The sequence below is a fragment of the Chloroflexota bacterium genome (assembly GCA_016219275.1).
Lineage (GTDB): Bacteria > Chloroflexota > Anaerolineae > UBA4142 > UBA4142 > JACRBM01.
In genome coordinates, this window is record JACRBM010000094.1 from 1 (window position 1) to 57,671 (window position 57,671).

53 protein-coding genes and 2 tRNA genes (1 of these 55 running past the window's edge) are annotated in these 57,671 nt (G+C 57.6%); 29 read left to right on the forward strand and 26 right to left on the reverse strand.

Annotated features, from left to right (window positions below):
• Window positions 1-431: 431 nt before the first annotated feature.
• The 6 genes from HY868_24795 to HY868_24820 all read right to left on the reverse strand — a co-directional run bounded on the left by HY868_24795 (window position 432) and on the right by HY868_24820 (window position 4,861).
• Window positions 432-1,364: a hypothetical protein gene (locus HY868_24795; GenBank protein ID MBI5305372.1), complete on the reverse strand. Its 933-nt coding sequence runs from the start codon at window positions 1,362-1,364 to the stop codon at window positions 432-434.
• A gap of 93 nt (window positions 1,365-1,457) precedes the next feature.
• Window positions 1,458-1,922, reverse strand: coding sequence for a PaaI family thioesterase (locus HY868_24800; protein MBI5305373.1), 465 nt, complete (start codon window positions 1,920-1,922; stop codon window positions 1,458-1,460).
• A 5-nt stretch (window positions 1,923-1,927) separates the two neighbouring features.
• Entirely contained in the window at window positions 1,928-2,671 is a 744-nt protein-coding gene (locus tag HY868_24805) for a PHP domain-containing protein (GenBank protein ID MBI5305374.1), read from the reverse strand.
• 80 nt (window positions 2,672-2,751) lie between these two features.
• Complete coding sequence (locus HY868_24810) at window positions 2,752-3,612, reverse strand: hypothetical protein (GenBank protein ID MBI5305375.1); 861 nt, start codon at window positions 3,610-3,612, stop codon at window positions 2,752-2,754.
• 3 nt (window positions 3,613-3,615) lie between these two features.
• Window positions 3,616-4,545, reverse strand: coding sequence for a lysophospholipid acyltransferase family protein (locus tag HY868_24815; GenBank protein ID MBI5305376.1), 930 nt, complete (start codon window positions 4,543-4,545; stop codon window positions 3,616-3,618).
• 22 nt (window positions 4,546-4,567) lie between these two features.
• The gene (locus tag HY868_24820) at window positions 4,568-4,861 is read right to left on the reverse strand and encodes a winged helix-turn-helix transcriptional regulator (protein MBI5305377.1); all 294 of its coding nucleotides are present in this window, start codon (window positions 4,859-4,861) and stop codon (window positions 4,568-4,570) included.
• A 214-nt stretch (window positions 4,862-5,075) separates the two neighbouring features.
• Between HY868_24820 and nfi the strand changes: the two genes are divergently transcribed.
• The 3 genes from nfi (at window position 5,076) to HY868_24835 (ending at window position 6,688) form a co-directional block, all read left to right on the forward strand.
• Window positions 5,076-5,774 carry a deoxyribonuclease V gene (gene nfi / locus HY868_24825; protein ID MBI5305378.1) on the forward strand — a complete coding sequence of 233 codons (699 nt, stop codon included), beginning with the start codon at window positions 5,076-5,078 and terminating at the stop codon, window positions 5,772-5,774.
• Window positions 5,774-6,532, forward strand: a complete 759-nt coding sequence (locus HY868_24830) for an NAD-dependent deacylase (protein ID MBI5305379.1) — start codon at window positions 5,774-5,776, stop codon at window positions 6,530-6,532. The genes nfi and HY868_24830 overlap by 1 nt, the downstream gene beginning before the upstream one ends.
• Window positions 6,533-6,611: 79 nt before the next feature.
• Window positions 6,612-6,688: transfer RNA gene (locus HY868_24835), tRNA-Arg, on the forward strand.
• A gap of 86 nt (window positions 6,689-6,774) precedes the next feature.
• Here HY868_24835 and HY868_24840 read toward each other — a convergent pair.
• The 7 genes from HY868_24840 to HY868_24870 all read right to left on the reverse strand — a co-directional run bounded on the left by HY868_24840 (window position 6,775) and on the right by HY868_24870 (window position 14,833).
• Window positions 6,775-7,587 (reverse strand): dienelactone hydrolase family protein, encoded by an 813-nt coding sequence (locus HY868_24840; GenBank protein ID MBI5305380.1) that lies wholly within the window; start codon window positions 7,585-7,587, stop codon window positions 6,775-6,777.
• A 148-nt stretch (window positions 7,588-7,735) separates the two neighbouring features.
• A complete protein-coding gene (locus HY868_24845) occupies window positions 7,736-8,743 on the reverse strand; it encodes an ABC transporter ATP-binding protein (protein ID MBI5305381.1) in 1,008 nt (335 codons plus the stop codon).
• Window positions 8,740-9,708, reverse strand: a complete 969-nt coding sequence (locus HY868_24850) for an ABC transporter ATP-binding protein (protein ID MBI5305382.1) — start codon at window positions 9,706-9,708, stop codon at window positions 8,740-8,742. The genes HY868_24845 and HY868_24850 overlap by 4 nt, the downstream gene beginning before the upstream one ends.
• A 79-nt stretch (window positions 9,709-9,787) precedes the next feature.
• Window positions 9,788-10,801, reverse strand: a complete 1,014-nt coding sequence (locus HY868_24855; protein ID MBI5305383.1) for an ABC transporter permease — start codon at window positions 10,799-10,801, stop codon at window positions 9,788-9,790.
• Between the two features lie 198 nt (window positions 10,802-10,999).
• On the reverse strand, window positions 11,000-12,148 hold the full coding sequence (locus tag HY868_24860; GenBank protein MBI5305384.1) for an ABC transporter permease: 1,149 nt from the start codon (window positions 12,146-12,148) through the stop codon (window positions 11,000-11,002).
• Between the two features lie 63 nt (window positions 12,149-12,211).
• On the reverse strand, window positions 12,212-14,248 hold the full coding sequence (locus HY868_24865; GenBank protein MBI5305385.1) for an ABC transporter substrate-binding protein: 2,037 nt from the start codon (window positions 14,246-14,248) through the stop codon (window positions 12,212-12,214).
• A 243-nt stretch (window positions 14,249-14,491) separates the two neighbouring features.
• Window positions 14,492-14,833, reverse strand: a complete 342-nt coding sequence (locus HY868_24870) for a hypothetical protein (protein MBI5305386.1) — start codon at window positions 14,831-14,833, stop codon at window positions 14,492-14,494.
• A 321-nt stretch (window positions 14,834-15,154) separates the two neighbouring features.
• On the opposite strand from HY868_24870, the gene HY868_24875 reads away from it, so the two are divergent.
• A complete protein-coding gene (locus HY868_24875) occupies window positions 15,155-15,514 on the forward strand; it encodes a VOC family protein (GenBank protein ID MBI5305387.1) in 360 nt (119 codons plus the stop codon).
• 67 nt (window positions 15,515-15,581) lie between these two features.
• Here the strand turns inward: HY868_24875 and HY868_24880 are convergent, their stop codons facing one another.
• The 4 genes from HY868_24880 to HY868_24895 all read right to left on the reverse strand — a co-directional run bounded on the left by HY868_24880 (window position 15,582) and on the right by HY868_24895 (window position 19,271).
• Entirely contained in the window at window positions 15,582-15,986 is a 405-nt protein-coding gene (locus tag HY868_24880; protein MBI5305388.1) for a VOC family protein, read from the reverse strand.
• A gap of 101 nt (window positions 15,987-16,087) precedes the next feature.
• The gene (locus tag HY868_24885) at window positions 16,088-17,635 is read right to left on the reverse strand and encodes a PD40 domain-containing protein (protein ID MBI5305389.1); all 1,548 of its coding nucleotides are present in this window, start codon (window positions 17,633-17,635) and stop codon (window positions 16,088-16,090) included.
• 17 nt (window positions 17,636-17,652) lie between these two features.
• On the reverse strand, window positions 17,653-18,549 hold the full coding sequence (locus HY868_24890; GenBank protein ID MBI5305390.1) for a HAMP domain-containing histidine kinase: 897 nt from the start codon (window positions 18,547-18,549) through the stop codon (window positions 17,653-17,655).
• Window positions 18,546-19,271: a response regulator transcription factor gene (locus tag HY868_24895; GenBank protein ID MBI5305391.1), complete on the reverse strand. Its 726-nt coding sequence runs from the start codon at window positions 19,269-19,271 to the stop codon at window positions 18,546-18,548. The genes HY868_24890 and HY868_24895 overlap by 4 nt, the downstream gene beginning before the upstream one ends.
• A gap of 269 nt (window positions 19,272-19,540) precedes the next feature.
• Between HY868_24895 and HY868_24900 the strand changes: the two genes are divergently transcribed.
• From HY868_24900 to HY868_24965, 14 genes are all read left to right on the forward strand, one after another.
• Entirely contained in the window at window positions 19,541-20,533 is a 993-nt protein-coding gene (locus tag HY868_24900; GenBank protein MBI5305392.1) for a flippase-like domain-containing protein, read from the forward strand.
• Between the two features lie 165 nt (window positions 20,534-20,698).
• Complete coding sequence (locus tag HY868_24905; protein ID MBI5305393.1) at window positions 20,699-21,670, forward strand: GDP-mannose 4,6-dehydratase; 972 nt, start codon at window positions 20,699-20,701, stop codon at window positions 21,668-21,670.
• 13 nt (window positions 21,671-21,683) lie between these two features.
• Window positions 21,684-22,013 carry a hypothetical protein gene (locus HY868_24910; protein ID MBI5305394.1) on the forward strand — a complete coding sequence of 110 codons (330 nt, stop codon included), beginning with the start codon at window positions 21,684-21,686 and terminating at the stop codon, window positions 22,011-22,013.
• Between the two features lie 78 nt (window positions 22,014-22,091).
• Window positions 22,092-23,234 carry a glycosyltransferase family 4 protein gene (locus tag HY868_24915; protein ID MBI5305395.1) on the forward strand — a complete coding sequence of 381 codons (1,143 nt, stop codon included), beginning with the start codon at window positions 22,092-22,094 and terminating at the stop codon, window positions 23,232-23,234.
• 1 nt (window position 23,235) lies between these two features.
• Window positions 23,236-25,308: a glycosyltransferase family 39 protein gene (locus tag HY868_24920; protein ID MBI5305396.1), complete on the forward strand. Its 2,073-nt coding sequence runs from the start codon at window positions 23,236-23,238 to the stop codon at window positions 25,306-25,308.
• 4 nt (window positions 25,309-25,312) lie between these two features.
• Window positions 25,313-26,047: a class I SAM-dependent methyltransferase gene (locus HY868_24925; GenBank protein MBI5305397.1), complete on the forward strand. Its 735-nt coding sequence runs from the start codon at window positions 25,313-25,315 to the stop codon at window positions 26,045-26,047.
• A 98-nt stretch (window positions 26,048-26,145) separates the two neighbouring features.
• Window positions 26,146-30,744, forward strand: coding sequence for a glycosyltransferase family 39 protein (locus tag HY868_24930; protein ID MBI5305398.1), 4,599 nt, complete (start codon window positions 26,146-26,148; stop codon window positions 30,742-30,744).
• The gene (locus tag HY868_24935; GenBank protein MBI5305399.1) at window positions 30,710-31,588 is read left to right on the forward strand and encodes a hypothetical protein; all 879 of its coding nucleotides are present in this window, start codon (window positions 30,710-30,712) and stop codon (window positions 31,586-31,588) included. The genes HY868_24930 and HY868_24935 overlap by 35 nt, the downstream gene beginning before the upstream one ends.
• A complete protein-coding gene (locus HY868_24940; GenBank protein ID MBI5305400.1) occupies window positions 31,573-33,228 on the forward strand; it encodes a right-handed parallel beta-helix repeat-containing protein in 1,656 nt (551 codons plus the stop codon). The genes HY868_24935 and HY868_24940 overlap by 16 nt, the downstream gene beginning before the upstream one ends.
• A gap of 10 nt (window positions 33,229-33,238) precedes the next feature.
• Entirely contained in the window at window positions 33,239-35,758 is a 2,520-nt protein-coding gene (locus HY868_24945) for a hypothetical protein (GenBank protein ID MBI5305401.1), read from the forward strand.
• On the forward strand, window positions 35,736-37,535 hold the full coding sequence (locus tag HY868_24950; protein ID MBI5305402.1) for a hypothetical protein: 1,800 nt from the start codon (window positions 35,736-35,738) through the stop codon (window positions 37,533-37,535). Before HY868_24945 ends, HY868_24950 begins: the two co-directional genes overlap by 23 nt.
• A gap of 20 nt (window positions 37,536-37,555) precedes the next feature.
• Complete coding sequence (locus tag HY868_24955) at window positions 37,556-37,792, forward strand: DUF433 domain-containing protein (GenBank protein ID MBI5305403.1); 237 nt, start codon at window positions 37,556-37,558, stop codon at window positions 37,790-37,792.
• A gap of 203 nt (window positions 37,793-37,995) precedes the next feature.
• Entirely contained in the window at window positions 37,996-41,382 is a 3,387-nt protein-coding gene (locus tag HY868_24960) for a TIGR03663 family protein (GenBank protein MBI5305404.1), read from the forward strand.
• 70 nt (window positions 41,383-41,452) lie between these two features.
• Window positions 41,453-42,460 carry a flippase-like domain-containing protein gene (locus HY868_24965; GenBank protein MBI5305405.1) on the forward strand — a complete coding sequence of 336 codons (1,008 nt, stop codon included), beginning with the start codon at window positions 41,453-41,455 and terminating at the stop codon, window positions 42,458-42,460.
• Between the two features lie 47 nt (window positions 42,461-42,507).
• On the opposite strand, the gene HY868_24970 is transcribed toward HY868_24965, so the two are convergent.
• The 4 genes from HY868_24970 to HY868_24985 are packed head-to-tail and all read right to left on the reverse strand — an operon-like array spanning window position 42,508 to window position 45,025.
• Window positions 42,508-43,827: a hypothetical protein gene (locus tag HY868_24970; protein ID MBI5305406.1), complete on the reverse strand. Its 1,320-nt coding sequence runs from the start codon at window positions 43,825-43,827 to the stop codon at window positions 42,508-42,510.
• A 28-nt stretch (window positions 43,828-43,855) separates the two neighbouring features.
• Window positions 43,856-44,413 (reverse strand): 3'-5' exonuclease, encoded by a 558-nt coding sequence (locus HY868_24975; protein MBI5305407.1) that lies wholly within the window; start codon window positions 44,411-44,413, stop codon window positions 43,856-43,858.
• Between the two features lie 3 nt (window positions 44,414-44,416).
• Window positions 44,417-44,779 carry a DUF5615 family PIN-like protein gene (locus HY868_24980; GenBank protein MBI5305408.1) on the reverse strand — a complete coding sequence of 121 codons (363 nt, stop codon included), beginning with the start codon at window positions 44,777-44,779 and terminating at the stop codon, window positions 44,417-44,419.
• Window positions 44,780-44,791: 12 nt separating this feature from the next.
• Window positions 44,792-45,025, reverse strand: coding sequence for a DUF433 domain-containing protein (locus HY868_24985; GenBank protein MBI5305409.1), 234 nt, complete (start codon window positions 45,023-45,025; stop codon window positions 44,792-44,794).
• 104 nt (window positions 45,026-45,129) lie between these two features.
• Here HY868_24985 and HY868_24990 point away from each other — a divergent pair, with 104 nt between their 5' ends.
• Together HY868_24990 and HY868_24995 are read left to right on the forward strand one after the other, a co-directional pair.
• Window positions 45,130-46,266, forward strand: coding sequence for a hypothetical protein (locus tag HY868_24990; GenBank protein MBI5305410.1), 1,137 nt, complete (start codon window positions 45,130-45,132; stop codon window positions 46,264-46,266).
• Window positions 46,263-46,988: a class I SAM-dependent methyltransferase gene (locus HY868_24995; GenBank protein ID MBI5305411.1), complete on the forward strand. Its 726-nt coding sequence runs from the start codon at window positions 46,263-46,265 to the stop codon at window positions 46,986-46,988. Before HY868_24990 ends, HY868_24995 begins: the two co-directional genes overlap by 4 nt.
• Window positions 46,989-47,014: 26 nt before the next feature.
• Here HY868_24995 and HY868_25000 read toward each other — a convergent pair whose 3' ends face one another.
• The 5 genes from HY868_25000 to HY868_25020 form a co-directional block, all read right to left on the reverse strand.
• On the reverse strand, window positions 47,015-47,242 hold the full coding sequence (locus HY868_25000; protein ID MBI5305412.1) for a DUF2007 domain-containing protein: 228 nt from the start codon (window positions 47,240-47,242) through the stop codon (window positions 47,015-47,017).
• Entirely contained in the window at window positions 47,220-48,071 is an 852-nt protein-coding gene (locus tag HY868_25005) for a tRNA (adenine-N1)-methyltransferase (GenBank protein MBI5305413.1), read from the reverse strand. Before HY868_25005 ends, HY868_25000 begins: the two co-directional genes overlap by 23 nt.
• Window positions 48,072-48,076: 5 nt before the next feature.
• On the reverse strand, window positions 48,077-49,018 hold the full coding sequence (locus HY868_25010) for a hypothetical protein (GenBank protein ID MBI5305414.1): 942 nt from the start codon (window positions 49,016-49,018) through the stop codon (window positions 48,077-48,079).
• A 49-nt stretch (window positions 49,019-49,067) separates the two neighbouring features.
• Window positions 49,068-49,322, reverse strand: a complete 255-nt coding sequence (locus tag HY868_25015) for a GIY-YIG nuclease family protein (protein ID MBI5305415.1) — start codon at window positions 49,320-49,322, stop codon at window positions 49,068-49,070.
• 56 nt (window positions 49,323-49,378) lie between these two features.
• Window positions 49,379-49,471, reverse strand: a tRNA-Sec gene (locus HY868_25020).
• Window positions 49,472-49,627: 156 nt separating this feature from the next.
• Between HY868_25020 and HY868_25025 the strand changes: the two genes are divergently transcribed.
• The 9 genes from HY868_25025 to HY868_25065 form a co-directional block, all read left to right on the forward strand.
• A complete protein-coding gene (locus tag HY868_25025) occupies window positions 49,628-50,623 on the forward strand; it encodes a LacI family DNA-binding transcriptional regulator (GenBank protein ID MBI5305416.1) in 996 nt (331 codons plus the stop codon).
• Between the two features lie 136 nt (window positions 50,624-50,759).
• Window positions 50,760-51,227: a YhcH/YjgK/YiaL family protein gene (locus HY868_25030; GenBank protein ID MBI5305417.1), complete on the forward strand. Its 468-nt coding sequence runs from the start codon at window positions 50,760-50,762 to the stop codon at window positions 51,225-51,227.
• Window positions 51,228-51,230: 3 nt separating this feature from the next.
• A complete protein-coding gene (locus HY868_25035) occupies window positions 51,231-52,313 on the forward strand; it encodes a hypothetical protein (GenBank protein ID MBI5305418.1) in 1,083 nt (360 codons plus the stop codon).
• A 98-nt stretch (window positions 52,314-52,411) separates the two neighbouring features.
• Window positions 52,412-53,818, forward strand: a complete 1,407-nt coding sequence (locus HY868_25040) for a sugar ABC transporter substrate-binding protein (protein ID MBI5305419.1) — start codon at window positions 52,412-52,414, stop codon at window positions 53,816-53,818.
• Window positions 53,819-53,967: 149 nt separating this feature from the next.
• The gene (locus tag HY868_25045) at window positions 53,968-54,801 is read left to right on the forward strand and encodes a sugar ABC transporter permease (GenBank protein ID MBI5305420.1); all 834 of its coding nucleotides are present in this window, start codon (window positions 53,968-53,970) and stop codon (window positions 54,799-54,801) included.
• Window positions 54,789-55,649 carry a carbohydrate ABC transporter permease gene (locus tag HY868_25050; GenBank protein ID MBI5305421.1) on the forward strand — a complete coding sequence of 287 codons (861 nt, stop codon included), beginning with the start codon at window positions 54,789-54,791 and terminating at the stop codon, window positions 55,647-55,649. The genes HY868_25045 and HY868_25050 overlap by 13 nt, the downstream gene beginning before the upstream one ends.
• Window positions 55,650-55,706: 57 nt before the next feature.
• A complete protein-coding gene (locus tag HY868_25055; GenBank protein MBI5305422.1) occupies window positions 55,707-56,432 on the forward strand; it encodes an RraA family protein in 726 nt (241 codons plus the stop codon).
• Between the two features lie 126 nt (window positions 56,433-56,558).
• Window positions 56,559-57,461, forward strand: coding sequence for a hypothetical protein (locus HY868_25060; protein MBI5305423.1), 903 nt, complete (start codon window positions 56,559-56,561; stop codon window positions 57,459-57,461).
• 129 nt (window positions 57,462-57,590) lie between these two features.
• Window positions 57,591-57,671 carry the beginning of a fucose isomerase gene (locus HY868_25065; GenBank protein MBI5305424.1) on the forward strand. 1,506 nt of this gene lie beyond the right edge of the window, so 81 of the gene's 1,587 nt are visible here — the first part of the coding sequence; the start codon lies at window positions 57,591-57,593; its stop codon lies beyond the right edge, outside the window.

Sequence of the window (57,671 nt, forward strand, 5' to 3'; positions counted from 1 at the left end):
GTTTCTTCGCCTTGCTGGTATGCCGCACGGATTTGTTCGTCAGTAGGTAATGGGGACGGTGTCATTGTCTACAGTATGCCTGATGAATGTATGCTTTGCAATACAAGAGTCGTCCAAGTTTGGTTATGCCTGAGCAGTTACTGTCAATGAATACTATCATTTTTGCCTCGTCGTAATTCGCACCAAGTTCATGTTCAACTCTCTTTTCGCTTAAAATTCTGGCACAATCGTAAATTCCAGTGTCACAAAATGCCCTGAAAATAGGCGTTTTCCCCATACTGTCCCGGAGGACACCGCTGGACATGCAGAATCTCTTGGTCCGGTAGTGTTCGCGAGATGTCGAAGTACCATTTCTGGGCGAAGAACGGGTCGAAAACGGCTCAAATCTCGGAATGTGCCGGAAATTTAAGCGAAAAGGCAGTTCAATGCTACTATTCTAATCTCCCGTACGCTCTCAACATCGTCAGCATCTCTAGTGTCAAGTGCCCGCGCCATTCGAGTTTCGCTTGTTCCCACGCCTCGGGATACGCGCCGGACCACATCCAGGTTGGCTCCCAGGTTCCTTCAGCGGTTTGATTCTCAATCGCAAAATCTAAATTCGTTTGCAAATCGTCCCAGATCAAATCACTGCCAAACGTTTGCGGCGTCGGCGCAATCTTGAGCGGGTTGAGCGAGTACGCACTCCATTTTGCTGGGTCGCGCACGACGACTGTCGGAATCGCCGCGCGGATGCGCGCGACGAGACGCGCGTGATACTCACGCGGCAACTTTTCTTCTTCTGCGAGAATGATCGCGTACTCCAAGTCGCTTCCACCGCCGCCACCCAGCACCGAAACTTTTTCGATGTACGTGACCGCCGCGCGTGTCAGCGCGTCGAGCCAATCGCGCGGCACGGCAGCCACAAAATGCCACAGTGACGCGAGTATCAGCACGCGCGGGATGATGCGGAACTCGTCGAATGTGCGTGCGAGACTGCCGTTCTCGTCGTGCCACCATGGCGCATGCGGAAAATTGTTCGCGTCAGGCGGAACGACGCGCCAAACCTGGGTCTGCGGATTGAACGTGGCGCGCAAGTACGCCAACGCTTGGCGCACCATCGGATGACTCGCATCGCAGCCCAGCTCGACGAGCGAATGCAACGCGATGCCGGTTGCGAGCGCGGACGAACTCGGCGCGCGCGAGTCCGGTTCGAGCGCGTGACCGAATCCGCCATCCGCGTTTTGAAAGCGCGCCAACTCGGCGATGACGTTTTCGACTGTGCCGTTTTCAAAACGGTACTCGAACATGGTTCGCTCAAGTGGGCGTGCGCGCGTTTTGAGGAATTGTCGCGCGCGTTCAAATTCTTCGCGAGATAATTGTTTCATCTAGCATTTCTCATTTCACCACTGAGAACACGGAGAGCATAGAGAAAAAATAAAATGCTCTGTGTCCTCTGTGTGCTCTGTGGTGAAAAATTCTCATCTGAATGTTTCCGGCATCTGCACCGCGACGACCTGCCCACGCGCGCACACCTCGCCGTTCGCGGAGAGCGTCGCGTCAATCACGATCTTGCGTCCCTTGATTTCCTTCACCGTTCCGCGCACGACGAGCGGCACGCCCAGCGGCGTTGGGCGCAAATAATCTACGTGCAACGACGCGGTGACGAAACGAAACGGCGGCTCGGTGTCCATCGCGCGATTCTCGGCGCGATACATTGCGGCGGCGGCGGTGCCCGTGCCGTGACAATCAATCAACGACGCGATGAGTCCGCCGTACACGTAACCTGGGATCGCGGTGTGGTACGACTTGGGCATAAACTCGCACACACTCTCGTCACCATCCCAATAACTCTTGATCTGATGCCCGTGTTCGTTCAGACGACCGCAACCGTAACAATGTGCAAGAGTGTCCGGGTAGAAATCCTGGAATGCCTTTTCCCCCATTTCCCTTATTTCCCTTGTTTCCCATTTAACGCGCGCCGAACATGCTTCGCCGGCAACTTGACCAAGCTCTGCAACATTTGCGCGGGACCGATACGCGCGAGTTGTTTGATTTCTTCAGTCGTCCAGTAATGTCCGTCCACGCTCGTCTCGTTGTTGTGAATCGCGCGCAACAAATCTTGCGCGGTCGTGCCGGGATAATTCGTGACCGCGGTGCCAATCGTTTCCTTGATGTGTGAGTCGCTGCCGCCGGTCTCCGGCAACTTGAGCACGCGCGCGTTGATCTCGCGTACCTGTTGCGCGACGACGCGTCCGGCAAGCGACGGGTTCATCGTTTCGAATCCATCAAAGTACACTTCGTCGTGCGGGTTGCGATGAATTCGCATCAAGCCGTTGCGCCCAATCGAGCGAATGAGCCACGACATCGGATGCGGCGCAATGACGATGCCGCCTTGCTCGTGCACCTGCGCGATGGTTTTGTCGAGCGCCATCAACGATTTCACTGGTTGGTCGAGACCCAGGACGAGCAAGTGACCTTCGATGGTCGTGACTTCCATCCCGGTCAATACCTGGAAACGATAATTGCGCCGCGCGGCAAGATTGCGCGCTTCGTCCGCCCCATCGAACATATCGTGATCGGTGATGGCAATCACGTCGAGAGCGGTTTTATTCTCGACGAAATCGAATACTTGTTGGACGGATGCCATCCCATCGCTGTGCGTTGTGTGAATGTGAATGTCGGCTTTACCCATAATAGTTCGTTCGTGCGATGGTGCGATAGTGCGATAGTGCGGCAAAAACTATCGCACTATTCAACTATTGCACTATTGCACTACCAGATTTTTTGAAACATCAACCACTGATCGGGATAGTGACGAATGTAGCGTTCCATCACCGCAGCGAGTCGTTGCGTGCCGGCTTGAATGTCGCCGCGCGCATCGCCGGTGCGTTCAAAAACGAGCGGCGGTTCGAGGATGACGAGCGAACGATTGTCGGCTTGGCGAATCGAAAAACCGATGATGACCGGTACGCCAAACTTGAGTGCCAATTGCACCGCGCCGTCCGGCATTTGCGTCGGCTTGCCGAAGAATTGCACGATGGGACCGGTCTTTGTAATATCGCGATCATACGCCAGCCCGGCGATGCCGCCTTCCTTGAGCACCTTGATCAGCGCGCGCGGTGCGACATCGAGCGGTGCCATTTCGATGCCCTGGCTTTTTCGCAAGCCGAGCACGTACTGAAACAGTTTTTCGGGACCGAAGCGTTCGTTGGGTACGACGACCTTGACATTGAGATACACCGCGGTGAGCTGGATCACCATGTCCCACGCGCCGAAATGCCCCGACCCGGCGATGACGCCCTTGCCTTGCTTGATCGCATTTTCGAGGTAGGCGAGTCCGTCCACGCGAAAGAGTTGACGCTGAATTGTCTCGCGGGTCAAGCCGTGGTTGCGGAATAAATCAAAATAATTTTTAATTAAATTCTGAAACCCGCGCCGCGCGACGCTGTGTACCTGATCGTCGGTCGCGCCATCGCCGAGAATCGTTCGCACGTTGAACAAGTACGTCGGCTGTTTGTGCGCGCCGAATAAAAACCAAACATTGCCGACGAACGCGCACAATGCGTACCCGATGCGCGCGGGAATGTGTGGGGCAAGCAAACCAGCGAATCGGAAGAGATAGTATTTGAGCATAGGTCACGATTTGTTCGCGCTGAGCGACGCATTTTTGATTTGTTCGAGACGCTTGGCGTCCATGTTCCACATCGGACGGAACACGTACCACTGTTCGGGATGTTCGCGGATGAACACTTCCATCTGCCGCGCGATTTGTTGCATCGTCATTTGCATGACTTGACGGCGTTCTCCAATCGCCTTGACCACGATTGGCTCGTTCGTGTGAATGTACATGTGCGCGTCGTCCGCGACGAACACGTGACCGACGATAATCGCCGCGCCGGTGAGGAGCGCCATCTGGGCGGGACCGGCGGGAAAATCGGTGGATGCGCCGAAGAACGTCACCGGCACGGTGGTGATATCAAAATGATGCGTGACGCCGAAATCGAGGAGGAATGCGGTCATCTCGTTGCGTTTGAGTGCCTGGAGGATTTTGCGCGGCGCGCTGTCGTAGGGAAATAGGTGAACCCCGCGCGCAGCGCGAATCTTGGTGAGGTAATCCATTAGTTGCGCCGGACGCAACGATTCGGCGACGAGCGTAAAAGGTTTGAATCGCATCGCCATGACCGCGCTGGGTAAATCGGTGTTGCCAAAGTGCGCGCTGACGACGATCGCGCCTTTGCCGGGCGCGAGCGCGGTTTCGAAATGTGCCGGTGAGACAATCGTCACGCGCGCGTCCAACTGGGCGGCAGTCATGCTGGGATAGATCATCACATCACGCAGTTGCCGCGCGAAATTTTTGAACGCGCCGCGCGCGACGCGTTGCACGGCGGGATCCTCCGCGGGCTTGCCGAGGACACGCGCAAAGTTTTCTTCGGCGACGCGGCGGCGCAGTGGCATCGCATAGTACGCCGCTTCGCCCATCGCGCCAGCCAGCCAAAAGGATACGCGGTGCGGGGTCAGCGCAATCAAAAACATCCCGAGTCGCCATAACCAGTATAACACAATCACAGGCGCACACTCCTCGAGTCCATCATCGGGGGATGAGTAAATCGAACTGACGCGCGTACGTGTCGAGCCGCGCGCGGTCGAGCGAGCAATGGACTTCGCGCCCATTGCGTTGCGTCTTGACCAGCCCGGTTTGTTTGAGCCGATGCAAATGCCACGAGACGAGCGGCTGACTCAGACGCAAGCCGCGCGCTAACTCGGAGACGGTGGCATCGCGCCGCGCCAGTTGCGCGAGGATGCGCAGGCGCGCCCCGTCCGCCAGGATGCGGTAATAGTCGCGTAATTCTTTTAGTCCGCGCAAGTCCGTTTCGATTCGCATGATTTTGAAATTGGAGATTGGAAGTTGGAGGTTGGAGGTTGGACATTGGAGACTAGAAAGTAGAAGGTGGACCTGTGCCTAACTTCCAACTTCCAATTACTAATTTCCAACCTCCAATCTCCAATTCCCGACACATAAACAACGATTTATATATTACCCAAAAGCAATGTTTTGTCAATCAGTCGAGAACCCGGTATAATCGAATTGAGCGACTATGCAATTACCCGCGATGCCGCGCTGGGATGTGGTCCCGGCGGAAGCGATGCGAATTCAGCACGACCTTGCCGCGCGCGTGATCGAACGCGACGCGGTGGACGAGGCGCGCTTGCTCGCGGGTGTGGATGTCGGATTCGAGGGCGAAGGGAATCGCATCGCGCGCGCGGCGGTCGTCGTTCTGCGCGCGACTGATCTCGCGCCGGTGGATTACGCGATCGCGCGCGTGCCGGTTGCGTTTCCGTACATCCCAGGGTTGCTCGCGTTCCGTGAATTGCCGGTCATCTGGCGCGCGCTCGCCGAGTTGCAGACGACGCCGGATGTGATCGTCGTGGATGGACAGGGACGCGCGCATCCACGTCGCTTGGGCATCGCGTCGCACCTGGGTGTGCTACTCGATGTGCCGACGATTGGTTGCGCGAAATCTATTCTGTGCGGCAAGGCGGACGCGCCGCAAGAGGCGCGCGGCGCGTGGTCGCCGCTCGTGGATCGTGGTGAGACCATCGGCGCGGCGTTGCGTACGCGCGTGGGCGCATCGCCGGTGTACGTGAGCGTGGGGCATCGCGTGACGTTGCCACGCGCGATTGAGTTGGTTCTGCAGTGTTGCAAATCCTATCGTCTGCCCGAAACGACGCGCTGGGCGCATCGCGTCGCGGGCGGCGAGCCCATTGTCGTGCAAACACAAGAGAGATTGCTCTGATGCCAAATGATCAGAAAATTCTTCAAGCCGCGCGGCTACTTATTCACGCCAAGCGCGTCGTCGCGTTGACCGGCGCGGGAATCTCGACGCCGTCGGGTGTGCCGGATTTTCGCAGTCCCGGTTCCGGTTTGTGGAAACGCGCCGACCCGATGGAAGTCGCATCGTTCTGGGGTTTTAACGCGCACCCCGATAGTTTTTACGAATGGTTCAAACCGCTGGTCGAATTGATCGTCCGCGCGCAGCCGAATTCCGCGCACCATGCGCTCGCCGAACTCGAAGCGATGGGAAAACTCCGCGCGGTCATCACACAGAACATTGATGATCTGCATCAACGCGCGGGCAGTAAACGCGTGTTGCAAGTGCACGGTCATTTGCGCCAAGCGACGTGCATTCGTTGCATGTATCAAACCGATGCGCGACCGCTTATCGAAGAATTTCTCGCGCGGGGACGCGCGCCGCAGTGTGAACAGTGCGGCGGACCGATGAAGCCGGACGTGGTGTTGTTCGGCGAAATGTTGCCGGTGCGCGTGATGTTCGAAGCGGAGCAGGAATCGCGGCAGTGCGATGTGATGATCGTGGCAGGGTCGTCGCTAGAGGTCGCGCCCGCCGGCGATTTGCCGCTCTTCGCGAAAAAGCAGGGCGCGCAGCTCATCGTCGTCAACCGAACGCCGACGATTGCGGACGCGCACGCCCAGGTCGTTCTGCGCGAAGATGTCGCCGTTGCGTTACCTAAGATTGTCGCGGCGGTGAAGAAATGATCGGGCTGGGATGAGGTTGGCAAATCGCGGAACGAGAATTGACAATCGGGATGCTGTGGGATATTATACTGGCGAGTTTGCCCCCGTAGCTCAATAGGACAGAGCACCTGCCTTCTAAGCAGTCGGTTGCGAGTTCGAGTCTCGCCAGGGGCACCACGTTTTAGGGCGTTCAGTTGAACGCTCTTTTTTTATCTGCGGGTCACGCGAATCTTGCTATTTATTCGCGTGACTCGCGGATTGTTTTATCGCAATCCCAGTTTCTGGGTCAGCCACGCGAGGCGTTCTTGCGTGGCTTGTTCGTTCAAGCCGTGTCCCGCGTCGTACCAGCGCAACTCTTTGGGTTCGCGCGCCGCGTCAAAAAATTCCTGGGCGCGCTCCTTCGGTACGTGTGGATCGTTTGTCGCGAATTGGAACAGCACCGGCGCGGGTGCGAGGCGCGCAATGTGCGTGATCGGATCGTAGGGTATCATGCTCGCGATGAATCGCTCGCGTGCGTCGCCTTCGAGTTTGGGATAGTACAAGTACCAATCCGGAAAACGTGGCGTGCCCGCCATCAACACGTAATGCGACGGACGTGGATCAACACTCCCCATCAACGCGCCGTACATCGCGCCGAAATCGTGACCGACGTACGCGAATCGCCGCGCGTCCACGTTCGCTTGTGCAGGCAGTAAATCCATCGCGGCGCGTAACTCGACGACTTGACGCGTCGAGTTTTCGATGTCGTCCGCTTGCGTGCGTTTCAAAAACCAATCACGATCCGACCACATCGTTTCGACGAGGAGCGACGCCGCGCCGCGTTGCGCGAGCGCGACCGCGTCATTCACAAACTGGGTGCGGTTCGAGTCGAGCGATTCGGGTTCGTACCAGTGCACGAACAAAATCGCGGCGTGCGGCGCATCATCCACCGGCGCGATGAAATGCGCGACGCGGCGATAGCCGAATGGCGTCGCGAAACTGAACAAACGACGCGTGATGTTTCCTTCGGTGCGCGTGCCGATCTCACGAATGTCGCGCGACGCGTGGCGATCGTACTCGAACGAGGGTGCGGGCATGGTGTGCCTCCGAAAAAGTAGGGCAAGTTGGAAACTTGTGTTATGGGTGGTTGCAAAAAAAATCGGGCGCGGTTTTGGATTGCGTCCGATTATAAATCGAGTTGGTGTGCGCGGCAAACGGGCGAGCGAGCCGCTCGCCGCTACATGTTCAGACGCGATGACACGCGACGAAATGTTCGCTGCCCTTGTCCGTCAATGGCGGATGATCGTTCGCGCGGCACATTTCGTTCGCGCGCGGACAACGATCATAAAAACGACAACGCGGCGCGGGATCAATCGGCGCGGCGATGCCGCCCTGGATGTCGGCGGGTTGGCGTTTCAAGCGCGGGTCGGGGACGGGCACGGACGCGAGCAATGCCTGGGTGTACGGATGCTGGGGATGACTCAACAGTTCCTCGGTCTCGGCAAGCTCGACGATCTTGCCGAGGTACATCACCGCAATGCGATGACACATATAGCGCGCGACCGCGAGATCGTGCGTGATGTACAAATACGTTACGTCCATTCGCCGCGCGAGGTCGAGCATCAAGTGCATGATGCCGGTACGAATCGAAACGTCGAGCATCGAGGTCGGCTCGTCTGCGACGACGAAGGTCGGTTGCACGACGAGCGCGCGCGCGATCGCGACGCGTTGGCGTTGTCCGCCGGAAAGTTCGTGCGGAAATCGAAACAGAAACGACGACGGCGGTGCGAGTCCGACGAGCGCGAGCAATTCCGCGACCAACTCTTCGCGTTCGGTCAATATGCCGATGTTCTGCACGACGAGCGGCTCGGCGACGGTGTCGTAGATCGTGAGGCGCGGATTCATGGATTCGTACGGGTCTTGGAAAATCATTTGCACTTGGCGGCGAAACGATTTCATCCCCGCGCCTTTCAGCGGTGCAACATCCATGCGACCGCCGTTCGAGCCGAGATAAATGTGCCCGTTTGTTGGCTCGATGAGTTTCACCAACAATTTGCCGGTCGTCGTTTTGCCGCACCCCGACTCGCCGACGAGACCTAGACTTTCGCCGCGCCCGATGTGAAAACTCACATCGTCAACCGCGTGAATAAAATTCCGCGCGCGCGCGAACAATCCCTTGCTCACCGGATAATATTTTTGCAATCGTTCGACTGTAACGAGTGGCAGAGTAGTGGTTGTCATTTCATCCTTCATCCTTCAATAGGATGCCAGCACGCGGCGTTGTGACGCGAGCCATAGTCCTGGAAGGCGGGTGTTTCGTAGCGGCACTGATTGGTCGCGCGCGGACAGCGCGGGTGAAAGCGACAACCGGATGGCGGATGCAGTAGATCGGGCGGCTCACCCGGAAGTGTGGTCAACATGCGCTTGGGTCCGGTGATGCTGGGGAACGCGGACATCAACGCGTGCGTGTACGGGTGCAGTGGTCGTTCGAAAATGTCGGTCGTGTCCGCCATCTCGACGAGGCGTCCCGCGTACATCACGCCCATTCGATTGCTCACCTCGGCAATGACCGCGATGTCGTGCGAAATGTAAATCATGCCCATCCCCAGATTTTTCTGAATCGTGCACATTTCGCGCAACAATTTGTCTTGCACGATCACATCGAGCGCGGTCGTCGGTTCGTCGGCGATGATGACATCGGGATTGCATGACAGCGCCATCGCGATGACCGCGCGTTGGCGCATTCCGCCGGAGTACTCGTGCGGGTAACGATCCATTAATTTTGGGTCGAGTCCGACGACGCGAAACAATTCTGCAACGCGTTCGCGTGCCTGCGTGTGTGTCATCGCCTCGACGTGCGTGTCGAGTGCCTCGACGATTTGATCGCCGACGCGATACACTGGGTCGAGCGCGTTCATCGCGGCTTGGAATACCATCGCGATGCGTCGCCAACGAATCGGTTGCATTTCGGTTTCGGAGAGTGGGACGAGATTCGTGCCGCCGAGCGAAATGCTTCCGTTCAAAATATGCGCGTTCTCCGGCAACAGTTTCAACAGCGTCGTCGCAATCGAGGTCTTGCCGCATCCCGATTCGCCGACGAGTCCGAGCGCGTCGCCTTCGCTCAATTCGAACGACACATCGTCCACCGCCGAGACGTTGCCCTTGCGCGTCGAATAGTGCATCGTGAGATTTTGGACGGAGAGGATTGGTCGAGTCATTGTAACTCCAGGGTTCAAAGTTCAGTATTCCGTATTCAGTTTGCTGGACAACTGAATACTGAATTCTGGATGCTGAGTACTATCTCTTCCTCAAGCGCGGATTCACCACCTCATCCAACGCGCGACCGACAAGATAAAATGCGGAGCACAAGAACGTGATGGATGCGCCGGCGGGGACGAGGAGCCACCAGTATTCGATGCCACTCAAAAGATAGCCCGCGCTTTGCGCGGTGAAAATCATGATGCCCCACGACATTCGAATGTTGAGCAGACCAAAGAACGATAGCGTCGCTTCGGAAAAAATCGCGGCGGTGACGCTGAACATCATGTACAGAAATGAAAGGGGCAACAGGTTCGGCAGAATGTGTGTCATGATGATGTGGCGATGGCTACCGCCGGCGACGCGCGCGGCTTCGACGAAGGGACGGACGCGAATTGCCATCGCTTGCGATTTGATGATGATGGTCGTGCCGCCAAAGCCGGAGAGAATGCCGATCACCAACGCGAGTTGCAGCATATCGGGGTTGAACAACGCGCTCATCACGATCAACAACGAAATTGTTGGCGTCATGATGATGAGGTCGGCAACGCGCATGAAAATCGCGTCAATGATGCCGCCGTAGTACGCCGACACCGCGCCGATTGTCGTCGCAATCGTCACCGTGATTAGCGCGGCGAGCAGACCCAGGACGAATTCGTTGCGCGTGCTGTACATCAGTTGACTCAACACATCACGTCCCAGCGGATCGGTACCGAGCAAGTGGCGCGCGTTTGGCGGCGCGGGTTGTTGCGTCTGTTCGTACGCATAGCCGGTGATCGGATCGTACGTGCGAACGTCCCACACGGTCGCCATCAAAATCGGATGCGCGATTGCCATCACGCTGAACAGCAAGATGATCGCAAAACCCAGCAAGCCGATGCGATTCTCGGCAAAGATGCGCGCGTTGGCGGTGAGACTCTTGCCCACAAGTTCCGCGCGCACGCGCCACAACGGTTTCTGGCGCGCCTTGGCGAGATCGCCTTTGAGCGCGGCGACCTGCTCGCCGAGGATGCGGTTGACTTTGGTTTGAGGCAGTGCCTCGATTTCTGGCATAAGTGTCTCCGATGGAATCTTGGTGCGGGCGGGGCGTTCGCCGCCGCGTGGTTCTTACCCTCGCGGTCTTGAAGCGAATGCCTCGCCCCGACGTCGGCGATCCTTGCCCTCTCCCCCGTGCCGACCACGGGAGAGAGGTTGGGGATTACAGGAGGGAAAAGGGCTTGCGCTGTGCGGGCGAGCCGCGCGCGCTACAAATCACGCGTATCGAATGCGCGGGTCGAGGTACGCGTACAAAATATCCGCGACCAAATGCGCGGTCAGCGCGAGCGTGCCGCCAAAGATCAGCCCGCCAATCGCAAGCGGAATATCCTTTTGCGTCACCGCGCCGATCAAGGTCAGCCCCATGCCGGGCCACGAGAAAATCGTTTCGGTGATGACGCCGCCGTCAATCGCGAGCGCGAGACTGAACACGAAACTCGTCACGACCGGCAACATCGCGTTGCGCGCGGCGTGTTTGTCACGCACGACGCGGTCGGGCAGACCTTTGGCGCGCGCCGCCATGATGAAATCTTCGCGCAAGGTTTCGAGCATACTGTTGCGCGTCAGCAACATCGAGCCGGCAAACGACACGGTCGCGAGCGTAATGATCGGCAAAATCAAGTGATGCGCGATGTCGAGCGCAAAGCGCGCTTGTGGCAATGTTGCCCAAACACCGAGCGCGATCGCGCACACGCCGAGTACGCCGACCCAACGCGCCCACGCGCGTCGCGCGACCGGCAGCCGGCGCGAGGTGAGGACGATTCCCAGGACTGCCGCGACGACGACGAACACGGTCGTCAGCATTTGCCCGAACACGACCTCGGAATTAAGCGGCGAGGTACGCCACAAAACAGGGTCGAGAAATTTGCCGATAGGGAACCAGCCCAGGATAAAGGCAAAGAACCAAATCATCATCAAGCCGAACCAGGGCAGAAAAATCGTGTACAGCGTGACGCCGCCAATCGTCGCGACGTACTCGGTTAGTTTGCCGCGTCGCCAGGCGAGAATCTTGCCCAGCGTAAAACCGATCGTGAACGCGAGCGTCGTCGAAGCGAGAAACAGAATCAACGTGCGCGGCGCGCGTTCGGCGATGATTTCGCTCACGAGGCGCGGATAGTTTGAAAACGAAATGCCGAGATTGCCGGTAAAAAAATTCCGCAGGTAGATGAAATATTGTTCGTGGATTGGTTTGTCCAAGCCCATCGAAGACGCGATGGCTTGACGTTGCTCCGCCGTCATATTCGGGTCAATGAACTGACCGACGAAACTGCCTGGTTGCGCGTTCAGCAGAAAAAAGATGAGCGTGAGAAAAGTAAAAAACGTAAACGCGATTTGCGCGAGTCGAATGCCGATGTATTTGAGCATGAACCACTCCTACTCCCTCCCTCACCCTCCCCCGTCAAAGACGGGGGAGGGAAGGGGTGGGGGTTACTTGATCGAAATCGTTGCGTGCGGCATACCGTTCAGGAACTGGATGCCGTTCATCAACTCGGTGTACGGGAATTGCAGATTCGTGCGATAGGTCTCGATGATGCCCGTATCAAAGAGCACAATGTACGGCAGTTCGGTTGCCAGGACCTCTTGCAATTTGAACGCGACCTTTTGGCATTCCTTCGCGTCCTGGCATTCAAACAACTGGTCGGCGAGTTTGTCATACTCGGGATTGTTGTAGCCGCCCGCGTTGTTGTCGCCCGGTCCGGCAAAGCGCGAGTGATGGAACGTGTTCAACCCGGTCGGGAAGATATCGAGCGTCCAACCCAGGATGTACATGTCGAGTTTCTTGTCATAGTCTGGGTCTTGGTAAACGCGCGTAATGATGTCGTTGAAACCGATCAACTCGGCTTTGAGCGGGACGCCCAGTTCGTTCGCGTATCGCTCGATCCAGATGCCGAATGTGGAGCGAAGCGGATCGTACCCCGCGCTCGGCGCGATCATCGTGAGGTTTGGCACCGGCTTGCCATCGGGCATGATGAGGCGACCGCCCGGCGCAACGCGCACGCCGTCCTTGTCCCAGGTCGGTTTCTTGCCGCCTTCCCATTTGTAGCCGGCTTTTTCGAGCACTTCGATTGCTTTGGTGAGACGTTGTTCGGTTGTCATCCCTTTGCCGATCTTGGGCACATCGGGATTGAACCAGAACGCGTTCGCTTCGGCGACTTCGGTATAGACGGGGAACGCGACGCCTTGCAGAATCGTTTTTGTGATAAACTCTTTGTCAATCATGTACGCCATGGCTTGGCGAAACGCAATGTCGTTCATCGGCGGCTTGCGAACGTTGAATGCCATATAGCGGAATCCGTTTGTCGGGTTCGTGACGACATCGAGACCTTTTTGTCCTTGCACTTGATCCATCAACCCGCGCGACAAGCCGAGCGAGTTGAGCATGTAATCAATCTCGCCCTTTTTCAGCGCGAGGACTGCGGCATCCTGCGTACCGTAAATCGTAAAGACCGCGCTCGTCATCGTCGGACCTTGCTTGTAATCCACGACCTTGTCGCCGGTCGGGTCGCCTTGTTTGTACGAGTAGCTGCCCTTGGATTCGGTGTACGCGCCGTTCTTGTAAACGGTCTTTTGCACATCCTTGAACCACGAGTCCGCGTATGCTTTGTTCTCCGCAAACGCGCCTTTTTCCCATTTGACGAAGGTGAACGAACCCAGGAGCGGTTCGGCTTGCGGCGAGTGATTCAACAGAATTGTGCGCGCATCATTCAACGCTTTGGTGTACGCGTCCTTGTTGTTCTTGTCCGCGTTGGCGAGTGGCTTTTTCGCGTCCGCGACGACTGGCGCCCAGTACGCTTCAGACATGACTGCGCCTTGCGCCGCGCCCCATTCCCACTTGGCTAACCCAGGGGCTTTTTTCCAAATGTACTTGATCGTGTAATTGTCAACCGCTTGTACTTTTTCGAGATACTCGCGGTCGTAGGTGGACGCCATCGGACCGGTCAATTGTAGTTCAATCGCGGTGTTCGCGGTGAACGCAAAATCTTTCGCGGTCAATTCCTTGCCATCGCTCCACTTGACGCCTTGCTTGATCTTGGTCGTGATCGTCCACATGTCGCCCTCTTTGACGCGTGGCGCGTTCAAATCCACGGCGAGTTCGGGCACTAGGTCGAAACGTTTGTCGTTCTTGTTGTAGAGGAACGAGCGTTGCGGCGCCATGATGTAGCGTTGCCACACCGAGTTGTTCGGACCTTGGTACGACCAATAATTCGTCGTCTTGATATCCGAGAACACGCCGATGCGGTACGGCACGGCTTGTGCTTGCGCCGGCGCGGGCGCGGCGGCTTTGGTTGCCGGGGGCGGCGTCGCGGTCACAACTTTTTCGACGACTCGTTCGACGACCTGGGGTGTGCCGCCGATCACGACCGTCTCTTTGACGATTTGAGGCGCGGGCGGCGCGCTGGTCGCGCACGCGACGACGAGCGCGCAGAGCGCGATCAAACCGGCAAACAAAATAAATTTTCGCATGGGGATTCTCCTCCTTGGAATGCCTGCATTTTTTCACTGCGTCAGTCGAATCGCGTTGTGCAGAACCATCACCTCCTTGTGCATGATTTTCCCTACCGACGTAATTTACAATTCGCGTGTTGCAATTGTATGTCCTGGGTGTGGTAAGCTTGCAATGCGGTGTTACGGATTTGAAACACGCGGAAAAATAAAAACTCCGGTAGCCGTGAGACTATCGGAGCGGATTCGCTTGGGCTGGGTCGGTTATCGCGCGCGCGACTGTGCGCCGATCCACATCAGCAGACCGGCGAGCAACAAGGTGAGATTGGATACGCCGATCAACCGATAAAAACTGGGAACGCCCAGCATGTATACACCGATGGGAAGGAAGGAGAGGACGGCAACAAGCGCGACCAGGAGAGGGCGCGCCGAGATTACCCCGCCAAGACCGACGATGCACAGGAGGATCATCGCGCCAGAGACGAGCCAGGTTTGATCGGTAATGCCGGTTTCGCCAAACGGGTTTACGAAAATCAGACTGGTCCACAGCGCGATGGCTAGGACAACGGCAAGTGCGCCGATCACTTTTCCGGTTTTCAACATCATTGATTGCGCTCCGCGTTGACGGATCGAACAAGTTCTAATGAAAAATTATCGCGCACACGCGCCAAAAAGGTGTTATAGTTAGAATAGAACAATAGTTCGATTAGATGAAATCAAGAGAGGAGGCGCGGTGCTTGTGATGTGTTCTGGATAGTTTGGCAATGTCAGATTAGCCATAGAGAACATAGAGGGCATAGAGAACTCTTCGTTTTCTTCTCTATGTTCTCTATGACCTCTATGGCAAAGAAGAATGTGACATTGCCAAAATAGTCAATCGGACGCGCGTCAATCAAAAAAACTGTCTCAAATCGAAGGAGGATTCAAATGCCCGCAAGCCCGATCGTGCACGTTGAAAGTCCGGCAAAAGATTATGTCGCCGCGGACAAATTTTACGCCGATGTCTTCGGTTGGAAAATTGAGGTGCAATCGCAATTTAACTATCACATGTTCGCGATAGAGGGGGGACCCGGCGGCGGCTTTGTTGAAGCGGACGGGAAGGACAACCGAGTGGGTGAGGTCTTGATCTACCTTGGCGTCCCAGACATTGTTGCCGCGCTCAAGAAAGTGGAATCCGCTGGCGGTAAAACGGTGACTGGCAAAACGGAAATCCCAGGTAACGGTTGGTTTGCCTTTTTCACCGATCCAACCGGCAACCGCATTGGGTTGTACGAGAGGATACCCTAACTTTGCATTGCTGGAAGTGTTGATGTCGCCAGAATCCAGGTTTCCCCAAAGGGGAGAAACCTGGATTCTATTTTCGTTGGGCGTGATGCGAGTGCGCCGTCGGGTCGGCTTGATGAATTCCTAGGATGTTCCCCTCGGTGTCTTTGGCATACGCGTTCCAGCCGACGCCGGGAATCGTTTGTTTGGGTAAGACGATGATGCCGCCGTTCGCGACAATCTTTTCGATGTACGCGTCGAGCGATGGCACATCAATCGTGCAAACGTAGGCAATGACCGCTTGCCCATCAATCGCGCCTTGACGTTGCAACAGCCCGCCGTTGATGCCAGGCACATTGTCTGGTCCGGTGACGACCAGCCAGTAATCTACCGGACCTTCCCACTTGTTGAACTGCCAGCCGAAGACGTTCGAATAAAACGCGATGGCACGCGCTGGATTGTCGGCGTGAATTTCGAAATGGATCACGCGGGGCATTCAAACCTCCTTCCAATTGTGCCAATATTCTAAACGAACAAACGTTCGCCGTCAAGAGATTTTTGAAAATTTTGTATTACAGTTTGGAAATAGTTTACGACTCAGCGCGCCGCGCCGCGCCACCAATCGAACAACGCGCCCCAGTCCACATGTCCGTAGAATCCAAACGGGTCGGGTGCGGGAGTCAACTCATCAATCATAAGTTGGGTCACGTTGTTGTTCACAGTGATGAGCCACAACGATGCGCGCCCTTGTCGGTCCAAGCGCGCGAACAAAATGTAATTGCCATCCGCAGACCAAAGCGGGCGTTCGTCACGATAACTCGCATTGTTTGTCACGCGCTGGGGTTCGCGTTCGCCGAACGCGTTCGCAATCCAGATGCGGCGCTGCATCAATTCTTGGAGCGTATCGTCGCCGATGCTGAGGTTGAGTCGTTGCGGCATCGCGACAAACGCGATCTGCGCGCCGCTCGGCGACCATTGCGGCGCAATCGCCGCGATGCCCGGGGGCGTGAGTGTTTTGGTCGTCTCGACGCGTTTGTTTGCCCAGGTGCCCGCGCCCAGCCCGCTCGCCACCGCGACGAGATTACGCGAACCGGCGTTCGATCGTGCCGGGGCGGGCGCGACAAAATCGGCATACGCGAGCGACGCGTCCGCCAAACGCGCGGGCGTCGCCGAATTTTGGTCGGCGCGCGTGGCGAACAGTGGCACGCCGTCGCTGACGAGCGTCGCGCGCGTCTCACCGTGCCAAAAGAAAATGGATTGATTATCCGGCATCCAACCGCCGAGAATCGCGTCGCCGCGCCGCGCGGGATCGCTCACGTATACCTGGGTGCGTTGCGTTGGATTGATGGTGACGAGCCAGATTCCCGCCGCCGCCGAATCGGATTGCAACCATTCGTACGCGATACGCGTCGCATCGGGACTCCACGCGATTTTGCCCACGCGCCCAAAAGTCGGTTCGTCGGAATGCAGCGCAACCAATGTCGTCAACGTCGCGCTATCCGGGTCGAACAGGCGCAAGCCGACGCCTTCACTCACAAACGCGAGTTGATCGCCCAGCGGCGACCACGCGAACGCGTCCACTGTCAAACCCTGGTTCAGCACGCGGGTGCGATTACCCAAAGTCTCCGCGACCCATAATTGTTTCTGCAAAGTTGTAGCCAAGTCGCGGCAGTTCTCTTGACGCATACTGGGAATTTCGCAGGGCGCAAAACGCGGCGTGAGCACCTGGCGCTCTTTGCGAAATGCAACCCAGTCGCCGGAGGACGACCAGCGCGGCTCGCTGTTGCGTCCGTCCGTGGTAACGCGTTCGAGTTTGGCGTCGCGCAGTGACTTGATCCAAATATCGCCGCCTTGCACGAAAGCGACTTTGCCGAGATTGGGAATCGCGGCGACCGGCGTGGTCAGCGCGGCGACGCGCGTCGCGAGGATTGCGTTTTCCGCGCGCAACGCGGTGAGCGTCGCGGTCGCGGCGTGATCGGGCGCGGGCGTTTGCTCGATGCCAACTTGAAGCGTACCACGGCACGCGAGCAACGTGATCAAAAAAAACGCGATCAGCGGAAGCAGAAATCGTTTTGCCATTACAGTGATTGTACGCGATGTACTTGTCGCGCGTATCGCGCGGTCGTCGCGATTCGGTTGCAGCATGTTACGTTTTCGTCACATTACCGCGCAACCGGCAGGCGCACGGTGACGACCGTGCCTTGCCCAAGGCGACTGCGAATGTTCAGCGTGCCGCTGTGGCGATGGACAATCGCGCGGACGATGGCGAGTCCCAGCCCGCTGCCGGCAACACCTTTCGCGGTCGCGCCGCGATACAATTCTTCTTCGAGGTGGGGCAGTTCATCTTCGCTGATGCCGGGTCCGGTGTCGGCGACCTCGATGGCGACGAATGCGCCGTCCTCAAACGCGCGCACTTCGATTTTGTCTTGCGGACGACTGAACTTGATCGCGTTTTCGACGAGGTTGTGGAACGCAATGAGCAACAAATCGCGATCACCCGCAATGTGCGAGAGGGGCCAAGGCGTTTGAAAGAGGTTGAGCGTGAGGACGCGGTTCGTGCGGGACGCGTCATCTTGTTCGAGCGCGATCAATTCGGAAAGCAAGTCCGCCAAATTCACCGGCTCTTGTTCGAGCGGGTGGGTCTCGATGTCCGCCAGTTTACGCAGATCCCCGCTCAAGCGCGCTAAACGATCAACTTGTCCGTGGATCGTTTGCAGCGCGGGATGGTCTTCGCGCCCGTTGAGGTTGGCGAGACCGGCGCGAATCGCGGTCAGCGGATTTTTGATTTCGTGATCGAGACGGCGCATAAATCGGCGATGCGCTTCGGCTTGCGATGCTTCGACCGCGTGTACCGCGCGTGTGGTGCGGCGAGTCAGTGCGCGACGCCCCAGGATGACCAGCGCGATGATTACACTTGCGCCGAGTCCGGCGGCAAGAACGAGCGTGCCCAGGTCGGCGCGCACGTACACGACCGGATTGGCGAACCAGCCGGATTGCCACGCGAGCGCGAACGCGAGCGCAGACAATGCCGGGGCGAGCGCCCACGCGGACTTGCTCATCCGCCAACCTCGACCACGCCGACAAAGCGGTAGCCCTGACCGATCGCAGTTTCGATGTACCGCGGCGTCTCTGCGTCATCGTCGAGCGCGCGGCGCAATTCCGCGATGCGTGTATCCACCGCGCGCGTCGCCGCCGGATAATCCCAGCCCCACACCGCGTCGAGCAAACGTTCGCGGCTAAGTACCTCGTCGGGATGGAGCATCAAGTATTCGAGCGTCGAGATGGCTTTCGCAGTGAGCATTACTTCTTGTCCCGCGATCAACGCGCGGCGCGTTTGCCGGTCGAGCGCCAGGACGCCGCAGCGCAAGATGCGCGCGCCGGCGAGCGAAGGCGCGCCCGTGCGCGCGCGGCGCAATACCGCGCGGATCCGCGCGACGAGTTCGTACGGCTCGAACGGTTTGTTGAGGTAATCGTCTGCGCCTTCGTCGAGCGCGAGCGCGCGTTCGGTCGGCGAGCCGACCTGAGTCAACAGAATCACCGGCGTGGGGTTGCCCTCTTGGCGCAAGCGGCGCAAGACTTGACGACCGTCGAGGCGCGGCATCAACACATCGAGCACGATCAAATCGGCGCGGAAATCAGCCAGCGCGCGCAATGCCTTTTCGCCGTCCTCCGCGACGCGCACGCAAAACCCGGCGCGTTCGAGAAACGGCGCAAGGTTCGCGGTGATGGCTTGCTCGTCGTCCGCGAGCAAAATTCGCCAGGTCGTTTTCTTGTCGCTCATCGCAATCTCTTTCGATTTGGTATGGCTAGTTTCCAACCTGCCCGACATTATACTCGATTTCTCGAAAATGCAATCGGACAAATCGAAAAACGAAAATCCAAAACCCTGTGCAAAGGTTGAACGGCAATCATATTTGATTTACCGTCAAAACATTCGCAGGTTGAGTGTTCCAAAATTTTGACGCACATCCCCGAAACGCCGGGTTGTTTGCCAATCCGCGTACTTGATGATAAAATAGCCGCGTTACGATTGACACCGATTGGAGACCCATGCTCAAGTCACCGCGCTTTTGGATTGGCATTCTCATCAGTTTAATTTGTCTCTACTTTGCGTTTCAGGGAATCAAGTTCGATCAATTACTCGACGCGCTCGTCGGGATCAATTACTTTTGGATCGTCGTCGCCTCACTGGTGTTTCTGGTCAGTTTCGCGATGCGCGTTTTGCGTTGGCAGATTTTATTTTCGCCGTTGCGTCTCCGCACGGTCAATGTCTTTCACGCGCTAAACGTGGGCTACTTGTTGAGCAATATTCTGCCGGCGCGCTTGGGCGATGTGGCGCGCGCGTACTTGATCGGCGAACTGGAAGACGTCAGCAAAGCGCGCGCGCTCTCAACCGTCGTCGTCGAACGACTGAGCGATGGGCTGACTGTTGTGTTGTTGCTATCGGTGACCGCGTTGTTCGTCCCGAACATTCCGGAACAAGCGCAACAGGGCGCGGTGGCGACAGCCATCGCCGGGATTGCGGGGATTACATTTCTTTTGGTCTTGTCGTTCAACAAAGAACGCGGGCTGAGTTTGTTGCATCGTCTTGTTGCTCCCATCAAACCGCTGCAGCATCCCAAGTTGTGGGAAATTCTCGAGTCCTTGATTGATGGTTTTGCAGTTCTGCGTTCGCCCAAAGCGGTGCTGGGTGTGGGTGTGTTCGCGGTGCTGGCGTGGGTGCTCGGCGGACTGACCTTTTGGATCACCTCGCTCGCGACGAACTCGAACATTCCGGTGACTGCCGCGTTCTTGGTGATGACGGCGACTTCGCTAATGGTCGTCATCCCATCGTCCCCTGGGTATGTAGGTGTGTTTCATGCCGGCGCGGTATTCCTCCTGACAACCGTGTTCAAGGTGGATCAGACCATCGCGCTGTCTTATGCGATAGTCATCCATGCTTTGATGTACATCTGGATCATTATTCTCGGTGCGTTTTCGATGTGGCGCGAAGGCATTTCGATGAGTTCACTGCAAAAGATGCAAGTGCCTGAAACCAAGTGACGTCCTTGCCATCCTTGCGAAGGTTGCGAAAGCGACGGTTATTAATTCAACGCACCGTTCGAACCTTCGCAAGGTTGAGCGGCAACGAAACCAAAGCGTAACGGAGATTCGACGTTGGGCAAGATTCTCATCACCGGCGGGTGCGGCTTTATCGGCAGCAATTTGATGGATCGTTTGTTGACGCGCGGTGAGCACGCGGTCGCGTTCGACAATCTCTCGCGGCGCGGCGCGCTCAAGAACGAAGCATGGTTGCGCGACAAGCACGGCGCAAAATTCGAATTGATTCGCGGCGACATCCGCGACGCCCGCGTGCTCGCCGATGCGGCGCGCGATGCCGACATTATTTTTCATCTCGCCGCGCAGGTTGCGGTGACGACCTCGGTTGCCGACCCGCGCGAAGATTTCGAGATCAACGCGTTCGGCACGTTCAACGCGCTCGAAGCCGCGCGTGCGTCGGGACGCAATCCGATTTTCATTTTCGCGTCCACGAACAAGGTGTACGGCGGCATGGACGATGTAACCGTCGTCGAACGCGCGACGCGGTACGCGTTTCGCGATTTGCCGAATGGCGTGACCGAGCATCAGCCGCTCGATTTCCACTCGCCCTACGGGTGCAGCAAAGGCGCGGCAGATCAATACGTGCGCGATTATCACCGCATTTACGGATTACGCACGGTCGTGTTTCGTCAGTCCGCGATTTACGGCACGCGACAATTCGGCGTCGAAGACCAGGGCTGGCTCGCGTGGTTTGTCATCGCGGCGGTGCTGGGAAAGCCGATCACGATTTTCGGCGATGGCAAGCAAGTGCGCGATATGCTCTACGTGGACGATTTGCTCGATGCGTACGACGCGGCGGTCGCGCGAATTGATCGCGTTGCCGGGCAGGTCTACAACATGGGCGGCGGCGCGGGCAACACGATTTCGGTGTGGACGGAATTTTGCCCGATGCTCGAAAAATTACTTGGCAAGCCAATCCCGGTTGGGCGCGGCGATTGGCGACCCGGCGATCAACGCGTGTGTGTGTACGATTGCTCTCAAGCCGCGCGCGAATTGGATTGGCGCGCGCACGTACCGGTCGAAGTTGGCGTCGCCCGGTTGTACGCGTGGGTGAAAGAGAACGCCGCATTGTTTGATTAAGGCGGAGAAAGCCATGTCAGCCGTGGCAGTAAAAAGCGCTCTGTTGAACGTCGCAAAAAAATTCGGCGATGTAGATACCGTGATTGCCGACGCGTTACGCCGTTACGCGATTGATCGGTGCGTCGAGCGGATCGAATCCGCGCGCGCGAGAATCCGTGGCTATGAAAAAAAATACGGCGTCGAGTACGCGGTGTTCGCACGCCAAGTTCAAACCGACGCGAAATTTCTGCGCCGCGTCGAAACGAAAAATTCCTTGTGGGAAGAAGATGCGCTCGAATGGAAATATCGTTTGGACGAGGTCGAAGAGTGGACGGCGACGCTCGAAAACATTTTGAAGCGGTAATCCCAAAAAAGTTGAGCCGACCTAAGAAATGGATGTAGCGCGATTTCTAAATTATCTTGAAACCTTTGTGGATATTGGATGAAGATTCTCATTGCTCTGACGTATTATCGTCCTCATATTAGTGGTTTGACCATCTATGTCGAGCGGTTAGCCAGTGCGCTGGCTCGACAAGGGCATCAGGTTACAGTTCTCACCTCGCGTTTCGATCAGTCGCTTGCGCCGCGCGAAACCGTGGACGGCGTGACGGTGATTCGCCATCCGGTCGCGTTTAAACTGAGCAAAGGCGCGATCATGCCCGGCTTTTTGTCGCACGCGTTCGCGTTGATGTTACAGCATGATGTCGTGAGCGTGCACCTGCCCCAAGCCGAAGGTGGACCGCTCGCGTTGCTGGGACGCGTGGCGCGCAAGCCGGTCGTGTTGACCTACCATTGCGATTTGCAATTGCCGCCCGGCGTCGTCAATCGCGTGGTGGATCGGATGGTGTTCACGTCGAACGTGATGGCAGGCATGTTCGCGCGGCGCATCGTCGCGTACACCAAAGATTACGCGGTCAATTCGCCGCTGCTCTCGCGGTTTATGAGTAAGATCGCAGTGATCTATCCGCCGGTCGAAATGCCGCCGCCCGACCCGCGCGCGGTCGCCGTACTCAAACAGCGTTATCACGCCGAGAGCAATTGCGTCGTCGGGTTTGCCGCGCGCTTTGCCGCCGAAAAAGGAATTGACTATCTCATCGAAGCGATTCCGCTCGTCGCGGAAAAATGTTCGTCGGTAAAGTTTTTGCTCGCGGGCGAAACGCTCAAAGTGATCGGCGAAAATGTCTGGGAACGTCTACAACCGCAGATCGAACACAATCGCCAGTACATCGAAATCCTGGGTGCGATTCCCAATCGCGAGATGGGAAATTTTTTCGGCGCGTGCGATGTGCTGACCATTCCCAGTATCAACTCGACCGAGTCGTTTGGGTTGGTCCAAGTCGAAGCGATGTTGAGCGGCTGTCCGGTGGTCGCGTCGAATTTGCCCGGCGTGCGCGAACCGGTGCGCGTGACGGGAATGGGCGAAATCGTCCCGATCATGGACGCGCGCGCGCTGGCGGACGCGCTGGTCCAGGTCATCGCAAACAAGGCGCGTTACGTGCGACCGCGCGCGGAGATCGAAGCGATCTTTTCGCTTGAGACGACGGTCGCGGCGTACGAAAAATTATTTAGCGAATTGATTCGGTAGCATGGTAGAGTCCACCTCGAAACAACCGCCGCGCGTATCCGCGTGGCTCGCGCTGTTCGCGCTCGGCGCGTTGGCGCTGGCGATTCTTGCCCAGTTCGGCTACACCGTTCTTCACAACGGTTTTGCCGCGCTCGCGCTGTTTGCCGCCGCGTTGGGCTTGTGGCTCGTCGTGTTGTGGACCGATCGCGACCCTGCCAGTCCGCGTGTCACCGCGCGCGCGTTCGCCGCGCCGGCGCGCCGGCGCGTGAACATGACCTTCGCGGCGAGCGCCGTCGTGCTCGCGCTCATCACCTTTTTGCTTTCGGGTGATAACGAATTTACGCCGGACAATGTGCTCGCGTGGGGGTTGAGCATCGCGCTGTTTCTCTACGCGTTTTGGGAACCGGAAAAATCGTTGACGGAATGGCGGGATGCAATCGCGCAGACATGGCAGAACGCGCGCGCGCGTTTTTCCGCCGGCGTGTTTCTTTCCTGGCAGACGCTCGCGCTCGGCGCGATTTTGCTCGTTGCCGCGTGCTCGATGTTCTATCGGCTCGGCGAGACGCCGAGCGAAATGACGAGCGATCACGCGGAAAAAATTCTGGGTGTTGGCGAAATTTTGAACGGCGCGCGTCCGATCTTTCTGACGATCGGTCCGGGACGCGAGCCGATCCTCGCGTACCTCACCGCCGCGTACGTATCCTTGACCGACAAACCGCTCGACTTTGCCGCGCTCAAATGGGGCACCGCGCTGGGCGGCATCCTCGTCGTGTTCGTCACGTTTCTCCTCGCGCGCGAATTGTTCGACGACCGCGTCGCGCTGATTGCCGCCGCGCTCACGGCGATGAGCAAGTGGTTGATGATCGTCGCGCACATCGGCTTTCGTTCGACGTTCACGCCGCTGTTCACCGCGCTGACCGCGTTGTTTCTTTTGCGCGCGCTCAAGTTTCAAAAACGCAACGATTTCTTGATCGCGGGCGTGTGTCTCGGCGCGGGGTTGTACAGTTACAACGCGTTCCGACTCGCGCCGGTGATGGTCGCGTTCTTTTTCGTGTGGTGGCTCGCGGTCGAGCGCAACGTGCGCGTCACCGAGTGGCGACGGTACGCGACGAATGTAGCGGTGTTGGTCGCGCTGGCGATCATCGTGTTCATGCCGCTCGGTCGCTACATGAGCGATCATCCCGAAGCGTCCTGGTATCGGGTGTTGACGCGCATGGGCACGACGGAACGGTCGTTTGAGGAGAATCCGTTCGTCATTTTCGCGGACAATGTCAAGAACGTCGTGCTGATGTTCAACGTGACCGGCGATGTCGCCTGGCCCAACAATCTGCCGAACGATCCCGCGCTCGACATCGTGACAGGCGGAATTTTCGCGCTCGGCGTGTTCACCGCGTTCTACCGCATCGCGCGGCAGCGCGAAATGATGTACGCGCATGTGCTCATCGCGTTGTTCGTGATGCTGATGCCGTCCGCGTTGAGCATCGCGTTCCCGGTCGAAAATCCCGGCAACATTCGCGCGCTGGGCGCATTGCCGTTCGTGATGATCATTGCTGCCGCGCCGCTCGCGCTGTTGTGGCGTCGGTTGGGCGATGCGCCCGGCGCGTTCGCACGTTGGCAAGCCGTCGGTGTGCTCGCGATTATTTTGCTAGTGATCTTGTTCGCGAACTATCGGCGCTATTTCGTGCAATACGACGCCAGTTATCGTTCGTCGGCGGGGAACGCGTCCGAAGTCGCGGCGACGGTGCGTGCGTTTGCGAACAGCGTCGGCGATACGCAACACGCCTGGATCATGCTGTATCCGCATTGGATTGACACGCGTAGCGTCGCGATCGCGCTGGGTGAAATGGACTGGCAGGATCACACTTTGCCCGATGCGAACGCGGCGCAAATGCGGATGACTGATGACGCGAACAAGTTATTTATTTTGAACACGAACGACCACGCAAACCTGACGCGCCTGAGCGAGATTTATCCGGACGCGCAGGTGCGCGTCTATCGCTCGCAAACACCGAACCGCGATTTTTTGTTGGTGTTTGTGCCAGGCGCGAATGCCTCGTCGGATTGGTTGGGCAGTCTCAAGCAGGTGCAACGGTGATGCGATGACGACGCCTTCCTCTGCGTTCGACGAATCGTATCAATACTTTCAGCAAGTTGGGCGCGCGGGCAAGTACAGCGTGCCGTGGTGGTCGGCGAATTTTTACGCGCGGATAGTGCGCCGCTACGCGCCGCCGACGACTCCTGCGCGTCGCGTACTCGAAATCGGTTGCGGGCTGGGCTGGGTGCTGCAAAATCTCGAACGCGAGTACGCAACATTCGGGATGGATATTTCCGCGTACGCGATTGAGGTCGCACAAAAGAACTCGCCGCGTTCCCAGTTACGTGTCGGCGATGATGCGATTCTGCGCGAGTATCCCGACGCGCAGTTCGACGCGGTCGTCTCCAAGCACGTGTTCGAGCACATCGCCGACCCAGCCGAAATTTTGCGTCAGTGCGCGCGCGTGCTCAAGCCCAGCGGCGTGTTGATTTTCGGTACGCCAAACACGGAATCGCCGCTCAAAAAATTAAAGGGCGCGCAGTGGATCGGCATCAAAGACCCGACGCACATTTCGGTGCTTGCGCCAAGCGAGTGGCAACGCTTGACGCGCGACGCGGGCTTGAATGTTTTGCGCGCGTTTTCGGATGGGTTGTGGGACGTGCCGTACCTGCCGATCATTCCGCCGTTGTTGCAATTACCGATCTTTGGCATCCCCGCGGCGCTCCAAGTGTTGATTGGTATTCCGTTCATCCCAGTCCGCTGGGGTGAAAGTTTGATTGTGATCGCGAAAAAATCCTGAATAAGAGAGCAGGGGAGCAGGGAGTGCGCGGGAGCAAGGGAGAAAAAATCTCCCCTGCTCCCCTGCGCCGCTGCACCCGATGGTCTGTCTGAGAAACAATGTCGCTTGAATTAGAAAACACCCAAACCGAATCCAAACAAAGTACATGGCGCGACGCGGCAGTTACATTCGCGCTCATCGCGATTTTGATCCTCGGCGCAACGGTGCGGCTCGTCGGCGTGAACTGGGATGAAGATCAACACTTGCATCCCGACGAACGCTTTTTGACGATGGTCGAATCGGCGTTGCAAATTCCGGGAACGAATCTCCCATTCCCACCGCCGCCGAATTGTAGTAAGTGGGGCGGCTACTTTGACACCAAGTGTTCGCCGCTGAATCCGGCGAATTGGAACTTTGGGTTTTTCGTCTACGGCACGTTCCCGATCTTTCTCACGCGCGTCGCCGCCGGCGGACTCGAAGCGACCGGGTACGGTGAGGTGCATCTGGTCGGGCGCATCCTCTCCGCGCTGTTCGATCTCTCGACCGTACTGATTATTTTCTTCATCGGGCGACGATTGTACGATACGCGCGTCGCGTTGCTTGGCGCGTTCTTCCTCGCGCTCGCCGCGTTGGATATTCAACAATCGCATTTCTTCACGGTGGACACGTTCACGAATGTGCCGATCCTGCTCGCGTTCTGGTTTGCGATGGATATGGCGGACGGGCGTGGTATCCGCGCCTTTGTCCTCGCGGGCGTGATGTTCGGGCTGGCGCTCGCAGGGCGCATCAACATCGCGCCGTTTGCGGCGGTGCTCGTTGCGGCGGCAGTGCTGGGCGCGTGGAAGCAGACGAGGGGCGGGGAACACGTGACGAGTGGCGAGATTGACGTGCCACCGGAGTCTTATCACACAACACGCATTACGCAATATCTTTCACCCAGGATTCTCGCGGTCACGTTTGGCAGTCTGATCGCGCTCGGTCTGGCGACGATCATTGTCTTTCGTATCTTTCAACCGTACGCCGCGAACGGCGCGTACTTTTTGTCGCCGCGTTTGCCAGAGTTTGATTTGCGCGGTGGTGCGGTCGGCATCGGGTTGGAATCTATTTTGTGGTGGGCGGGCGGCGCGAACGACAAGTTCATTGACAACATGCTTTCGATCAACGGGTTCATCACCGGCGCGGTAGATTTTCCGCCGAACCATCAATGGACGAATCGTCCCGCGTACATTTTTCCGCTTGAAAATATGATCGAGTGGGGGCTGGGTTTGCCGCTCGGCATCGCGGCGTGGCTGGGATTCGCGCTCGCGGCGTATCGCCTGGTCTTCAAGCGCGAATGGAAACACTTGTTGATCGTGTTATGGATCGGCGTCACGTTTGTGATTACCGGCGCGCAGTTCGCGAAAACGATCCGCTACTTTTTGCCGCTGTATCCGTTCCTTGCTTTGCTCGGCGGCTATCTCCTCGTCGAACTTTGGGATTACGCGTCACGCCTCACGCCTCACGCCTCACGCCTCACGCAATACGCAATACGCATTCCCGTCGCGCTAATCGCGCTCTTTGTCATCGCCGGCACGCTCTTTTACGGCGTCGCGTTCACGACGATCTACACGCGCCCGGTCACGCGCGTGGACGCCTCGCGTTGGATGCTCGACAACATTGCGCCCGGCATGGTGATCGGCAATGAACACTGGGACGATCCGTTGCCGTTGCGGATTGATGGCAAAGACCCATTCGGCGGTTATTATCGCGGCATCGAGTTGCACTGGTACGACGAGGACACGCCGGACAAACGCGCGCAAGCGATTAGCTGGCTCGACCAAGCGGAATATCTCGTGCTCTCGTCCAATCGGCTCTACGCGTCCATACCGCGTTTACCGATGCGTTATCCGATGACGACGCTGTACTACAAGTCGTTGTTCGATGGCACACTCGGTTTCGATCTCGTCAAGACGTTCACCTCGCGTCCGCAACTGTTCGGCATCGAGTTCAATGACGACGACGCGGAAGAGTCGTTCACGGTTTACGATCACCCCAAGGTGTTGATCTTCAAAAAATCGTCGCGCTATTCGCACGAGAACACGACCGCGCTCTTTAACCGTGTTGATCTGAGCGAAGTGTATCGCTTTTTACCGCGCGAAGCCGCGCAAGCGCCGACTGGTCTACTGCTCAAGCCGGCGGATCGCGAGGCGCAAGCGGCGGGTGGCACGTGGCGCGACATTTTCAACCCCGATGATTTCATCAACCGCGTGCTCGTCCTGGGTTGGCTCGTGATGATCGAATTGCTCGGCTGGTTGACATTTCCGCTCGCGTTCGTCGTATTCCGTGCGCTCGCCGATCGCGGCTACATTTTTGCGAAAGCACTCGGCATCCTCCTGCCGGCATGGGGCGCGTGGTTTCTTGCGAGTTATCACGTCTTGCCGTTCAGCCGCGCGAGCATTCTCGCGATGATCGCGCTGTTGCTCGCCGTCAACGCGTTGATCGTGTGGCGATGCGGGCGGGACCTGCGCGCGTTCTTCAAATCGAATCGCTTCGTTTTGTTCGTCGAGGAATTACTCTTCCTGGTTTTCTTCGGCGCGTTCTTGCTGATTCGTTTCGGCAATCCCGATCTGTGGCATCCCAATTTCGGCGGCGAAAAGCCAATGGATTTCGCGCTGCTCAACGCGATCAACAAGTCAACCTGGTTTCCGCCGTACGATCCCTGGTTCGCCGGCGGCTATCTCAACTATTATTATTTTGGACAACTCATCACCGCGACCTTATTGCGTTTGTCCGGCATCGTCCCCGAAGTCGGCTACAATCTTGCATTGCCGATGTACTTTGCGCTGTTGGCGATGGGCGCGTTTAGCGTCGCGTTCAATCTCGTGAAGCGAGGAGTTCCCTCATTTCCCTTATTTCCATCAGTTCCTTCCGCGCCAGCGGGAAATGAAGGAAATGATGGAAATTACGGGAGTTTGTTGATTGGCTTGCTCGGCGCGATTTTTGTCGCGGTGATCGGGAACCTGGCGCAAATTATTCTGGTGATTCAAAATTTTGCGCGCGTTGGCGGAGCAGAGCCGAACGACGCGCCGATGGAAATCCTGGCAAGCGCGTTAGCTGGTATTTCGCGCGTGGTGATTGAGCGCGTCCCGTTCGAGGTGACGACGCATCACTGGTACTGGAACGCGTCGCGCGTGATTCCGGACACGATCAACGAGTTCCCGTTCTTTTCGTTCGTCTACGCCGATTTGCACGCGCACTTGATGGCATTACCGTTCACGCTCCTCGCGATTGGACTCGCCGCGAATTTCGTGTTGCGTTCGCGCGAGGACGCGCTCGGCGTGGCGCTCGATGTGCTCGAAGTGATCGTCGCCGGTCTCGCGCTGGGCGCGTTGCGCGCGATCAACTTTGCCGACTTTCCAACGTACGCGCTCTTATTCGCCGCGGCGATCGCGATTGGCGAGTACGCGCGGCGACAACGCATTGATCTCGCGGGCATTATCGCGACCGGTTGGCGCATTGGTGGCATCGTCGTGTTAGCGACCGCGTTGTTCCAGCCATTCGTCAGTCAATTCGCCACCGCGTACCTCGCGGTCGAACCCTGGAAAGGCGCGCGCACGACGCTCGGCGAATACTTGGTCGTGCATGGCTTGTTCCTGTTCGTCGTGACAACATTTTTGATTACGCAAGTGTTCGACGATAAACGCGCGCGCGGCAGTTGGCGGTTCGTACGGTTATTGATCGCGCGGCGCGCGAAATTCGAGCGCGCGCTCGCGTTGCACCGGTTGTTCGCCGCGCCGATTCAGACGCGCGATGATTTGACCGGCGTCGGGGTCGGCATCGCGATTGTTTTCGAGCTGATGTTGATTTTGATGCAGTTGTTCGTGTTCGCGTTCGTCTTTCCGCTTGTCGCGCTCGCGGCAGGTCTGTTGCTGCGTCCCGCGCAGCGTCTCGACCCCGTGCGGCGGCTCCTCGCTCTGTTGATTATCGCCGCGCTGATGATGACGTTGATGGTCGAGGTCATCACGTACAAAGGCGACATCGGTCGCATGAACACCGTGTTCAAGTTCTATCTCCAAGTCTGGGTGTTCCTCGCGATTGCGTCCGCCGTCGGCATTGCATTCTTCGCGCGACGCGTGTGGCGTTCCGTGTTCGCGTACGGTTGGTTCGGTGTGTTCGGCGTGTTGCTGTTCGTCGGATTGCTTTATCCGATCACCGCCGCGACCGCCAAAGTGAACGATCGTTTTACGCCTGATGCGCCGCCGGGATTGAACGGCATGGATTACATGAAGACCGCGATCTACCACGACAACAATCGTCCGTTGCCGTTGATGTTCGACCGCGACGCGATATTGTGGATGCGCGAAAACATTCCTGGGTCGCCGGTGGTGCTCGAAGGCAACGCGCCGTTGTATCACTGGGGCTCGCGTGTTTCGATTTACACCGGGTTGCCAACGATCATCGGTTGGGACTGGCATCAAAAGCAACAACGTTCGATTGTGGACGGCGGCGTGATTGATCGGCGCATTGACGCCGCGCGTGCGATCTACAACACGCACGATGCGACCGCCGCACTCGCCGGTCTCGCGCGATTCCGCGCGCAATACATTTACGTCGGCGGGATGGAGCGCGCGTTTTACGATCTGGTTGGGCTTGCCAAGTTCGATGCGATGGTGAAGGCAGGGCAATTGGATCTTGTGTACGAGAATGAGCAAGTCAAGATTTACAAAATCAAGAAGTGACGCGCTCGTCCGCGCGTGCGCGTTCTTGCTCGCGTTGGGCATGTTCGCGTTGTGGTCTACGCGTGTGGCGAGTGCAGATTCACAAGCCGCGTACTCGATCAGACGCTCATCGGACGTGCGCGCGATGAACGCGATCACGTCCACGTTATTTCTGCCGCTCGCCGGCAAGGAAATCGCGCCGGTCGGTTGCTACGTCCCCGGTCAAGTGTACGGTACGGTCGCGATTATTCCACCGCCCACGGATCGTCCCGCTGAAGCACACGCTGACCTGAACCTTGCTCTGCGCGGTTACGTTACGACGACCGCGACCCTGGGTCTCGTTGACCTGGGCGGCGGCTCGGATCCAAATGCGCCGCAACTCTACAATTTGTTCCAGGATACGCGCACGCCGACGTTTACGGTCGCATATCGCGTGTACGATTGGAACTGGACATGCAACTGTCGCGGCGCGCCGCTAACCGATTGGAATGTGACGCTCGCCGGGATGGCGACATTGCCGAACGAAATTATTCGCGTGCCTGGGTCGGGTTACGACATCGGGCGCATGCCGGGCGGATACGAAGTGATGGTGTTGTACGCCGCGTCGAATCGCGTGACGTTGAAATACACGCGCGAGGATAATGTTGTGTCGGGATACACCGTTCACATCGAAAACATTTGTGTCGAGCCGACATTGCTGTATTTGTACAACGCGATGAACGCGGCGGGGCGTGCGCAGTTGCCCGCGCTGAACGCCGGTCAAGCGATTGGACGCGCGATGAACAATCAAATCGCCGTCGCGATTCGCGATACCGGACAATTTATGGACCCACGTTCGAGGAAGGATTGGTGGATCGGACGATGATTTTCGATTTTCGATTTCTGATTTTCGATTGGATGCGCGCGCACGCGGCGCGAATTATATTTGGAGTGATGCTGGGCGCGATGCTGGCTTTCGCCATGACGCCGGCGCACGCGCAGACGCCGGCGGCAACGCTGTTGCCGGGGCAACGCGCGCAGTGGCGGTTCGATTACACCGGCGACAATTCCACGATTCGCATCGCGTTCAATTCACCGGGCGCGTATCGCGTGACGATGGAAGTGTTTACGCCGGAACAAATCGCGGCGATGCAACGCGGCGAACAACCCAAGCCAGTGGGACTGGGCACGCCGACGCGTGAGGTCACGCTATTCTGGTCGGGCGCGTTTCGGTCGGGCGGCACGTACAATGTCATCATTGACAATGGCGGCGAGTATCCCATCAACTACCGACTGGAGATCGTGGGACCGGGTGTGAGCGGCGCGGCGCAAATCTTTTCGCAAGCCGCCGCGCCAGCATCGAACACGGTCGAGCAAGCGGGACGGCGCTACGTCACCGCGAATCTTTCTTCGACGACGAATCAAGCTGAGTTGAAATTGCCGGTTCCGCCCGAGCCGGAGAAATGCACGCGCGCGAATCAAATTCCGCCAGTGATTCAATCGTCCATCAAGTTGTGCCCTGGTGAAGTTTATCCGCCGCTCAAGATTGTCGGCAACAACATCGCGCTCTTTGGCGATCCGGCGCGGCAAGCGATTGTCACCGGCAACGCGCGTCAATTCGCGATTACGGCAGAGGGATCGAACATTTGGATTGACGGCATCACGGTGCAAGCGAAAACGGATCCGAAAGACCTGGGTTCGTGGTTGTGCCAGTACGACGAATGCAAGTTCGCCACGCGTCCAACGCCGACGATCATCAACGGCGGACTCGCGTACGGCGGCGGCATTCTGCTCAAGGCGACGAATTCGACCGTGCACAATGTCGTGGTGCGCGGCGGCACGATTGGCATCGCAACCGTGGATGGGTACGCGAACAATATCGTCAACAATCAGTTGAATGACTTGAACGGCTGGGGTTCGTTCAACATCAATAGCAACGCGAGTTATTTCGTCGGCAATCAGTTGGATCGCAACAATCATGGTTGCACGACGCCGGATGGCAACAAGTATCTCAATGGTTGCGAGACGGCGGGCTGGGTCTGCCTTGCCTGCAAGAACAATGTCATCACGCGCAATCGGTGCGAGTTGAGCGGCAACTGTTATTACATGAGCGGCGAACGCAACCTGGGCAGCGGCGACAATAAATTCATCGCGAATTATTGCGCGGGCGCGACCTCGAATTGTTTCGAGATCACATTCTCGTTTGGGAATTTGTTACAGGATAATATCGCGACGGTCGAGCCGAAAGCGAACAAACCGTGCAAGTATCCGTTTTGGATTGGCGGCTCGGTCGTGATGGTGCAGAACAATTTGTGGCAGTGCACGATTGATCCGGACAAGGCGTTCAACGAATCGCGCGATTCGACCGTCGTCGCGACGAACGTCATCAACATTGACGCGTTTGGAATGGTGCAAGTGTCGCCACTCGTCAGCCCGACGCGCGTGCCCACGCGCACACCCGAACCGACCGTCGTGCCGCTCGGCGCGCGGATGCGTCCTGGGTTGCGGTACGAACCGTTGCCGTAGAGGATTTAGAATGTTAAAAGTCTTGTCGTGGTGGTTGCTCGTCGAACTCATCGGTCTTGCCGTGTTGCCAGTCGCGTTCCGATTTTTCCGGAATTTGCCGGATCGCGGCTACGCGTTCATCAAGCCGCTCGGCTTGTTGTTGATCGCGTACCCGTTTTGGTTATTGACCACGTTCGGTTTCCTCACGAACACGCGCGGCGTCATCGCCGTCGTCGCGCTCCTCGTCGCGCTCGCGAGCTGGTTCTTTGTAACGCGACCGCCGAGCGAAAAAGGCGGTCAGCGGTCGGCGGTCGGCGGTCAGTCTTCGCTTGGCGATTGGTTGCGCGCGAACAAGTCCATCGTCATCGCGACCGAACTCGTCTTCACGGTCGCGTTTTTCTCATGGGCAATCGTGCGCGCGTACATGCCGGAAATCACCGCGACTGAAAAACCGATGGAGTTTGCGTTCCTCAACGGCGTCTTGCAAAGCGAAACGTTTCCACCGCGCGATCCCTGGCTCGCGGGATACGCCATCAGCTACTATTATTTCGGCTACATCATCGTCGCGATCTTGACGATGTTGAGCGGCGTCGCGTCAAGCAGCGCGTTCAATCTTGCCATCGCGCTCTTGTTCGCGCTCGCGGCGACCGGCGCGTTCGGACTCGCGTACAATTTGATCCAGGGAAGTTTGGAGATTAGCGACCGGCGGGTACCCCAATCTCCAACCTCCAATCTCCAATCCCTAGTTTCGGCTTTGTTCGCGCCGGTGTTTCTCGTGCTCATCGGTAACCTGCAAGGATTCTTCGAGTCGCTCCACGCGCTCGGCGTTGGCTCGCGCGAATTTTGGATGTGGTTCGATGTGAAAGGGCTGCTCGAAGCGCCGGTGACCGGGACGTTTGCGCCGCAAGATAATTGGTGGTGGTGGCGTTCCTCGCGCGTGATTCACGATGTCGCGCTCGGTCAGACCCAGGAAGTGATTGACGAATTTCCGCAATTCAGTTTTCTGCTCGGCGACATGCACCCGCACGTCCTCGCGTTGCCGTTCGTTCTCCTCGCGCTCGCGGTCGCGTTGAACCTCATTCGGAATTCAAAATTCGGAATTCAAAATTCAAATCCTGGGTTCCGAATTCCGAATTCCGAATTGCGAATTGCGAATTTTGAATTTTTAATTTATCCTTTAATCCTCGGTGGTTTGTTCTTCCTCAACTCCTGGGATATTTTGCCGTACGGATTTATTCTCGTCGCCGCGTTTGCGGTAGCGCGCTATCGCGTCGAGCGCGCGTGGAACAGCGGCGCGATGCGCGACCTCATCGTCTTTATCGTCGCGCTATTTGGCGCAAGCGTGTTGATGTACTTGCCCTTCTACCTGGGTTTTCAATCGCAAGCCGGCGGCATTTTGCCGGTGCTGTTCGTCAAGACGCGCTTGCATCAGTACGTGTTGATGTTCGGCTTGTTCGTGTTCCTGCTCGTGTTCCTGGTGGTCGCGTTGATGCGTGAGCATCGCGGCATCGCGACGCGCGATTGGCTGAATCTCGCCGCGCCATTCCTCGCGGCGCTCGCCGCGTTTCCGCTCGCGATCGCGCTCATCGCGACGACTGTGTTCGCGATCAGCCCGGCGGTGCGCGCGAGTGTGAGCGCGGCGGTGCCGGATGCCGGCGGATTGATCGCGGCGTACTTTGGACCGCTGCGCAACGAGCCATGGTTGTTCATTCTATTTTTGATTCTGCTTCCCGCGCTGGGCGTCTTGTTACGCGTGCGCGTGTTCGGTGGCGCGTCGGACGATCAGCCGGAAACGTTCGCGTTTGACGCGAGCGGCGCGTTCGTGGTGTTGCTCGCGTTGACCGGTTTCCTGCTTACCTTCGGCGTCGAGTTTGCGTACTTGCGCGACCAGTTCGGCACGCGGATGAACACGGTGTTCAAATTCTACTTTCAAGCGTGGACATTATTCGCGATTGCGTCCGCGTATGCGGTGTTCTATCTCGCGCGCGTGTTGAACGGCGTCGCGCGTGTCGCGTGGGTGATCGGCTTGACCGGCTTGATGTTGATGAGCGTCGTGTATCCCGCGTTCGCGATTTCGGATCGCGCCGAAGGATTCAAAAAAGCGCCGACGCTCGACGGACTGGCGTGGATTCGCGCGACGAATCCCGGCGATTACGCGGCGATGGAGTGGCTGAACGCGAACGCGCCGCGCGGCGCGGTGATTGCCGAGGCGGTCGGCGGCGAGTACTCCTACGGCAATCGTATCTCGATGGCGACCGGTCTTGCGACGCCGCTCGGTTGGGCGGGGCACGAATCGCAGTGGCGCGGCAATTCCCAGTTTTTCAAAGACGATGCGCTCGGCATTGACCGCGCGGGCGACCTCGCGCGTTTGTATCAAACGCTGAGTACGGCTGAAACGTTGACTTTGCTTGACAAGTATGCTATAAACTTCGTCGTCGTCGGCGGACAGGAACGCGCTCAGTACGGACTCTCCAAATCACAGATGGATAAATTCGCCAAAGTGATGCAATTGGTGTTTGAAGATGGTGATGTCAGAATCTACGCGCGCTGAGAAAATAGTTTTCAACGTGGAAGCCGCGCTGTACGTTGCACTGTTCGCGCTCGGCTTGTTCGTCCGTCTGCTCGCGCTCGATGGCGCGCCGTTATCGGGCGATGAAGCGCGTCAAGCCCTCGCCGCGTGGAACTGGTTCCGCGGCGCACCCGACACGTTGACCGGCAGTCCGCTTCTCTTTGCGTCGAACGTGTTGTTGTTCGCATTGTTCGGCGCGGGCGAATTGACCGCGCGTTTTATCCCCGCGTTCGTCGGCAGTGCGCTGATCGTGTTACCGGCATTTTTGCGCGAGCCGCTCGGACGCGGCGGCGCGTTGATCGCATCAAGCGTGTTTGCGTTTTCGCCAACGCTCGTCTTTTTCTCGCGCCAAGTGGACGGCGTGATGCTCGCCTCTACGTTCGCGCTTGCCGCGCTCGTGTTTGCGTGGCGCTACCTCAACACGCGCGTCGCGCGCGATTCCCAGGTTGCCGCGGTGTGCGCCGCGCTCGCCTTTCTCTCCGCGCCGGATGCGTGGACGATTGCGCTCGCGTTGGTGTTGTTTACGCTGATGGTACGCGCGGGCTGGGTCGCGCGTTTGGCGCGCGACGACGTGCGTTTTGATCCGGCAGTCACGCGCCAATCAGCGATTCTATTTGCGATCACCTTGGTTGGTGTTGCCACGCTTTTTTTGTTTCATCGTTCGGGAATTGGCGCGGCGTTCAATCTGTTTGGAATCTGGCTCGATGGCTGGATGCCGGGCGGATCGCTATTCGATCCGTTCCGCGCGTTTGTCGTGTACGATCCGCTCGCGTTGTTCTTTGGCGTCGCCGCGCTGATTGATCTCGCGTTCGCGTGGCGCGTTCAATCGCGCGAGCGACCGTTGTTGTTCGCGTTCGGCGCATGGGCGCTCGTCGCGTTCGTCCTGTCCGCGTTCTCCGGCGACAAAAACCCGGCGCATCTCGTCGTGATCGTCGTGCCGTTCGCTTTGCTCGCGAGTTGGTACGTCGGCGCGTGGGCGGAGCGATTGATCGAAGCAATTCGCGTGTCGCCGGGGGCAATCGAATTGTTGTTGACCCAGGAAGCGCCGGTGTTGTTTCTGGCGAGCGCAGTGACCGGCTTTATGTATTTGTTCATCGCCGAGTTTACGTTGCGCGGCTCGCTCAACGCCGCGGATTCCTTGTCCGTTTTGCTGGGTCGGGGAAGCGGCGCAGAGCTGAGCGGAACGTTCGTCGGCGTGATTGCGTTCATTGGAATTCTCAGCGTGACGTTGGTCACGCTCGCGACCGTCGGCGTCGAGCGCGCGAAAAATGTCGGCGTGTTTTTCTTGCTGATCGTGTTGAGTGTGTGGACGATTCGACAGACCGCGCTCGTCAATTTTGTCGGCGCGCCGCACGGCACCGCGCATTTCTTTGGCTTGAATCCGCAAGAGTTGCTGGTGACGCGTGCGACTGCGCCGAACGTGCGCGATCTGGTGCGCGACCTGGAAACCGCATCGCGTTGGCGCGCGAACGATACGCACGCGCTCGTGTTCGCAATTGATGCGTCGCTCAACCCAGCCGTCGCGTGGGAGTTGCGCGATTTTCCGTACGCCTTCATCGCGCCGAACCCATCGGCGGCAGATAGTCAAGCCCTCGTGTTGCCGGCAAACGCGCCGGCGCCGGGCGCGAATTGGATCGCGCAAGCGTACCGCGTGGAAACGACGCGCACACCGCAAGCGAATTTTCTGCGTTGGTTTCTCTTTCGCGATGTCGGCGCGCTCGAGTCGGAGAATGTCGTGTTGTGGATGCCCAGTCCGTAGGGCTAGAGATGGAGTCAGACATGGCAATTTCTTCTAATTTGATTGAGCGCATCACGGTCAATCCTAAACAATGCGGTGGTCGTCCGCGCATTCGCGGAATGCGTATTCGCGTGATTGATGTGCTCGATTTGTTCGCGGCAGGGTTGACGGCAGTGCAGATTCTAGACGAAATGCTGGATTTGGAAATGGCTGATCTGCAAGCCGCGCTGATGTATGCGGTGCGACGATTAGATCACCCGCTTCTGGTTGCCGCATAAAAATTTGATTCGATGCCGATTTGCGCTCTGGCGAAGCATTGATTGAAATCAGTGGTAACTGAGGATCATCATAGTTTGGCAATGTCACATTTCTTTTTGCCATAGAGGGCATAGAGAACATAGAGAAGAAAACGAAGATTTCTCTATGACCTCTAAGTGCTCTATGGCTAATCTGACATTGGCAAAATAGGCAGGAAGCATTTATGCAAGTTGAAACCGAACGTCCATCCTTGTTGGATACTCCGTTCCGCGCGTTGTTGAATCTCGATTGGGAACGCGCGCTCATCATCGCGATTGTCGTCCTGGGAATTCTGACGCGGCTGTGGGATCTGCCGTACCGCGCGTGGAATCACGACGAAGCGATTCACACCGATTGGTCGTGGAACCTCTACACCGGGCGCGGGTACCAACACAATCCGATTTATCACGGACCGTTGCTCTACCATCTCACCGCGTTTTCGTTTTTGCTGTTCGGCGATAACGATTTCAGCGCGCGTCTCGCGAACACGTTCCTGGGTATGGTGCTCGTCGCGTTGCCGTTCTTTTTCCGCAAGTGGCTCGGACGCAAGGGCGCGCTCGTGACCGCGGCGCTTCTGTTGATTTCACCAGCGGTGATGTACTATTCGCGTTTCAATCGCCACGATATTTACGTCGAAGTGTTCGTCGTGTTGATGGCGCTGGCGATTTGGAAATACCTGGACGAACGACGCGAGCGCTGGCTCTTTGCTTCCGCCGCGTTTCTCTCGCTCGCGTTCACCGCGATGGAGACGACGTTCATCTTTGTCGCGGTCTTTGCGGTGTTCCTCTGCGCGCATTTCACGTACGAATTTTTGCGCCCGCGCGTCAAGTGGTCGTCCGAATGGCTTGCGCTTGCCTCCGCGATTTTCGGCATCCCGGTGTTTGGTGTGATCGCCACGTACAGCGCGGTGCGCGCGCTCACGGTCAAGACGACGGACGAAGACTGGCGCGAGATTCCCAGCTTTGACCTCGCGATGATTTTCGGTACGTTCTCGATTCCGCTCATCACGCCAGCAGTGATAACGTACCTCCTCAATCCAATTTGGATGATCTTGTTCGCAACTGATTTTCTCCCCGTCTCCGCGTTCAGCGATCTCAGCACGATCATGTCCATCACGCAATCGCAACCGGACGTGATGTTCCGCGTCATCGCGTTGACCGTGGCGATGGTCGCGTTCTCGGCGCTACTGGGTTTGACGTGGAACGCGCGCGTGTGGGGGATTGGCGCGGTCTTGTTCTGGCCCCTCTTCGTCGTCTTTTTCACGACGTTCTTTACAAATGGCTCGGGCTTTTTCTCCGGCTTGCTTGGCTCGCTGGGTTATTGGTTGTCGCAACAAACCGTGCAACGCGGCGGTCAACCCTCGTACTATTATTTGCTCGTGCTGTTGCCGATGTACGAATTTCTGCCGTACCTCTTTGGTCTCGGCGCGATGTTTTGGTACTGGTACCGCTATCGTCCCGTGCGGCTCGTCGCGGTACTCGTGTGGATGCTGTGGATCATTTTTTATTACGTCGCGATTCGTCCGTTATTGTTGGGCGTCGCGCCGAATCTTGCCGATCAACTCGTCGTCGCGTTCATCATGCTTCTCGCGCCGCTGACATTCTTTGCGACGTACGATTCTGAAAAACCCGAAAGTGCGTTTCCGGCATTTCTGTTTGTGTGGACCGCGGGCGTGCTCATCTTGTTCAGTTGGGCGGGCGAAAAAATGCCGTGGCTCACGATGCACCTGACGATTCCGCTCGCGTTCGTCACTGGGTGGGCACTCGAAAAATTGCTCACGGCGGACTGGCGCGATTTGCTCGCGCGCGGCGCGGTGTGGCTTGCGCTCCTCATCCCGCTCACTACGGTGTTGTTCGTGATGTTGATCGTGTCCCCGCGTCCGTTTGGAGGCATGGAACTCAACCAACTTTCCGCGACGAACGCGTTCATCATCGTGCTGTTCATGTTGATCGTGTTCGTCGGTCCCGCGTTCTTCGCCGTCGCGCGACGATTCACCGCGACGGAGGTCGCGCGCATCAGCGCGGTCGCGGTGTTGATTCTCCTGACCGGGTTAACGATTCGATTTGCCGCGCTGGCGGTGTTCATCCAACCCGATTCGGCGCAAGAGACGATCATCTACGCGCAAGGTTCGCACGACAACGTGACGGCGATGCAAGAGATCGAAGAGTTGTCGCGGCGGCTATGTTCGCAGACGACGCCGGGTAGAACGCAAGCGGTGCCGTGCGACAACGGCGCGATCAAGGTCGCCTACGACGACGACTCGTCGTGGCCCTTTGTGTGGTATCTGCGAAATTATCGCAACGCGCAGTACTATGGCGCGAGTCCGAATGCGCCCTTCGACGCGCCGGTTGTGATCGTCGGTTCGAAGAACGAGGAGGCGGTCAAACCCTGGCTGGGTAGCCGCTACACCAAGCGCACGTACAAACTGATTTGGTGGCCCCTTGAAGGATACAAGGATTTGAACCTCGAACGCGTGGCGAATTATTTCCGCGAACCGCAACAGCGTTTGGATTTGTTCAACACCTGGTTCTATCACACCTACAAGGAAAACCAGAGCCAGTGGCCCTACGTGCATCTGTTTTCGTTTTACGTTCGCAAAGATGTCGCGGCGCTGATGTGGAATTACGGCGGCAATGTGCCGCCGCAACCGCTACCGGAAGACGAGTACACGAAAAAGTTCGTGCGGCTCGACGCAGCGCGTGTGCTCGGCACGCCCGGCGCGGGCAAAGGTCAGTTCAATTACCCGCGCGTCATCGCGTTTGACGCGCAAGGCAACATGTTCGTCGCCGATTCGGAAAATCATCGCATCCAGAAATTCGATGCGAAAGGCGAAATCCTCCTGACCTGGGGCACGAAAAGTCCGGATGGCGTCGCGCCGCCGCCGGGTACGTTCAATCAACCCTGGGGTATCGCGGTGGACAAAGCCGGGAACGTGTTCGTTTCCGATACCTGGAATCATCGCGTCCAGAAATTCGACAACAACGGCAAGTTCCTGACAACCTGGGGTGTGAACGGCGACACGCGCGGGGTCGCGCACGATAGTCCATTGCAGTTCTATGGTCCGCGCGCGATTATGGCGGACGCGCAAGGCAATGTCTACATCGCGGACACGGGCAACAAGCGCGTGACCAAGTTCTCGAATACCGGCGAGCCGCTCGCGCAGTACGGCGGCGTCGGCTCCGATCCCGGTCAGTTCCTCGAACAAGTGGGGCTTGCGATAGACAAGCAGGGCAATATCTACGTTGCCGACACGTGGAATCAACGCATCCAAAAATTCGACGCGAATTTCAATTTTGTGATGCAATGGGCGGTGGATGCCTGGGACACGCAAACGGTGGTCAACAAACCGTACCTCGCCGTGGATGGCGAGGGCAACGTGTTCGCGTCCGATCCCGAAGGCGCGCGAATTATGAAATTTGCGAGCGATGGCAAATTGCTGTCCGTGTTCGGCGCGCGCGGCAACGACCTCGCGTCGTTCAACTTGCCGACCGGTCTCGCGTTCGACGCGCAAGGGAATCTCTACGTCGCGGATTCCGGCAATCAGCGCATCCTTGTTTTTACTAAACCGTAAGGATTGACGAAGGATGAAAGACGAAAGACCAAGGTTTTTCGTCCTTTGTCTTTCGTCCCGAGTCAGTGTTTTGAAACCTCGACAAATTATCACGCTCATCGCCAGTCTCGCGATCACCGGGGTGTTCCTCTACCTCGCGCTTGGTCGCGTGGATTGGACGAAACTCGGGCAGTCGTTCGCGTCCGTGAACTATGGGTTCGCCGCGTTCGCGGTGGTGGCGATGCTCTCGAGTTACGTTTTGCGAACGGTGCGTTGGCGACAGTTTCTCGCGCCGACGCAAAAAATTCCGGTGCGCCGCTTGTTCCCCGTGCTGATCGTCGGTTTTTCGCTCAACAATCTTCTGCCCGCGCGTCCCGGCGAATTTGCGCGCGGCTATTGGCTGGGCAAGCGCGAAGGCATTTCGAAAACACTCGGCATTGCGACGGTGATCGTCGAACGCGTCGCAGACGGTTTTACGCTGATCGGTTTTCTCGTCGCCGCGCTGGTATTGTTCGAGCGGCTGGGTCTCGATTTGCCGTCCATCGCCGAGTGGATCGCGGTGGCGATGACGTTGATCTTTGGGATCGCGCTCGGCGGAATGATTTTCTTGCTCGTGCGCGAGTCGCTCGCGTTGCGCGCGTTGCGGTGGTTTACGCGCTTGTTGCCCGCGAGGTTCGCCGCGCGCATCGAAAGAATGCTCGGCTCGTTCGTACTCGGTTTGCATTCGCTCAAATCATCGCGCGATGTGCTCGTGATTGTGTTGCTCTCGATCGCGATTTGGACGCTGGAAGCCGCGACGTACTTTTTCATGCTCATCGCGTTCGGCGCGCTGCCGACGTACGGACGCCGCGCGGTCGCCGGGGTGATGACGATGGCGATGATCAATTTCGGCGTGATGATTCCCGCCGCGCCCGGCGGCGTGGGTCCGTACGAAGCCGCCGGCATTTTTGCGCTCGCCTCGTTTGGAGTGGATGAGACGACCGCCGCGGGCGTGGCGTTGGCGACGCACGCGATCCAATTTGTGTTGATCACCGGGCTAGGACTGTTGTTTATTTGGCGCGAGGGACTCCGGGTTGTAACGAACGAGAGTGACGCGTAACGCGTCACTCTCGTTTTTCAATCAACCTTGAACGACCCTTTGAATTTTCACGCGGGTTGAAACTCGTCCATGTACGATTTGATCTTCGGCAGCGCCACCAGGCGATCGTGGAAAAAATTATTGACGACGTTGATCACCTGCTCGCGCGCGGCGTCCACTTGGACGCTAAGTTGCGCGCCTTCATGTTGCGCCAGCGCGTCTTTGAGATTGAGCAGATGCCGCACGATCTCCGCCTCTTGCGCGCCTTCGAGCGTATTGACCACGGTAAGAATCAACTGGTCGGCTTGCGCGAGCAGTTGCTCTTTGGGAATAGACGAATCGGCTTGCCCCACGTCTTCCAGCGTGCGGACGAGCGACCACACCTGATACAACATCGTCGCCGGCTCGTCGAACAATTCGCGAATGAACGCGGCTTCCTCGTACCGTCCGGTCAATCGAAAAATGTTGTACATCCGTTTCGCCGCCTTGCCATAGTTCACGTCTTTGGTTAGATATTTTCGGACTTCGTGCTCGAGTTGCGCCACGTAATCGTCGAGTGCGTTGGCGGAAACGTGTTGCGCCAGTTTTGAAAAAATCGGCACCGACGCGGCGTCGAGATACACCTCTTGAAAGTATGGATCGAGATAGCCGTCGAGCGGCGTGATCGCGCTGTCGGGCGCTTCCCAGGTCACGTCGAGCATGTTGCTCGCGTTCGCCAATTGCTTGCGCGCGGGGTCGGCGATGACCCAATCCAATTTGCACCACCCTGGGTTGGACGCGACCGCGTCCCAACGAATTTCGACCGGCGCACCATCCGGTTTGAACGCATCAATTTTGCCCGCCGCGATTTCGTCGGGTCGCCACGCGATTGGCGAGCCGCCGCGCACCGGCGTGCCTTCTTTCACAACGTCGTGCGGATACGAACCGAATTTCACTTCGATCAACTGATACGTCGGTCCTTTGAACGCGCTCAACGCCTTGTCGCGCATGATGCGCGCGAGAATGGCGCATGCCTCGGCGCGCGTCGGCGCTTTGATGTTGACGCGTTCGAAGTAATCACAATCGCCGGGATACGTTTGGATTTTTGATTGCGCGGCGGAGCCGGACAGCGCGAGCGCGGTCTCGACGATGCCTGGCTCGTCCTTGAACTCGACGATCTGTCCGATCGCGCGAAAGCGCGCGAGGTCCGCCGAACTAAAATCGAGCATCGTGACCTTGTGCCCGAACACGCCAGCGCGCGTATCGAACACAATATCGCCGCCCGCATCGCCTGCCGCCATCGCGGTCAGCCATTGCAACGCGTCTGCCTCGTCCAGTTCTACGCCGAGCCGCTTTGCCGATTCGACAATCTGTGCGAGTTCGGTCGTCGGTTTTGTGCTATCGCTCATTTGTCACCTCGATTCAGAGTTTTACGCATCACATATCGCGCGCATCGCGATTCATTGCTTCAAGAATCTTTCCAAACAATCGCGCCTGATCCTGCGCGTCACTCAACGCGTTGTGCGTGAGCGGCGTGGCGGGCAGATGCAAGCGCGCCATGATCGCGCGCATCCGCGTTTCATCCCAGGTCACGCCGAACGCGCCCATAAAGTACGCTTTGATGTCCAGCGCGGCGTGCCCAAATGGATTGTGCCCAAGAAATCGGTGAAAATAATCGGCGACGAACATCCAATCGAACGGCGCGTTGAACGCGAGAAAAACTGGGTTGGGCGCGTTGACCGCGAGCCACACTTCAAATTCGCGCAGCGCGTCCATGGGCGGCATGCCGCGCGCGGCAAGTTCGTCGAGCGACAGTTGGCTGATCGCGAGCGCTTCGGGGATCGCGTTGCGATTGACCGGTTGCAGTTCGATGTAAAAACCGCGCGTCGGATTGGATACCAGGCACGCCCCAATCGAAAGAAGCGAATACTGACTGGGATTCGGTCCTGCAGTCTCAACGTCAACGGAAACGAAATTCTCAGGGAAGGACAGCATGGTTCAGGTGCTCGCGGGTAATTCTCTCATTCGAATTCGGTTCTCTTCGACCACGGCAAAATGACCTTCCCAATCGGTGCGCGACGAAATTGCTTGAACCGTAGCGCGTGCGATGTACGATGAAGACCTGACTGAAATCCGAAACAAGATAATGCCGCATTCTGCTGGCAGCTTGGAACGAAAAGCAAGTTCACCAAAATCCTTATCAAAGGTAATCAGAATCCGTTTTTCTCTTCTGGCGCGTTGGAGAATAGCATCGTCTCTGCTGCCAGGCGCGTCAGTTCTAATCCAGACAACATCATGATCGTGATCACGTAGGGCTTGAACAGCATCACCCGGAAAGTTCTCATTGGCGAGAAAACGCATTGGTCGGGTTCCTTATGAAAATGCTACGGCGTACACTTTTTCCGATTTGAGCACTTGACCGGCGTACCGCAAGCATGCCTGAATATCTTCGTGAGTCAAACCAGGATAGTTGCGTAAGATTTCTGCTTCGCTCCAACCTTCGGCAATCAAATCAATGATAAACTCGACGGCTAACCGCGTCCCTGTGACGACCGGCTTGCCGACCAGAATTTTAGGGTCAACCATGATTCGTTCTTCCCATTCCATGATGCCTCCTTTCGGATACGGCGACGATTATAACACGCGCCCGCGTTAGCGTCAATCAAATTTCGCCTTGCAAACATCGCGATTCCCGGTATAATCATCGCTCGATGAAACCAAAAGATTTTTCGCACGTCAAACATTTTCCCGGTACGATGAGCAGTCACTTTGACTGGCTCGTTCGCTTTGCCGATGCGATTGAAAGTATTCCGACGTTGCTGTTCGCCGCGCTCTTGTTCGGCATCGCGCTCGTGCCCACGCGATTCGATGTGTGGCTCGCGTTCGTCGTGTGGTTGTTCTTTCTCGGCGATTGGCTTTTGATTGCCGCGTTGCCGCGCGCCGGCAAATCATTCGGACCGGCGAAACCGCCGATGATCGTGCTCGCGACGATGCGCGCGGTATTTGCCGCATTGCCGCTGCCGTTCAACCTCATCGCGCAAGTGATCGGTACTGCGCTCGTCGTCTATGGTTTTTGGTTCGAGCCGCATCGCTTACGTGTGACGCGCCAGGTCTTGCAAACAGCGAAACTCAAAACGAACGGACGACCTTTGCGCGTATTGCATCTCGGCGATCTTCACGTCGAGCGGATCACCGCGCGCGAACGCGAATTGATCGCGCAAACGCGCGCGCTCGCACCGGATGTGATTTTGTTTTCCGGCGATTTTCTGAATCTGTCGAACATCGAAGACCCGATTGCGTGGGAACATACGCGCGAGATTTTGCGCGAGTTGCGCGCGCCGCTCGGCGTGTTCGCGGTGACGGGCAGTCCGCCGGTGGACCCGCCCGACGTCGTCGAAAAACTGCTCGACGGGTTGCCGATTCGTTGGCTGCGTGATGAGCGCGTTTCGCTGGAGTTTGAACGACAACGCGTGGATGTCGTCGGCATTACGTGCACGCACAAGCCGCACGTGGACGGCGCTACGCTCGATGCAATCTTGCACGGTGACCCGGACGATCTAACGATTCTGCTTTATCACTCGCCCGATCTCGCGCCGGTCGCGGCGGAGCAGGGCGTGGATTTGCAATTGTCCGGGCACACGCACGGCGGTCAAGTTCGCATTCCGTTTTTCGGCGCGATTTATACGGCATCGCTGTACGGCAAACAGTTCGAGGTCGGGCGGCATCATATCGGCGCGTTCACGTTGTACGTCACGCGTGGCATCGGACTCGAAGGCAAGGGCGCGCCGCGTGTCCGGTTCTTGTGTCCGCCGGAAATGATTCTGTGGGAAATTCAGGGTGAAAGATGAGCGACCAAGAAATCTTCGCGGACGCGTTGTGGCAGTTTTATGAAATCGGGCGCGCGGACTTGCGCGTCGAACGCGACGATGGATACGCAAGCATAGAAAATATCGCGTGGTACTTTACGACGCATCGCGAATTTCTGCCGATTGAAAAAGCCGCGTTGAAATTCGCGCGCGGGCGCGTGTTGGACGCAGGGTGCGGCGCGGGGCGGCACAGTTTGTACTTGCAGAGACGCGGTTTACGCGTGACCGCGCTGGATGTATCGCCGCGCATCGTCGAGTTGGCGCGCGTGCGCGGGGTGCGCGATGCGAGATGCGCGAATCTTTGCGGCAAACTGCCGTTGCGCGCGAGCGAATTCGACACGGTCATTTTGTTCGGTAACAACCTGGGAATCTGCGGCACAGTCGCCAAGTTTCGCCGAATGTTGCGCGAGTTGCATCGCGTCACGTCGCCACGCGGACGCATTCTCGCGACGACGCGCATGCCGAGCACGACGAATCCATGGCACAAGCGTTACTTGGAACGCAACCTCGGGCGCGGGCGCGCTCTCGGGCAGATTCGTTTACGACTCATGCTCAATGGTCGGCGCGGCGCGTGGTTCGATTTGCTCTTGCTCGCGCCGACTGATCTAATGCCAATCGCGGCGCAAGCAGGTTGGAAAATCGCGCAGGTGTTTGCGGAGGGAAATTTCGAGGACGGTTACTCGGTGGTGTTGGAAAAAATGTAGAGACGTTGTGCGCTACTCGAACGTCTCTACGTTTTTTCCAATAACGCGCGTGCCTCTTCCTCGCGTTCGCGCGGCACGAGCACCTCGACCTGACCCAGCCCATCCACGGTCAAGCCGATGATGCGTCCGACGCTTTCATACTTTAACATCGCCGGAATCCCGGCGCTTTCCAATTTGTTCTTGATCGTTTCCGCGGTGAGCATTCCCGGCGATGTGTAGACGACGACGAGATCATCCTTCGGTTTCGACGGCATCTTTTTCCTCCTCCGATTTCGCGCTGACGATTTCCATTTTTTCGAGACGCGCCACTGCGCGCGCGAACAGCAAATAGCCGGTGTGCGCGACCATGCGATCTTCGGGGCGCAAACGATCGGCGTTGATTTTATAGTGCCGCGTCAAAATTTCGACGACCTCGATGTCCGCCCACGTGCCTTGTGCGTCAATCTCCTGCAACAGATCGGTCAACTGGTTCGTCGTCGGCACGAGCGCGCCGAAAAAGCCGCCGCCCTTGAGCGCCGCGCGCGCTTGCGCGAGGTACAACCAGGGTTCGCGCACGTCGAGAAACAGCGCGTCCACGTGGCGTTCGTCAAAGCCCTCGCGAATATCGCGCAATTTCAATTCGACCGCATCGAGCGCGCCGACGCGTTCCAGATTCTTGCGCGCAATCGCTTGCATGTCCTCGCGCGCTTCGTATGAATAGACGCGTCCGTTCGGCGCGACCTGGCGCGCGAGCGCGAGCGTCAATCCGCCGCTGCCCGTGCCGGCTTCGACGACGCGCGTGCCAGGGACGATGTTCATTCGCAAGATGATGTAGCCGATCTCTTTCGGGAAAATGATTTGCGAGTTGCGTTTGATGTAGCGCACGAGGTCGTGCGATGATGGTTGCAACAACAAGTACGGATGACCGAGTTGCGTTCGCACCGCGCTCCCAAATGGTTTACCGATGATATCCTTGTGCAAAATGAAACCATAGTGCGTATCGAAACGCTGGGTCGCTTGGAGCCGCGCCAAGTGATGACGCTCATCGGGACCGAGGAGCAGGATATAATCATTTTCGCGCGCGAGATTCTGTTCGTCAGTCATCATGTCTACCTGTTTACCTGTTTACTTTTCAGCGGGCGTGCTTGCAAAATAATAATTCGGTCGCCCACACAACACCACTCGATGTCCTGCGGCGCGTGAAAGTGAGTTTCGATTTTGTGTCCCAGGATGGCGAGCGCGTTGACTTGCGCGTCGCTCAACGATGGTGCGTTTTGTTTTTCGTTCGGCACGGCGTGCGCTTGAATGCCGCCCTCTGGCGCGGGTGATTCCATCACCACTTGCGTCACGATATCGCGTCGCGTGATCGCGCCATCGCGTTGAACGACGAAATGATCCGGTTTCCAGCGCGCCGCGATGATCGCCGCGCCGAGACCAAGCGTCGCGTCAATGTGAATTTCGTCGGTCGCGCCGGTGAGGGGGTTCGCGGTAAACATGACGCCTGCCGCGTCGGGGTTGAGAACTGGTTGCACGACTGCCGCCATCGTCACCTGTTGCGGCGCGATATGCTTGTGATACCGAAAATAGATCGCGCGCGAGTTCCAGGGCGCTGACCAAATCGCGCGCAAACGATCCAACACGTTCTGAATGCCGACGATGCCGAGGTACGCTTGCGGTACGCCGGACGCCGCCGGGTTCGGCACATCTTCGATCACGCGCGAGGCGCGCACTGCGACCGGCGCGTTCGCCATTGCGCCGGCGACCTCGCGCGCGAGTGCTTCGGGCAGAGGCGCGTTTTCGATCCACGCGCGAATTTCGTCGGTCGCCGTTTCGAGTTCCACCGGGTCTTCGATTTCAATTTGTGCGAGGCGCGCGACGATTTGCGCGTTGAGTGGCAGTGCGACCACATCGCGATACGCGTCTGCGCCGACGCAAAAACCGGTCGGCACCTCGAATCCCGCGGCGATCAACTCGCCGAGCCGTGCGGCTTTATCGCCTGCCCAGTTGTGATCGGCGAGGCGGAGTTCGTTGAGTTGGCGTACGTATGTCACAGGTTCTCCCGAAAATATGCAAGACGCAATACGCGGTCAGTATTTCGTACTACGTATTTTGATCCACCAACGCGAGTTTGCGCTTGCGCGACATTTGCTTGATCGCGATTTCGCGACGCATCGCCGCGCGCCGCGAGGGCAAGCGTTCGTGATAGATCAATTCGACCGGCAAACGCGTGCGCGTGTAGCGCGCGCCACGACCGAGTTGATGCGCGCGCACGCGGCGCGTCACGTCGAACGTCCAACCGGTGTAGAGCGTACCATCGGCGCAGCGCAACAGATAAATGTAAGCAGATCGTCGCATACAAAACAATTGACGAGTGACGCCGGAATCTACGCCGCTCGTCACTCGTCGCACGACGGGAGTGGATGGGAGTCGAACCCACCGAAGCCGTATAAACGCCTTCCAGCAGTTTTGAAGACTGTGGAGCCCACCGGGACTCAACCACCCCCAAGTCAATGAAGCTTGGCTCAGGAGAATTTAGCACGCGCCCTTGTTTTTGTCAATTTTCCGCTGAAAATTCGTGCTGAAAAGTATTGACAAACAAAATGGAAACGGTTACAATGTAACCGTTTCCAAAGTAAACGTTTTCAGGAGCGGTGTTTGGAATGGCAAGCATCAAAGATGTTGCGAGCAAATCGGGCGTCTCAGTAGCCACCGTTTCCCGTGTCCTCAACAACAACCCCCGCGTCAAGCCGCATTTGCGCGAACGAATCCTCCAAACGATTGACCAGCTCGGCTATCAGCCGAGCGGTATCGCGCGCAACATGCGCAGCCAGAGTGTCCGCGTCATCGGCTTGGTGATCTCCGATATTCAAAATCCATTTTTCACCGCGCTCGTCCGCGCGGTCGAAGATGTGGCGTATGAAAATCAGTACACGGTGCTCCTCTGCAATTCCGACGAAAATCTCCAGAAAGAACAACTCTACATTGATGTGCTCTCGCGCGAACGCGTGGCGGGCGTGATTATCGTGCCGACTGGCAAAAACTGCAGTCCGCTTCTCAATTTGCGAATGCCGGTGGTGATGGTGGATCGCACGGTACCTGGGATCATCACCGATTCAGTCGTGCTCGATAACGTCGCGGGCGCGTACGCGGCGACCAAGCATCTCATCGAGTTAGGACATCAGCGCATCGGGTTGGTCGGCGCGCCGCTGGGTGTGTCGGTGGGCGTGGAGCGACGGAAAGGGTACGAAAAAGCCCTGCGCGCTCACAAACTTCGTGTGGACGAGGCGTTAATCCGCGCGGGCGATTTCAAAGAACAGGGTGGATACGAAGCTACGCTCGCGTTGCTCGAACTCGCGCCGCGACCGACGGCGATATTCGCGGTGAACAACTTGATGACGATGGGGGCGTTCCAAGCCATCGCCGAAAAAAAATTACGCATCCCCCAAGATATTTCGGTGATCGGTTTTGACGATATGCCCTGGCTCACGCTACTCACGCCGCCGCTCACTGCGGTTCGTCAACCGACATACGAGATCGGCGCGCAAGCGGCACAGCTATTGTTCGCGCGAATGCAGAATACCGCGCTCCCGACACAAACGCGCGTGTTCAAGCCAGAACTCATCGTGCGCGGTTCCACTGCCGCGCCCGCGCGATAATTTTTTCGCGACTGCTCACCCTTGCGAAGGTTCGCACGCGTTATTTGTTGGAAATCGAATTAATTGACGTCGCGCGATTTTTGAGAAAAGCGATTGAAAACCTTCGCAAGGTTGGGCTGGATATTGGAGGATTCGAATGATTGTATCTGACCTCGCGCATTTGCCCGCGCAACTCCGCACCAATTCCGCGTTCGACCAAGCCATCGAATTTCTGCGCCGTGAAGGTTGGCGCGGTCACGCCGACGGCATCGTTCCGATTGACGGCGAAACCGTGTACGGCATGTTGCAATCGTACGAAACGAAAATCCCCCAGGACACGGTGCCGTTCGAAGGACACCGCAAGTACATTGACATTCAGTACGTGATCGAAGGCAAGGAGACGATTTACTGGACGCCGACGGGCGCGCTCACGCCGACGACGCCGTACGATGACGGGAGAGATATTTGGTTCTCCCAGTTTACGCGCCAAGACGCGATACCGGTCGCACTGGTTGCCGGACAACTCGCGGTGCTCTTTCCCGAAGACGCGCACGCGCCCACGCACGTTTCTGGCGCGTCAATGCGCGTTCGCAAAATCGTCGTCAAGGTGGCGGTGTCGAGTTAGGCGATGCGCCAACTTCGCAACCACATTCCGATCAGCGGTCCCGCGCGACGCGAGCCAGCTGACGGCGCCGAATCGCCGATGCGCGTGTCGCTCGGTTTCGAGCCGGCGTGGTACGCGCAACGGTGCGGCGTGGATTTCTCGGAACGTTGGCACACCGACCCAGTTTATCGCCACGACACGCTCGTCGCGATGAAGGCGGAACTGCACCGCGCGTTTCCAACCATCGCCTACTGGGACGTGAATCGCGTGGACGACACCTGGACGATTTCTGGCGCGTACGGTTCGTACTTTATCGCGCAGGTGTTTGGCGGCGAGTTGGAGTACGCGCGCGACCGATGGCCTCACGTCATTCGCCGCCCCAGTTTGTCGCTCGAAGCATTGGCGAGTCTTCAGGTGAATGATTTGTTGAACGCGCCGATGGTTGGCGAGCTGGATCGCCAAATGGATGTGATCGAACGCGCGGCGGGCAAGATTCACGGCTACTTCAGTTGGCAGGGCGTACTCAACAACGCGTTCAACATCTATGGTCAGCATATTTTCACCGCGATGGTCGAGACGCCGGAACTCGCGCACCAGTTTTTCGCGTTGATCGCCGATGTGATGATCGCGCTTGCCCAACGCGTGCAAGCGCGGCAACGCGCGTCCGGCTTTGCGATCAATCAGCTCGACGTGAGCAATTGCGTGATGAACATGATCTCGCCGGTCATGTACCGCGAATTTATTTTCCCGTACGACAAGCAAATCGCAGAGCAGTTCGAGTACTTTGGCGTGCACACATGCAACTGGAACGTAAATCCGTACTTGTCCGTTTTGGGCGAGTTACCCAAGATGGATTATCTCGATATGGGCATCGTCTCTGATCTGCGCCGTGTGCGCGAGCTGTTTCCCGATACGCGTCGCGCGGTGATGTACTCGCCGGTGAAATTTCACGACGCGCCGCGCGATGAAATCGAAAACGATATGCGGCGCATTTGCGATGACCTTGCGCCGTGCGATATTGTGATGGCAGATATTCAGTACACCACATCGGATTTTCGCGTGAACGAGTTGTTGGAGATTTGCCATGCGTTGGAGCATTCGTCATAAACCTGGCAAGCCACGAAGGAGGTGAGGGCAAGCGCAAAGGTTCTGCATTGGTTTTACCGGACTGACCATCAATTAATTTTCTCTCGAGGAGGAGAAACATGAGCGACAAGATTACCCGCCGAGATTTTCTCAAATCATCCGTGTTGGCAGGCGCGGGATTGGCAAGCGCATCTCTGTTGAACGCGTGCGCGCCGACTCCCGAACCGACCAAGGCGCCTGCGCCGGCGGCGCAACCCACCGCACCTGCCGTCGTGAAAACGACCGGCGACAAGTTCGATTGGAAACGCTTCAAGGGCGAAAAGATCGAAGCTCTGCTCATCAAAAACACGCAGGGCGACATTATGGCTCAGAACATCAAGGAATTCGAAGAGCTAACCGGCATCACGGTTGGCGTGGACCAGCCGGCTGAACAGCAACAGCGGCAGAAACTCGCCGTCGAGTTCCAATCGGGACAGACGAGTTTCGACGTCGTTTACTATTCGTTCCACGTGCAAAAGCGTTTGTTCGGCAAGAACAAATGGGTCACCGACATTCGCGATTACCTCAAAGATCCGACGATGACGGCTCCCGAGTTCGACTGGGATGATTTTTCCGCAGCCGGCAAGGCGTGGGCAACCGAGCCAGATGGACGAATTGATGCGCTACCCAACAAGATTGACTATGGTGTGCTCTACTGCAACAAAGACCTCTTTGCGGCGAAAGGTGTCGCGCTCCCCAAGACCTTTGACGATGTCGTCTCTGCCGCGCAAAAATTGCATGACCCCAGCAAAAACGTTTACGGCTTCGTCGGACGCGGACTCAAGAACGCGAATGCGTATCTGTGGTGTCTGATGGTGCTGGGGTGGAACATTGATCTGATTGACGACAAGCTCAACTTGAACACTACAACGCCCGAAGCGATCGAATCGGCAAAGTTCTATCAGAACTTGCAGAAGAACTTTGCGCCTCCCGGCGTCGCCGGTTTCAACTGGAACGAATCCCAGTCGGCGTTCGCGCTCGGACAGGTAGCAATGTGGTGGGACGGAGTCGGCTTTGCCGCGCCACTCGAAGACGCCAAGTCTTCCAAGGTCGTCGGCAAGGTCGCGTACGTGGTTGCGCCGGCGGGACCCAAAGGGAATTGGGCAGGCATGACCGGTGACGGGCTGGGCATTTCGTCCTTCAGTAAGAAGAAGGGACCGGCGTGGTACTTTGCGATGTGGGCGGCGAGCAAGAGTATCCTGGCAAAATCGTTCGCCGCAGGATCAGGCGCGCAAGCACGCAATTCGGTGTACACCAATCCCGACGCGCTCAAGAACCTCACGGTTCCGAAGGAATGGGTGGATACCGTCGTCGCCTCCGGCAAGATCGGACGCGCGGCATTGCCCATCGTCGTACCCGTGACCGAGTTCCGCGACATCTTTGGCGTCGCACTCACGAACATGATCGGCGGTGCGGATCCCGCGAGCGAACTCAAGAAAGCAACCGACGAGTTCAAACCGATTTTGGAAAAGAGCGAGAAGGCATAACCCCTACCCCTTCCCCCCCCCGTCAACGACGGGGGAGGGTGAGGGAGGGGGTGGAAAACGAGGTGCATGTGGAAGTTGCCAAGCGATCAGTATCGCTATCCCTGGGTCGCAAAAAAGTATACAGTCGTCAGAGCGTCTACGTGTGGTTTATGATCCCAGCCATCGCCGTGATTTTCGCCGTGATCATTTTTCCGTGGGTCTTTACCGTGTGGATGAGTCTGAACGATTGGCGCATCGGCATGTCAAGCGAGTTTATCGGTTTGGGAAATTTTCAAATGCTCGCGACGAACAATCGTTTTCTCTCGACAATCCCGCGCACGTTGTACTTTACTTTTCTCTCCGTCCTCTTGCCGGTCGTACTCGGCGTGTTCGCCGCCGAAGTGTTTCACCAAAAATTTCCTCTGCGCGGATTGTTGCGCGGCATCTACATCGCGCCGATGATGGCGACGCCGGTCGCGATCGCGCTCGTCTTTACGATGATGTTTCACCCACAAATCGGCGTACTGAATTATCTGCTCAGTCTCGTCGGAATTCCGAAACAGCTGTGGGTGTACTCCGCCGACACAGTGATTCCCACGCTCGCGTTCGTCGAAGTGTGGCAGTGGACGCCGCTCGTGATGCTGATTGTTCTCGGTGGACTCGCGTCCTTGCCGACTGAGCCGTACGAATCGGCGGTGATTGATGGCGCGAGTCAGTGGGATATGTTCCGCTACATCACCTTTCCCTTGATCCTCCCGTTTTTAATGATCGCGGTCATCCTGCGCACGATTGACGCGCTCAAGTCGTTCGACATCATCTACGTCATCTCGCAGGGCGGACCAGGAACCGCATCCGAGACGATCAATCTGTATTTGTACCTGCAAGCGTTCTCCTTTTTTCAAATCGGACATGCGTCCGCGGTGGTCATCGTATTCTTTGTGCTCATTCTAGCGTTGGCAATGATCTTGCTTGTCGCGCGCGAGAGGTTGCGATGGAATCGGTAGCCCAGGTATCTCAATTCGATTTGAACTATCGGCTGAAAAAACTGCTCGGGCGTATTGGACTGTTCTTTGCGGTCTTTGTCGTCGTCTCGCCCGCGATCTTTGTGTTCCTCTGGATGTTGTCGCTCTCGCTCAAAAACGAGATTGACAATATCGCGTATCCGCCGGTGTTCATTCCGAGTCCGCCGACGTTCGACAACTATTTCAAAATTTTCCGCGAGAGCAACTATGTGTTGTACGCGTACAACAGCGTCATCGTCTCCGGCGCGGCGACCTTGATCGCGCTTGTCGTCGGTGTGCCTGCCGGGTACGGCATCGCGAAAGGCAAGGCGCAAGGGTTGGGCATGTTGATTATGATCGCGCGGATCACGCCTGGTTTGTCGTACTTGATCCCGTTGTTCACCTTGTTTCGCTTCCTGGGTATCTCCGGCAGTTTGCTCGCGGTGACGATCAGTCACCTCGTGCTCACAATTCCGATGGTCGTGTGGGTGATGATCAGTTTCTTCGAGGACATGCACCCCGAACTGGAAGAAGCCGCGCTTACGGACGGTTGCAATGTCTGGCAAGCATTCTACCGCGTCGCGATGCCGATTGCGCGACCTGGGATTGCGGTCGCCGCGATTCTCGCGTTCATTCAATCGTGGAACAACTTTTTGTTCGGCGTTGTGCTCGCCGGACGCGAGACGCGCACGTTGCCCATCGCGGTGTTCAACGCGATGACGTTCGAACAATTGTCGTGGGGACCGGTCGCGGCGGCGGCGCTCGTCGTGACGCTGCCTTCGCTTTTGCTCACGATTTTCGTCCAGCGCGATATTGTGACTGGTCTCGCGGCTGGGGGTGTGAAAGGATAGATTGGTAGGGCAATTTTCCAAAATCACCTACGATTTTTCACGAAGGACGAAGATGACATGATCTCACTATCAACACTCGAAAAACTCCGCCAGTTCGATTCGCCGACGATTTGCAACATCATCGAAGTGTTCGACGTGCGTCCGCGCCACACCGGCTATATGGACGCGCGCATCATCGCCGCGTTTCCCGAAATGCCGCCGATGGTTGGCTTTGCCGCGACCGCAACGTTTCGCGCATCCGCGTTGCCGCGTGGTGGCGAGGCGTACTCATCGCTCGACAAACAAGTTGAACGCTTTGGCGAATTGTCCGGTCCTGCGGTCGTCGTGTTTCAAGATGTGGATTCGCCGAGTGTTGCCGCGACGTTCGGCGAAATCATGTGCACGGTGTACCAAGCGTTCGGCGCCGTCGGTCTGGTCACGAGCGGCGCGGGGCGCGACCTTGACCAGGTTCGCAAGATCGGTTTTCCGGTTTTCACGAATGGGACGATTTGCTCGCACGGTTATTCGAGCATCCCGCAGATTCACGTTCCGATTCACGTCGGCGGCATCGCGATCTATCCGGACGATTTACTGCACGGCGATTGCAACGGCGTGACGACGATTCCGCAAGAAATCGCGTCCGAGGTCGCGGACATGGGCGACGCGTACGTCGCGGCAGAGATGCTCATCATCGAAGCGATGCGGACATCGCCGGGCAATCTGAGATTGTTGCGCGAACGTCGAGCTGAATCGAACGCCGCCATCGCAAAATTGCGCGCCCAGGTTTCGCGCGCACAAAAGTAATAGTCATTACGACGAAGCGGATCACGCCGCGCGTGGTGAACTGTAGCGGCGGGCAGCTTGCCCGCCCGCACTACAGACCGCCTTCTCACGATGACATGCTAAGACTCATTCAATTCGGAGCGTACCATGCGAATCGAACAGATCAATTACCAGGGTTGGAATTGTTGTCGTGCCTCGAATGAGATCGTGGATGCGATCGCGACGCTCGATGTCGGTCCGCGCATCATCCGCTTTGGTTTCGTCGGCGAGGCGAACGAGTTCAAGGAATACGCGGATCAACTGGGCAAGACTGGCGGCGACGAATGGCGCATCTATGGCGGGCATCGTTTGTGGCACGCGCCGGAAGTATTGCCGCGAACGTACGCGCCGGATAATTCACCGATCAAATTCGAAACGCTCGGCGACGGCATCAAATTGATTCAACCCGTCGAGCGTACGACCGGCATCGCGAAGGAAATCGAATTGCATCTCGCGCCGAACGCCGCGTCGGCGCGCGTGGTTCAGCGCTTGACGAATCACAACGTGTGGGCGGTCGAATTCGCGCCCTGGGCGTTGAGCGTGATGGCGCAAGGCGGCAAAGCGATTCTGCCACTGCCGCGACGCGGCGAGCATCCGGCTGATTTGCAAGCCGCGAATCGGCTCGTGCTGTGGCATTTCACCGACATGTCCGATCCGCGTTGGACATGGGGCAACAAGTACATTTTGTTGCGGCAAGACGCGACGATGAGCCGTCCGCAAAAGTTGGGCGCGAGCGTGCCGGACGGATGGTGTGCGCACGCGCGCGATGGTCACTTGTTCGTCAAGCGTACCGCGTTTCAATCCGACGCGCAGTACACCGACCTGGGATGTTCGGTCGAGACGTTCACGAACGCGGACATGCTCGAACTCGAAACCCTGGGTCCACTCACGCGACTGGAACCGGGGGCAACGGTCGAGCACGTCGAAACATGGCAACTGTTTCGCGATGTGCCTGTGCCGATGAACGACGCGGACGTGGATGCGTTCGTACTGCCGAAAATAAAATTGTGATGTCATTGCGAGCCGCGATGCGGCGAGGCAATCTACTCTTCCAACCCTCCCCTTAAGAAGGGGAGGGCTAGGGTGGGGTTGGGGATGGCTTCATCGCCCCGCAATGACGATGGTAACTTGGAGAAAATTATGAAAACAGTTTATCTCGTCGCCAGTGGCGATTTGCGATTATCGGCGAACCAGAATTGTTGGGCGGCGCAGGACGCGATG

What these genes read in the sequence shown, in the direction of transcription:
- HY868_24795 (MBI5305372.1), bottom strand. Translation starts at nt 1,364, where the DNA reads ATGAAACAATTATCTCGCGAAGAATTTGAACGCGCGCGACAATTCCTC.
- HY868_24800 (MBI5305373.1), bottom strand. Translation starts at nt 1,922, where the DNA reads ATGGGGGAAAAGGCATTCCAGGATTTCTACCCGGACACTCTTGCACAT.
- HY868_24805 (MBI5305374.1), bottom strand. Translation starts at nt 2,671, where the DNA reads ATGGGTAAAGCCGACATTCACATTCACACAACGCACAGCGATGGGATG.
- HY868_24810 (MBI5305375.1), bottom strand. Translation starts at nt 3,612, where the DNA reads ATGCTCAAATACTATCTCTTCCGATTCGCTGGTTTGCTTGCCCCACAC.
- HY868_24820 (MBI5305377.1), bottom strand. Translation starts at nt 4,861, where the DNA reads ATGCGAATCGAAACGGACTTGCGCGGACTAAAAGAATTACGCGACTAT.
- nfi (MBI5305378.1), top strand. Translation starts at nt 5,076, where the DNA reads ATGCAATTACCCGCGATGCCGCGCTGGGATGTGGTCCCGGCGGAAGCG.
- HY868_24830 (MBI5305379.1), top strand. Translation starts at nt 5,774, where the DNA reads ATGCCAAATGATCAGAAAATTCTTCAAGCCGCGCGGCTACTTATTCAC.
- HY868_24840 (MBI5305380.1), bottom strand. Translation starts at nt 7,587, where the DNA reads ATGCCCGCACCCTCGTTCGAGTACGATCGCCACGCGTCGCGCGACATT.
- HY868_24845 (MBI5305381.1), bottom strand. Translation starts at nt 8,743, where the DNA reads ATGAAGGATGAAATGACAACCACTACTCTGCCACTCGTTACAGTCGAA.
- HY868_24850 (MBI5305382.1), bottom strand. Translation starts at nt 9,708, where the DNA reads ATGACTCGACCAATCCTCTCCGTCCAAAATCTCACGATGCACTATTCG.
- HY868_24855 (MBI5305383.1), bottom strand. Translation starts at nt 10,801, where the DNA reads ATGCCAGAAATCGAGGCACTGCCTCAAACCAAAGTCAACCGCATCCTC.
- HY868_24860 (MBI5305384.1), bottom strand. Translation starts at nt 12,148, where the DNA reads ATGCTCAAATACATCGGCATTCGACTCGCGCAAATCGCGTTTACGTTT.
- HY868_24865 (MBI5305385.1), bottom strand. Translation starts at nt 14,248, where the DNA reads ATGCGAAAATTTATTTTGTTTGCCGGTTTGATCGCGCTCTGCGCGCTC.
- HY868_24870 (MBI5305386.1), bottom strand. Translation starts at nt 14,833, where the DNA reads ATGATGTTGAAAACCGGAAAAGTGATCGGCGCACTTGCCGTTGTCCTA.
- HY868_24875 (MBI5305387.1), top strand. Translation starts at nt 15,155, where the DNA reads ATGCCCGCAAGCCCGATCGTGCACGTTGAAAGTCCGGCAAAAGATTAT.
- HY868_24880 (MBI5305388.1), bottom strand. Translation starts at nt 15,986, where the DNA reads ATGCCCCGCGTGATCCATTTCGAAATTCACGCCGACAATCCAGCGCGT.
- HY868_24885 (MBI5305389.1), bottom strand. Translation starts at nt 17,635, where the DNA reads ATGCTGCAACCGAATCGCGACGACCGCGCGATACGCGCGACAAGTACA.
- HY868_24890 (MBI5305390.1), bottom strand. Translation starts at nt 18,549, where the DNA reads ATGAGCAAGTCCGCGTGGGCGCTCGCCCCGGCATTGTCTGCGCTCGCG.
- HY868_24895 (MBI5305391.1), bottom strand. Translation starts at nt 19,271, where the DNA reads ATGAGCGACAAGAAAACGACCTGGCGAATTTTGCTCGCGGACGACGAG.
- HY868_24900 (MBI5305392.1), top strand. Translation starts at nt 19,541, where the DNA reads ATGCTCAAGTCACCGCGCTTTTGGATTGGCATTCTCATCAGTTTAATT.
- HY868_24905 (MBI5305393.1), top strand. Translation starts at nt 20,699, where the DNA reads ATGGATCGTTTGTTGACGCGCGGTGAGCACGCGGTCGCGTTCGACAAT.
- HY868_24910 (MBI5305394.1), top strand. Translation starts at nt 21,684, where the DNA reads ATGTCAGCCGTGGCAGTAAAAAGCGCTCTGTTGAACGTCGCAAAAAAA.
- HY868_24915 (MBI5305395.1), top strand. Translation starts at nt 22,092, where the DNA reads ATGAAGATTCTCATTGCTCTGACGTATTATCGTCCTCATATTAGTGGT.
- HY868_24920 (MBI5305396.1), top strand. Translation starts at nt 23,236, where the DNA reads ATGGTAGAGTCCACCTCGAAACAACCGCCGCGCGTATCCGCGTGGCTC.
- HY868_24925 (MBI5305397.1), top strand. Translation starts at nt 25,313, where the DNA reads ATGACGACGCCTTCCTCTGCGTTCGACGAATCGTATCAATACTTTCAG.
- HY868_24930 (MBI5305398.1), top strand. Translation starts at nt 26,146, where the DNA reads ATGTCGCTTGAATTAGAAAACACCCAAACCGAATCCAAACAAAGTACA.
- HY868_24935 (MBI5305399.1), top strand. Translation starts at nt 30,710, where the DNA reads ATGAGCAAGTCAAGATTTACAAAATCAAGAAGTGACGCGCTCGTCCGC.
- HY868_24945 (MBI5305401.1), top strand. Translation starts at nt 33,239, where the DNA reads ATGTTAAAAGTCTTGTCGTGGTGGTTGCTCGTCGAACTCATCGGTCTT.
- HY868_24950 (MBI5305402.1), top strand. Translation starts at nt 35,736, where the DNA reads ATGTCAGAATCTACGCGCGCTGAGAAAATAGTTTTCAACGTGGAAGCC.
- HY868_24955 (MBI5305403.1), top strand. Translation starts at nt 37,556, where the DNA reads ATGGCAATTTCTTCTAATTTGATTGAGCGCATCACGGTCAATCCTAAA.
- HY868_24960 (MBI5305404.1), top strand. Translation starts at nt 37,996, where the DNA reads ATGCAAGTTGAAACCGAACGTCCATCCTTGTTGGATACTCCGTTCCGC.
- HY868_24970 (MBI5305406.1), bottom strand. Translation starts at nt 43,827, where the DNA reads ATGAGCGATAGCACAAAACCGACGACCGAACTCGCACAGATTGTCGAA.
- HY868_24975 (MBI5305407.1), bottom strand. Translation starts at nt 44,413, where the DNA reads ATGCTGTCCTTCCCTGAGAATTTCGTTTCCGTTGACGTTGAGACTGCA.
- HY868_24980 (MBI5305408.1), bottom strand. Translation starts at nt 44,779, where the DNA reads ATGCGTTTTCTCGCCAATGAGAACTTTCCGGGTGATGCTGTTCAAGCC.
- HY868_24985 (MBI5305409.1), bottom strand. Translation starts at nt 45,025, where the DNA reads ATGGAATGGGAAGAACGAATCATGGTTGACCCTAAAATTCTGGTCGGC.
- HY868_24990 (MBI5305410.1), top strand. Translation starts at nt 45,130, where the DNA reads ATGAAACCAAAAGATTTTTCGCACGTCAAACATTTTCCCGGTACGATG.
- HY868_24995 (MBI5305411.1), top strand. Translation starts at nt 46,263, where the DNA reads ATGAGCGACCAAGAAATCTTCGCGGACGCGTTGTGGCAGTTTTATGAA.
- HY868_25000 (MBI5305412.1), bottom strand. Translation starts at nt 47,242, where the DNA reads ATGCCGTCGAAACCGAAGGATGATCTCGTCGTCGTCTACACATCGCCG.
- HY868_25005 (MBI5305413.1), bottom strand. Translation starts at nt 48,071, where the DNA reads ATGACTGACGAACAGAATCTCGCGCGCGAAAATGATTATATCCTGCTC.
- HY868_25015 (MBI5305415.1), bottom strand. Translation starts at nt 49,322, where the DNA reads ATGCGACGATCTGCTTACATTTATCTGTTGCGCTGCGCCGATGGTACG.
- HY868_25025 (MBI5305416.1), top strand. Translation starts at nt 49,628, where the DNA reads ATGGCAAGCATCAAAGATGTTGCGAGCAAATCGGGCGTCTCAGTAGCC.
- HY868_25030 (MBI5305417.1), top strand. Translation starts at nt 50,760, where the DNA reads ATGATTGTATCTGACCTCGCGCATTTGCCCGCGCAACTCCGCACCAAT.
- HY868_25035 (MBI5305418.1), top strand. Translation starts at nt 51,231, where the DNA reads ATGCGCCAACTTCGCAACCACATTCCGATCAGCGGTCCCGCGCGACGC.
- HY868_25040 (MBI5305419.1), top strand. Translation starts at nt 52,412, where the DNA reads ATGAGCGACAAGATTACCCGCCGAGATTTTCTCAAATCATCCGTGTTG.
- HY868_25045 (MBI5305420.1), top strand. Translation starts at nt 53,968, where the DNA reads ATGATCCCAGCCATCGCCGTGATTTTCGCCGTGATCATTTTTCCGTGG.
- HY868_25050 (MBI5305421.1), top strand. Translation starts at nt 54,789, where the DNA reads ATGGAATCGGTAGCCCAGGTATCTCAATTCGATTTGAACTATCGGCTG.
- HY868_25055 (MBI5305422.1), top strand. Translation starts at nt 55,707, where the DNA reads ATGATCTCACTATCAACACTCGAAAAACTCCGCCAGTTCGATTCGCCG.
- HY868_25060 (MBI5305423.1), top strand. Translation starts at nt 56,559, where the DNA reads ATGCGAATCGAACAGATCAATTACCAGGGTTGGAATTGTTGTCGTGCC.